General features: G+C 46.4%; 54 protein-coding genes, 1 tRNA gene and 2 pseudogenes (1 of these 57 only partly in view). 26 read left to right on the plus strand and 31 right to left on the minus strand.

Annotated elements, in window-relative coordinates:
* From lpxB to purC, 7 genes are all read right to left on the minus strand, one after another.
* On the minus strand, positions 1-107 hold the 5' end (the start) of the coding sequence (lpxB, locus tag QUA80_RS09350) for a lipid-A-disaccharide synthase (protein ID WP_333423504.1). The gene continues 1,066 nt to the left of window position 1, outside the view; only the first 107 of its 1,173 coding nucleotides appear in the window; the start codon lies at positions 105-107; its stop codon lies beyond the left edge, outside the window.
* A 9-nt stretch (positions 108-116) separates the two neighbouring features.
* Positions 117-722: a Uma2 family endonuclease gene (locus tag QUA80_RS09355; RefSeq protein ID WP_333423506.1), complete on the minus strand. Its 606-nt coding sequence runs from the start codon at positions 720-722 to the stop codon at positions 117-119.
* Positions 723-763: 41 nt separating this feature from the next.
* Positions 764-1,558: an acyl-ACP--UDP-N-acetylglucosamine O-acyltransferase gene (lpxA, locus tag QUA80_RS09360; RefSeq protein WP_333423508.1), complete on the minus strand. Its 795-nt coding sequence runs from the start codon at positions 1,556-1,558 to the stop codon at positions 764-766.
* 189 nt (positions 1,559-1,747) lie between these two features.
* Positions 1,748-2,269 carry a 3-hydroxyacyl-ACP dehydratase FabZ gene (fabZ, locus tag QUA80_RS09365; protein WP_333423509.1) on the minus strand — a complete coding sequence of 174 codons (522 nt, stop codon included), beginning with the start codon at positions 2,267-2,269 and terminating at the stop codon, positions 1,748-1,750.
* A 90-nt stretch (positions 2,270-2,359) separates the two neighbouring features.
* Positions 2,360-3,199, minus strand: a complete 840-nt coding sequence (gene lpxC, locus QUA80_RS09370) for a UDP-3-O-acyl-N-acetylglucosamine deacetylase (RefSeq protein WP_333423511.1) — start codon at positions 3,197-3,199, stop codon at positions 2,360-2,362.
* A 208-nt stretch (positions 3,200-3,407) separates the two neighbouring features.
* A complete protein-coding gene (locus tag QUA80_RS09375; protein ID WP_333423513.1) occupies positions 3,408-5,786 on the minus strand; it encodes a BamA/TamA family outer membrane protein in 2,379 nt (792 codons plus the stop codon).
* 182 nt (positions 5,787-5,968) lie between these two features.
* Positions 5,969-6,697, minus strand: a complete 729-nt coding sequence (gene purC / locus QUA80_RS09380) for a phosphoribosylaminoimidazolesuccinocarboxamide synthase (protein ID WP_333423515.1) — start codon at positions 6,695-6,697, stop codon at positions 5,969-5,971.
* A gap of 260 nt (positions 6,698-6,957) precedes the next feature.
* Here purC and QUA80_RS09385 point away from each other — a divergent pair, with 260 nt between their 5' ends.
* The 6 genes from QUA80_RS09385 (at position 6,958) to QUA80_RS09410 (ending at position 14,958) form a co-directional block, all read left to right on the plus strand.
* On the plus strand, positions 6,958-7,389 hold the full coding sequence (locus tag QUA80_RS09385; RefSeq protein WP_333235355.1) for a response regulator: 432 nt from the start codon (positions 6,958-6,960) through the stop codon (positions 7,387-7,389).
* A gap of 120 nt (positions 7,390-7,509) precedes the next feature.
* Positions 7,510-10,929 carry a response regulator gene (locus tag QUA80_RS09390; RefSeq protein ID WP_333423517.1) on the plus strand — a complete coding sequence of 1,140 codons (3,420 nt, stop codon included), beginning with the start codon at positions 7,510-7,512 and terminating at the stop codon, positions 10,927-10,929.
* A 222-nt stretch (positions 10,930-11,151) separates the two neighbouring features.
* Positions 11,152-13,464 (plus strand): DNA phosphorothioation-associated putative methyltransferase, encoded by a 2,313-nt coding sequence (locus QUA80_RS09395; RefSeq protein ID WP_333423519.1) that lies wholly within the window; start codon positions 11,152-11,154, stop codon positions 13,462-13,464.
* Positions 13,461-14,117, plus strand: a complete 657-nt coding sequence (locus QUA80_RS09400) for a transglutaminase family protein (RefSeq protein ID WP_333423521.1) — start codon at positions 13,461-13,463, stop codon at positions 14,115-14,117. The genes QUA80_RS09395 and QUA80_RS09400 overlap by 4 nt, the downstream gene beginning before the upstream one ends.
* Positions 14,118-14,378: 261 nt before the next feature.
* Positions 14,379-14,675 carry a BrnT family toxin gene (locus QUA80_RS09405; RefSeq protein ID WP_333423523.1) on the plus strand — a complete coding sequence of 99 codons (297 nt, stop codon included), beginning with the start codon at positions 14,379-14,381 and terminating at the stop codon, positions 14,673-14,675.
* Positions 14,665-14,958: a hypothetical protein gene (locus QUA80_RS09410; RefSeq protein ID WP_333423524.1), complete on the plus strand. Its 294-nt coding sequence runs from the start codon at positions 14,665-14,667 to the stop codon at positions 14,956-14,958. Before QUA80_RS09405 ends, QUA80_RS09410 begins: the two co-directional genes overlap by 11 nt.
* 124 nt (positions 14,959-15,082) lie before the next feature.
* Here QUA80_RS09410 and QUA80_RS09415 read toward each other — a convergent pair whose 3' ends face one another.
* On the minus strand, positions 15,083-16,255 hold the full coding sequence (locus QUA80_RS09415; protein WP_333423526.1) for a TRC40/GET3/ArsA family transport-energizing ATPase: 1,173 nt from the start codon (positions 16,253-16,255) through the stop codon (positions 15,083-15,085).
* Between the two features lie 296 nt (positions 16,256-16,551).
* Positions 16,552-16,944: a DUF2358 domain-containing protein gene (locus QUA80_RS09420; RefSeq protein WP_333423528.1), complete on the minus strand. Its 393-nt coding sequence runs from the start codon at positions 16,942-16,944 to the stop codon at positions 16,552-16,554.
* 69 nt (positions 16,945-17,013) lie between these two features.
* On the opposite strand from QUA80_RS09420, the gene QUA80_RS09425 reads away from it, so the two are divergent.
* On the plus strand, positions 17,014-17,622 hold the full coding sequence (locus QUA80_RS09425) for a glutathione S-transferase N-terminal domain-containing protein (protein WP_333208294.1): 609 nt from the start codon (positions 17,014-17,016) through the stop codon (positions 17,620-17,622).
* A 106-nt stretch (positions 17,623-17,728) separates the two neighbouring features.
* Here the strand turns inward: QUA80_RS09425 and QUA80_RS09430 are convergent, their stop codons facing one another.
* From QUA80_RS09430 to ahcY, 3 genes are all read right to left on the minus strand, one after another.
* Positions 17,729-19,153: an NADP-dependent isocitrate dehydrogenase gene (locus QUA80_RS09430; protein WP_333423530.1), complete on the minus strand. Its 1,425-nt coding sequence runs from the start codon at positions 19,151-19,153 to the stop codon at positions 17,729-17,731.
* Between the two features lie 305 nt (positions 19,154-19,458).
* Entirely contained in the window at positions 19,459-20,073 is a 615-nt protein-coding gene (locus tag QUA80_RS09435) for a DedA family protein (RefSeq protein ID WP_333423531.1), read from the minus strand.
* Between the two features lie 167 nt (positions 20,074-20,240).
* Entirely contained in the window at positions 20,241-21,518 is a 1,278-nt protein-coding gene (gene ahcY, locus QUA80_RS09440) for an adenosylhomocysteinase (protein ID WP_333423533.1), read from the minus strand.
* Between the two features lie 135 nt (positions 21,519-21,653).
* On the opposite strand from ahcY, the gene QUA80_RS09445 reads away from it, so the two are divergent.
* The 14 genes and pseudogenes from QUA80_RS09445 (at position 21,654) to QUA80_RS09510 (ending at position 34,781) form a co-directional block, all read left to right on the plus strand.
* Positions 21,654-21,890: a hypothetical protein gene (locus tag QUA80_RS09445; RefSeq protein WP_333423535.1), complete on the plus strand. Its 237-nt coding sequence runs from the start codon at positions 21,654-21,656 to the stop codon at positions 21,888-21,890.
* Positions 21,887-22,030, plus strand: a complete 144-nt coding sequence (locus QUA80_RS09450) for a hypothetical protein (protein ID WP_333423537.1) — start codon at positions 21,887-21,889, stop codon at positions 22,028-22,030. The genes QUA80_RS09445 and QUA80_RS09450 overlap by 4 nt, the downstream gene beginning before the upstream one ends.
* 166 nt (positions 22,031-22,196) lie before the next feature.
* Positions 22,197-22,466 (plus strand): annotated as a pseudogene (locus QUA80_RS09455) (CHAT domain-containing protein); the annotation flags it as partial.
* The gene (locus QUA80_RS09460) at positions 22,450-22,728 is read left to right on the plus strand and encodes a CHAT domain-containing protein (RefSeq protein WP_333423539.1); all 279 of its coding nucleotides are present in this window, start codon (positions 22,450-22,452) and stop codon (positions 22,726-22,728) included. The pseudogene QUA80_RS09455 and the gene QUA80_RS09460, both read left to right, overlap by 17 nt.
* Before the next feature lie 247 nt (positions 22,729-22,975).
* Entirely contained in the window at positions 22,976-24,979 is a 2,004-nt protein-coding gene (locus QUA80_RS09465) for an FHA domain-containing protein (protein WP_333423540.1), read from the plus strand.
* Between the two features lie 413 nt (positions 24,980-25,392).
* A complete protein-coding gene (locus QUA80_RS09470; RefSeq protein ID WP_333423542.1) occupies positions 25,393-25,821 on the plus strand; it encodes a hypothetical protein in 429 nt (142 codons plus the stop codon).
* A 180-nt stretch (positions 25,822-26,001) separates the two neighbouring features.
* Positions 26,002-27,141, plus strand: coding sequence for a DNA cytosine methyltransferase (locus tag QUA80_RS09475; protein WP_333423544.1), 1,140 nt, complete (start codon positions 26,002-26,004; stop codon positions 27,139-27,141).
* A 276-nt stretch (positions 27,142-27,417) separates the two neighbouring features.
* Positions 27,418-28,761 (plus strand): tRNA (N6-isopentenyl adenosine(37)-C2)-methylthiotransferase MiaB, encoded by a 1,344-nt coding sequence (gene miaB, locus QUA80_RS09480; protein ID WP_333423546.1) that lies wholly within the window; start codon positions 27,418-27,420, stop codon positions 28,759-28,761.
* Between the two features lie 133 nt (positions 28,762-28,894).
* Positions 28,895-29,020: a hypothetical protein gene (locus tag QUA80_RS09485; protein ID WP_333423548.1), complete on the plus strand. Its 126-nt coding sequence runs from the start codon at positions 28,895-28,897 to the stop codon at positions 29,018-29,020.
* A gap of 288 nt (positions 29,021-29,308) precedes the next feature.
* Entirely contained in the window at positions 29,309-30,382 is a 1,074-nt protein-coding gene (locus QUA80_RS09490; protein ID WP_333423550.1) for a D-alanine--D-alanine ligase family protein, read from the plus strand.
* A gap of 261 nt (positions 30,383-30,643) precedes the next feature.
* A complete protein-coding gene (locus tag QUA80_RS09495) occupies positions 30,644-31,726 on the plus strand; it encodes an AI-2E family transporter (protein WP_333423551.1) in 1,083 nt (360 codons plus the stop codon).
* 271 nt (positions 31,727-31,997) lie between these two features.
* Positions 31,998-32,198, plus strand: a complete 201-nt coding sequence (locus tag QUA80_RS09500; RefSeq protein WP_333423553.1) for a hypothetical protein — start codon at positions 31,998-32,000, stop codon at positions 32,196-32,198.
* A 51-nt stretch (positions 32,199-32,249) separates the two neighbouring features.
* Positions 32,250-33,536, plus strand: a complete 1,287-nt coding sequence (locus QUA80_RS09505) for an HhoA/HhoB/HtrA family serine endopeptidase (protein ID WP_333423555.1) — start codon at positions 32,250-32,252, stop codon at positions 33,534-33,536.
* Positions 33,537-33,908: 372 nt separating this feature from the next.
* Positions 33,909-34,781, plus strand: coding sequence for an MBL fold metallo-hydrolase (locus tag QUA80_RS09510; protein ID WP_333423556.1), 873 nt, complete (start codon positions 33,909-33,911; stop codon positions 34,779-34,781).
* Between the two features lie 11 nt (positions 34,782-34,792).
* Here QUA80_RS09510 and QUA80_RS09515 read toward each other — a convergent pair whose 3' ends face one another.
* From QUA80_RS09515 to QUA80_RS09545, 7 genes are all read right to left on the minus strand, one after another.
* Positions 34,793-35,428, minus strand: coding sequence for a 4Fe-4S single cluster domain-containing protein (locus QUA80_RS09515; RefSeq protein WP_333423558.1), 636 nt, complete (start codon positions 35,426-35,428; stop codon positions 34,793-34,795).
* Positions 35,425-36,240 carry a radical SAM protein gene (locus QUA80_RS09520; RefSeq protein ID WP_333423560.1) on the minus strand — a complete coding sequence of 272 codons (816 nt, stop codon included), beginning with the start codon at positions 36,238-36,240 and terminating at the stop codon, positions 35,425-35,427. The genes QUA80_RS09515 and QUA80_RS09520 overlap by 4 nt, the downstream gene beginning before the upstream one ends.
* Positions 36,241-36,380: 140 nt before the next feature.
* The gene (locus QUA80_RS09525; protein WP_333423562.1) at positions 36,381-37,226 is read right to left on the minus strand and encodes a fatty acid desaturase; all 846 of its coding nucleotides are present in this window, start codon (positions 37,224-37,226) and stop codon (positions 36,381-36,383) included.
* Positions 37,227-37,356: 130 nt separating this feature from the next.
* A complete protein-coding gene (locus tag QUA80_RS09530) occupies positions 37,357-37,482 on the minus strand; it encodes a hypothetical protein (protein ID WP_333423563.1) in 126 nt (41 codons plus the stop codon).
* A 93-nt stretch (positions 37,483-37,575) separates the two neighbouring features.
* Complete coding sequence (gene petC / locus QUA80_RS09535) at positions 37,576-38,109, minus strand: cytochrome b6-f complex iron-sulfur subunit (RefSeq protein ID WP_333423565.1); 534 nt, start codon at positions 38,107-38,109, stop codon at positions 37,576-37,578.
* 21 nt (positions 38,110-38,130) lie between these two features.
* Positions 38,131-38,346 carry a DUF2892 domain-containing protein gene (locus QUA80_RS09540; protein ID WP_333423566.1) on the minus strand — a complete coding sequence of 72 codons (216 nt, stop codon included), beginning with the start codon at positions 38,344-38,346 and terminating at the stop codon, positions 38,131-38,133.
* A gap of 31 nt (positions 38,347-38,377) precedes the next feature.
* Positions 38,378-38,752, minus strand: a complete 375-nt coding sequence (locus tag QUA80_RS09545) for a DUF4405 domain-containing protein (protein WP_333423568.1) — start codon at positions 38,750-38,752, stop codon at positions 38,378-38,380.
* Between the two features lie 843 nt (positions 38,753-39,595).
* On the opposite strand from QUA80_RS09545, the gene psbA reads away from it, so the two are divergent.
* Positions 39,596-40,678 carry a photosystem II q(b) protein gene (gene psbA / locus QUA80_RS09550; RefSeq protein ID WP_333423570.1) on the plus strand — a complete coding sequence of 361 codons (1,083 nt, stop codon included), beginning with the start codon at positions 39,596-39,598 and terminating at the stop codon, positions 40,676-40,678.
* Positions 40,679-40,828: 150 nt separating this feature from the next.
* Here psbA and hcp read toward each other — a convergent pair whose 3' ends face one another.
* The 4 genes from hcp to acsF form a co-directional block, all read right to left on the minus strand.
* Positions 40,829-42,478, minus strand: a complete 1,650-nt coding sequence (gene hcp / locus QUA80_RS09555) for a hydroxylamine reductase (RefSeq protein ID WP_333423571.1) — start codon at positions 42,476-42,478, stop codon at positions 40,829-40,831.
* A gap of 254 nt (positions 42,479-42,732) precedes the next feature.
* Positions 42,733-44,130, minus strand: a complete 1,398-nt coding sequence (hemN, locus tag QUA80_RS09560; RefSeq protein ID WP_333423573.1) for an oxygen-independent coproporphyrinogen III oxidase — start codon at positions 44,128-44,130, stop codon at positions 42,733-42,735.
* 221 nt (positions 44,131-44,351) lie between these two features.
* On the minus strand, positions 44,352-45,098 hold the full coding sequence (locus QUA80_RS09565; RefSeq protein WP_333423575.1) for a heme oxygenase (biliverdin-producing): 747 nt from the start codon (positions 45,096-45,098) through the stop codon (positions 44,352-44,354).
* 11 nt (positions 45,099-45,109) lie between these two features.
* Complete coding sequence (gene acsF / locus QUA80_RS09570) at positions 45,110-46,186, minus strand: magnesium-protoporphyrin IX monomethyl ester (oxidative) cyclase (protein ID WP_333423577.1); 1,077 nt, start codon at positions 46,184-46,186, stop codon at positions 45,110-45,112.
* 271 nt (positions 46,187-46,457) lie between these two features.
* Here acsF and QUA80_RS09575 point away from each other — a divergent pair, with 271 nt between their 5' ends.
* Positions 46,458-46,859, plus strand: coding sequence for a helix-turn-helix domain-containing protein (locus QUA80_RS09575; protein WP_333423579.1), 402 nt, complete (start codon positions 46,458-46,460; stop codon positions 46,857-46,859).
* A gap of 112 nt (positions 46,860-46,971) precedes the next feature.
* Here the strand turns inward: QUA80_RS09575 and QUA80_RS09580 are convergent, their stop codons facing one another.
* The 5 genes and pseudogenes from QUA80_RS09580 to gcvH form a co-directional block, all read right to left on the minus strand.
* On the minus strand, positions 46,972-47,238 hold the full coding sequence (locus QUA80_RS09580) for a hypothetical protein (RefSeq protein ID WP_333423580.1): 267 nt from the start codon (positions 47,236-47,238) through the stop codon (positions 46,972-46,974).
* Between the two features lie 115 nt (positions 47,239-47,353).
* Positions 47,354-47,983 (minus strand): annotated as a pseudogene (locus QUA80_RS09585) (RloB family protein).
* Between the two features lie 5 nt (positions 47,984-47,988).
* Complete coding sequence (locus tag QUA80_RS09590; protein ID WP_333423582.1) at positions 47,989-49,389, minus strand: ATP/GTP-binding protein; 1,401 nt, start codon at positions 49,387-49,389, stop codon at positions 47,989-47,991.
* Between the two features lie 191 nt (positions 49,390-49,580).
* Positions 49,581-52,526, minus strand: a complete 2,946-nt coding sequence (gcvP, locus tag QUA80_RS09595; protein ID WP_333423584.1) for an aminomethyl-transferring glycine dehydrogenase — start codon at positions 52,524-52,526, stop codon at positions 49,581-49,583.
* A 444-nt stretch (positions 52,527-52,970) separates the two neighbouring features.
* Complete coding sequence (gene gcvH / locus QUA80_RS09600) at positions 52,971-53,360, minus strand: glycine cleavage system protein GcvH (RefSeq protein ID WP_333423586.1); 390 nt, start codon at positions 53,358-53,360, stop codon at positions 52,971-52,973.
* A 125-nt stretch (positions 53,361-53,485) separates the two neighbouring features.
* Between gcvH and QUA80_RS09605 the strand changes: the two genes are divergently transcribed.
* Positions 53,486-54,253 (plus strand): alpha/beta hydrolase, encoded by a 768-nt coding sequence (locus QUA80_RS09605; protein ID WP_333423588.1) that lies wholly within the window; start codon positions 53,486-53,488, stop codon positions 54,251-54,253.
* A 181-nt stretch (positions 54,254-54,434) separates the two neighbouring features.
* Here QUA80_RS09605 and gcvT read toward each other — a convergent pair whose 3' ends face one another.
* The 3 genes from gcvT to QUA80_RS09620 all read right to left on the minus strand — a co-directional run bounded on the left by gcvT (position 54,435) and on the right by QUA80_RS09620 (position 56,200).
* On the minus strand, positions 54,435-55,586 hold the full coding sequence (gene gcvT / locus QUA80_RS09610) for a glycine cleavage system aminomethyltransferase GcvT (RefSeq protein WP_333423590.1): 1,152 nt from the start codon (positions 55,584-55,586) through the stop codon (positions 54,435-54,437).
* Between the two features lie 185 nt (positions 55,587-55,771).
* Positions 55,772-55,844 (minus strand) — tRNA-Ala (locus QUA80_RS09615).
* Positions 55,845-55,996: 152 nt separating this feature from the next.
* Positions 55,997-56,200 carry a hypothetical protein gene (locus tag QUA80_RS09620; RefSeq protein WP_333423592.1) on the minus strand — a complete coding sequence of 68 codons (204 nt, stop codon included), beginning with the start codon at positions 56,198-56,200 and terminating at the stop codon, positions 55,997-55,999.
* A 386-nt stretch (positions 56,201-56,586) separates the two neighbouring features.
* On the opposite strand from QUA80_RS09620, the gene QUA80_RS09625 reads away from it, so the two are divergent.
* Both QUA80_RS09625 and QUA80_RS09630 read left to right on the plus strand, forming a co-directional pair.
* The gene (locus QUA80_RS09625; RefSeq protein ID WP_333423593.1) at positions 56,587-57,174 is read left to right on the plus strand and encodes a Uma2 family endonuclease; all 588 of its coding nucleotides are present in this window, start codon (positions 56,587-56,589) and stop codon (positions 57,172-57,174) included.
* Positions 57,175-57,228: 54 nt separating this feature from the next.
* The gene (locus tag QUA80_RS09630) at positions 57,229-57,486 is read left to right on the plus strand and encodes a hypothetical protein (protein ID WP_333423596.1); all 258 of its coding nucleotides are present in this window, start codon (positions 57,229-57,231) and stop codon (positions 57,484-57,486) included.
* The last annotated feature ends 185 nt before the right edge of the window (positions 57,487-57,671 follow it).

The following is a 57,671-nucleotide window of genomic DNA, read 5'->3' on the forward strand; positions in this document are numbered from 1 at the left end:
ATTTCTAACTCCAAACCGGCGGCAACAGCGTGACGTTTTAAGGCGGCAACTAACAAAGCTCCTTGCAAATCGCCCGAAACCTCACCAGTGCTGATAAAAATTTTCATATTCTGACTTTAAACAGGTGAGATGTTTGCTAATAACTCGGTAACAGCATCATATTGATCGGGCATATTAGCACAGCGTAGGAGTAATTCTAAGTCTAGATCGGGAAGGAATGTACTCCGGGAAATCTGCTCATAATTATTGTCACCTGTTAAGTAATAGAGAGATAACTGACTATTTTGCCAAAACCAGACTTCCAGAACGCCCAATCTTTTGTAGAATTCTAGAGTATTTATCCCACCACTGGTAATTACCACTTCAATCGCAATATCTGGGACTATTTTTTGCGTTCCTATATCATAGGAATCATCCGGCTCTTTTCTACCGCCTAATTCTCTGTTACCTAGAGTCGGGCCGCCCTTGCCGTAAAATCGAATCCCATTTGCTCTCATATATGCCTCTAGCAGCATACAGAGAGTTTTCTTGATTATTTCGTGTTCGGGCGAGACAGTCATAATTTGCAGTAGTCGATCGAGATAGAAAAATTTCACACCTCTGAAATCTTTAAAAGCTGCTTCTATAGCTTCAAATTGCTCCCAACTAACATCTGAGAACCTGATGCAGCCATCTGGTTCTGTTTCAGGAGATGTAGATTTGACTGAAGTATATACATTCATAGGGCAACAGTCGCTTAGTTCATAGGTTTATTCTACCTCATTCACTTTTTGCCAGGAATCAAACCGCGCCGCCCTTTGGTTATCGACTGCTGCAAAAATCTCTGCAGGTGCTGCAAGTGGGGGTTTTCTGGCAATAAATCCAACTGTTCCAAAGCTCGATCGAGAGTGTAGCCAGAACGGTATAGAATACGAAAAGTTTTCTTCAAAACTAGCAAATCTTCTGCTGTAAAACCGGCGCGTTCGAGACCTACTTTGTTGATTGCTCGCACTCTCGAAGGATTCCCCTCGACTAGCATATAAGGAGGTACGTCTCGATCGATCCTGCTCAAGCCGCCCACCATAGACAAGCGGCCGATCTGGACAAACTGGTGAACGCCCAAAACACCGCTCAATCGGGCTTGAGACTCGATTTTAACGTGTCCGGCTAAGGCTACAGCATTGGCGATAATTACTCGATCGGCGATCGCGCAATTGTGTCCCACATGAACATAAGCCATCAATAGATTATGATTGCCAATTGTCGTGCTTTCCCCCGCTCCAGTAGCGCGGTTAATTGTCACGTATTCCCGAATGAGATTGTTGTCGCCAATTTTCACCCTAGTTAGAGAACCCTCATATTTCAAATCTTGAGGTTCCAAACCAATCGCCGCACCGGGGAAAATTTGATTGCGAGCGCCTATTTCGGTTAGTCCGTCGATAATTGCATGGGCGCCAATCTTAGTATCCGGCCCGATTTTCACTCTTTCCCCAATTACAGCATAAGCTCCCACTTCTACAGTCGGGTGAAGTTCAGCGCCGGGATGAATCACAGCAGTTGGGTGAATCAAAGTAAGCATTTGTCAGTTTTTTTGCTGGTAAGTGGGAAGGAAGAAGGAAGAAGGAAGAAGGAAGAGGGAAGAAGGAAGAGAAAAGAAGGCATTTTTTAAATTTTAAGATTGTTTCGTTCCGAGGAACGCTTCGCGGTTTTAATTTAAATTCAAAACTCACAACTCAAAACTACCCGCAAGCCCTCAGCAATTCCCAAGTTAATCTACCATCGAAAACATCAATTCTCCTTCACAAACTTTTTGTCCGTCTACTTCAGCCAGAGCCTGCATTTTTGCGAAGCGACGGCGTTTTACCCACAGCAATTCTACAGTCATCAGCAACCGATCGCCCGGTACAACCTGACGGCGGAACTTGACTTTATCAATTCCGGTAAACATCCACAATCCTTGCTCGATGTCGGGCAACTGAGCCAGAACAATACCGCCAACTTGAGCCATAGCTTCGACAATTAATACCCCAGGCATAATCGGCCTTCCGGGAAAATGACCTTGAAAATGCGGTTCGTTGAAAGTCACATTTTTAATTCCTACAGCCCTCTCGGACGGCACGTAATCAACAATCTTGTCAACCAGTGCAAAAGGATAGCGATGAGGCAATAATTTCTGAATTTCTTCGAGAGTAAAAGTAGATTTAACCGCTGGAGAATCCTCACCGTTTTTGGTGGGGACGGATTCAGAATTAGCAGTATTGAGGGTGTTAACTTCAGTCAGCGTGGACATTGCTTGAAGACTTTTGAGTGTGGTATGGCAGAAGGCAGAAGGCAGAAGCAATCTTAACAGATCGCCTGTTTTTTCCTAACTTTTATCTAGCTAAGCTAGAGCTTCCGATTTCAGGGATTGGGCGAGTTGGACGTGTAAGTTGTGACTGGCTTTGTAAGCCAAGTAGTGAGCTTTTGGCCAAGTTCCTAGCAGACTGAGGTCGCCTGCTAAGTCTAGGATTTTATGGCGCACCGGTTCGTTGGCAAATCTCAAAGGCGGGTTGAGCCAGCCGGATCGATCGCAAACTAGGGCGTTTTCTAGGGTACCACCTTTGATCAAACCTGCTTGTCGCAATTGGTCAACTTGGCGGGCAAGTCCAAAAGTGCGGGCTGGGGCGATCGCGCTAGCAAAACTTTCTGCCTCTGGCGACCAACTGTACCATTGATTGCCGATCGCCGGTTCCTCAAAATCAATTCCGTAACTAAACCGAGTTTCCGCTGACGGTAAAGCCGCTGCAAAAGCATCCCCGTGACGCACCCAAATTGGCTGTTCTAGGACGAAGGAGGAAGTGGGGTCTTGCTTCGATGCTTGAGGAACTAAGCCCGCATGGGCGATCGCCTCTACCCAAACCAGAGCCGAACCGTCCAGCAGAGGCACTTCCGGACCATCAACCTCAATTCGAGCATTATCCGCTCCCATCCCCGCCAAAGCGGCTAATAGATGCTCTACAGTGCGAATTTGACCGTCGATACCTGCGAGTTCAGTTGAAAGTGCAGTCTGGCAAACCGCCTCAATTTTTGCAGGAATGATTGGAGCACCGGGCAAGTCAATTCTGACAAAATAGCGGCCTTCACCAGCCCCAGCAGGCAAAACTCTGACGCGAGTTTGTTCGCCGCTGTGCAAACCGATTCCCGACAGTTCAAATTCAGATTTTAAGGTACGTTGAGTCATTTGGAAGAAGGAAGAAGAAAGACCGAAAAGGGAAGAAGTCTGAGGGAAGAAGCAAGTTAACAGTAGGGTGCGCAATGGGCACCTGAGACAGGATTGGTAGGGTGCGCCATAGGCACCTTACCAATTACCAATTACCAATTACCAATCACCAATTAGTCCTTACTCCCAACTAATAACTAATGACTGCTGACTCATGACTCTTCGTTAATTAGAATCGCTCGCCAATCCCAAAGTGAATTTGATTGTCGCCGGTGTCGTTGATACCGTAATCGATCCGGATCGGCCCTAAAGGAGATTGAATCCGCACGCCGAGGCCGTAACCGTAACCGCTACCGGGCTTTTCGCGGATACCGGCCGGGTCGCCCGGGACATCTTTGCCCGTGCCCAAGTCGGTGCCAGCATCCAAAAATAGCGCTCCGCCGATAAACGAAATAATCGGGAAACGGTACTCAACGCTGGCTTCTAGGAAGCTGCGGCCTGCTCCCATGTCGCCTTCGTCGTATCCGCGCACCGAGTTGGCGCCGCCCAAGGCAAAGGCTTCGTAGGGAGGCAAATCTCCGAATACGGTGCCGCCTCTAAAACTAAATGCCAGGGTTTGAGGGCCGGGGGTAAAGTTAGTGTACTTGACTGGTAGGTACAAGCTGTAGCTGGCCCGCAGGCGGTTTAACAGGATGCTGCCGGAACCTACAGGGATCGATTGTTCCATGCCAAATCTGAGCAGGGAACCGCTAGTGGGGCGGAGGGGGTCGTTGCGCCGATCGCGCACAACACCTGCTTGCAGTGTTGTCAAGTCATCCGAACCCGAATCGCTAAAACTTAACAGGTTGCCGAGTTCGTCCCGGGATTCGCGACGGCCTTTGCGATCGGTAATTGAAATTCGCTGGTACTGCAAGCCGAGTGAAGCAGTCCACTCAGAATCGACAAAAGGATTGCGCGACAGGGGACGGGTGAAATTGATGCCGGCACCGGTGCGGACGACGCGGGGTCGATCGTCGTTGGGCAGTCTGACTTCCTGTTCGCCGCCGTCAAAAATCACGCTGATCGATCGTCTTCTAAAAATATTAGCCGTGAAAGAAGTCCGGTAAGGATCGCCCGCAATCCAGGGGTCGGTAAAACTCAGGTCAAACAGGGTTTGGCGTTCCCCGATTTGTACTTCAGCCCCCAATTTTTGGTTCCTACCGCCCAAGTTTTGCTGCTGGTAACTCACCGTACCGAACAAACCCGTCGCGGAACTCAAACCCGCACCCGCCGCCAGAGAACCGGTATTTTTCTCGATGACGTTGACAATTACTCTTGCCTTGCGGGGGTCTGTCGTTCCCGGTTCCAAGGCAAGCCGCACGTCTTCAAAAATTCCCAAACCAAACACCCGTCTCAAATCCCTTTCCGCCTTGGTGCGGTTAAAGATGTCTCCGGGCTTGAGTTCTACTTCGCGGGTGATGACAAAGCGGCGGGTGTTGCCTCCGATCGGCTGACCCGTTGCATCTGTTGCCTCTCCCTCCTTGTTCAGGAAGCGGACATCAACGGATTCGATCTGGCCTTCTGCCACTTGCAGGGTCACTGTTCCGTCGTCTGCTACTTGCGGGGCATCAGTGATTTGGCCCAAAACATAGCCGTTGTCTTGATACCACGCATTAATTTTTTTCACTCCCTCCTCAAAGCGGCGGAGGTTGAGAATTTTGCCGTATTGATCGCGGAAGCTTTCGTCAATTACGCTTTGGGGCAGCACTTGCTGACCGGTGATTGTCACTCCCCGCAGCACCGGATTTGCCTGGACAATAAAAGTTACCCGGACGCCCAACGGGGTGTCTTCGGGTACTGCCCGCACGTTTCTGAAAAAGCCCGTGGCAAAAATGGCGTTGATGTCTTGTTGCAGTTGGCTGCGGTTGGTCGTGCGTCCCGGTTGGGTGCTGATGACTCGGTAAATCTCGCTTTCCAGGTCTCCCGTCGCCCCGGTGACGGTAACTTCTGCAACTAGCACTTGCGGTTCGGCGGGCCCTGCTGGTGCGGGGGTTTGTCTCGGCTGCGGTGCTGGGACTGAGGGCAAGGTGGGAACGGTGTTAGCCGGCGGTCTGGTCGGGGCCGGTCTGGGGGGAACTTGGTCGTTTTGAGCGATCGCCCCGGATTCCTCTGGTTTCCCTAGCTCTGCTGTCATCCAGGCGGGCGTTACAGCCAATTCATCGGGGGGGAGCGAGCTGTCCTGTTGCGTGTCTGGCAGGGCGTTTTGGCTGCTAGAAGCGGGGGAGGGGTTGGATGCTAGCTCGGGTTTGAGTTCAAGGTCTGCAGGTGAAACCGGGGAAGACGGGTCTGTGACTCGGTTTGGGGGATCGTCGTTCTCTCCTCTGGCAGGGGCCGCAGCTATTTTTAGGGCTTCCCCTTTGCTAGTTTTAGCGGCTTTGCGGTTTTGAGGAGGGTTTTGGGTTAATTCTGCAATGGGGCGATCGGGTAATTCGATCGACGGGGCGGGCTGGGCGGCAGCCAAAGCTTCCTCTGCAGATTCAGAGTAGGATGTTTGGCCACTTGCCGAATTTGATAACCCGAATGTTGCTGAGGCAGTAAAAACTGCCACCAATACAGCAGATAAACGCATTTTTGTTCACTTTTTTGGAATCCACACACCACATTAGTCATTAGTCATTAGTCATTAGTCATTAGTTATTAAGTCGGTTGAATTTCGCGCTGATCGCTAATTGATGACTGTTGACCGCTGATTGCTGACATCGAAAGCAGAAGGGTAACAAACTGTGCAATTCTAGCGCATTACCAAGGCCTCTAGACTTTCTGAGCGAGAACCCGTTGGAGAACTTGCTGGTAAGCGGTTTCTACCGATCCTAAGTCGCGGCGGAATCGGTCTTTGTCCATAACACGGGCGTCGGGGTCGGCTTCTGCGTTGTCCCAGAGGCGGCAGGTGTCGGGACTGATTTCGTCGGCGAGGATCAGATTTTGATGTTGGTCGATACCGAATTCTAGTTTGAAGTCTACCAGGGTGATGCCGCACTGGCTGAAAAATTCCTTGAGTATTTCGTTAATTTCGCGGGCGGCGATGTCTAGTTGGTCTACTTGTTCGGGGGTGGCTAGCTGCATTAACAGCAGTCGGTCGCGGGTCAGCAGCGGGTCTCCCAAATCGTCGTTTTTGTAATAAAACTCGACCAGCGGCGGATCGATCGTTGTGCCGAGGGCGAGTCCGGTTTGTTTGCAAAGACTGCCGGCGACAATGTTTCTGACAACTACTTCCAAGGGCAAGATTTGGACGCGGCAGACTCGCATTTCGTTGGGGGCCGGCGTGTCGATGTAGTGGGTGGGAATGCCTTTGGCTTCCAGCATCCGAAACAGGTGCGCGGATACGGCACAGTTGATTTCGCCTTTGCCGGCGATGCTGCCGCGTTTCTGGGCGTTAAAGGCGGTGGCGTCGTCTTTGAAGTGGGTCAGCAAAATTTCGTTGTCTTCGGTGGAGTAGAGGATTTTGGCTTTGCCTTCGTAGAGTTTGCGATCGGCTGACATGGCAATTAATAATAATGTAGATGAGTTTTAGATTTTACAGTAGCTCGATCGGGCGTTATTGGCGAGTTTTTGGTTCTCGGCTGCGCCGCTGATGCTCTGACGGGCGAATACGCCTGTAGATAGATAACGCGATTGGCTGAGGCATAAATGATTCTTGACAAAGGACAATAGAAATTAGAGCTGCTGGGTTCGCGATCTGTACTGACTGAACCTCGCCAACGAAACTGGCGCTTAAACAACATCTGTAAAATGGCTGATTTATGGAAGACAAAAAAATTCATATCCTCTTGGTCGAAGATGATGAGGTTGATGTGATGAACGTCCGGAGAGCGTTCAAAAAAAATAACATCGTTAACCCCCTCTACATGGCTGCCAACGGATTAGAAGCTCTAGCTATATTGCGCGGAGAAGCAAAAATAGAGCCTGCAATGCCTCAAGCGCGCCGGTTGATTTTGCTTGATTTGAATATGCCGAGAATGAACGGGATCGAGTTTTTGCGAGAATTGCGGTTGGATGAAAGTTTGAGGTCGATTCCGGTGATCGTTCTCACAACTTCTAATGAAGATAGAGATAAGGTAGAAGCTTATAATTTAAATGTAGCGGGGTATATTCTTAAACCTGTCACTTTTTCTAACTTCGTGGAAGTTATGGCTACCCTCAACAGATACTGGATGTTGAGCGAAATCCCCTAAAATAGTAAATATTTAATAATCAAAAAAAACAATGTGGTTTGTGATTTTTCATCTGTGCAGTTGTTTTAATTTCTTTTTGCAGACTGCAACTTTTTCGGAGTAATCCACAATTCGGTTGTTATGGACAAAATTCTCAAAATTCTGATAGTTGATGACGATGCAGTCGATCGGATGGCGGTCAAACGCTCGCTCAAGTCCGCTGGGGTTGCGGCAGAAGTTACAGAAGCAGAAGACTGCGCGGATGCCCTGACCAAACTCTCGGTAAGTAAAAATTCTAACCAGGCGATCGCGAAACTCTCAAAACAAGATAAATCTCAATATTATTTAAACGAGGTTGAGGAGCCAGAAAATTCGCTGCTATTAAATCAGATATTTGAGTGCAAATTTGACTGCGTATTTCTAGACTACGGCTTGCCCGACGGAGACGGACTGACTTTGGTGCAAGATGTACGGGAAGCTGGGATAAAAGTTCCCTTAATTGTGCTCACAGGTCAAGGCGACGAACAAATTGCTGTGGAATTGATGAAAGCGGGAGCTTCTGATTATATCGCTAAAGGCAAGATGTCTCCAGAGAGTTTGGCCCGCAGTTTGTACAATGCCATTCGCGTTTACCGCGCCGAATTTGAGGCGTTTCATACGAGTGAAAAACTTAAGGAAAGCGAGGAACGGTACAGGTTAGTTTTAGAGGGAGTGAACGACGGAATCTGGGATTGGGATTTAAGTAAAAACGAGGTTTATTGGAACGATCGCCTTTTGGAAATTATCGGTTTGTCGCGGGAGGAATTTGGCAGCACTATGGAAGCTCTCTACAACCGCCTGCACCCGGAGGACAAGGAGGGCATTGTCACGGCGATCGCCGCTCACTTAGAACAAGAAATAGACTACAATGTAGAATTCCGGCTGCTGCACTCTTCCGGTTTTTATCGTTACTGCACTTCTCAGGGAAAAGCTCAGCGAAATTCCCAAGGAAAAGTGGTGCGGATGGCCGGCATGATTAGCGACATTACTGAGCGGAAACAGGCGGAAGATGCTCTAGAAAGAGAACGGCAGCAACTGAAACAAATTATTAATTGCGTCCCGGTAGCAATGGCGATGTTCGATACGGAAATGCGCTATTTAGCTAACTCTCACAAATGGCTGACTCAATTTAATTTCGAGTGGCAGTCACTAACTAATCTCAGTCATTACGAATTGTTTCCAGATACGCCAAATCGCTGGAAAGTGATGTATCAACAAGTGCTTAAAGGTGAGGTAGTTTCTGTGAGCGAAGATGCTTGGGAACGAGCAGACGGTTCTGTGATGTACCTGCGCTGGGCCGCTCACCCTTGGTACAATCCCGACGGCCAAGTCGGGGGAATTGTGATGGTGGCTGACAAGATTAATGAGTTGGTGGAAGCGCGAGAAACTGCCCTAGAAGCGAGCCGGGTGAAGTCGCAATTCTTGGCAAACATGAGTCACGAAATTCGCACTCCGATGAATGGGGTTTTGGGCATGGCTCAATTGCTGCTGCGCGCTCCTCTGGAACAGAAACAGCGGGAGTGCGCTCAGACTATTTACCGCAGTGCTGAACATTTGCTGAGCGTGATTAATGATATTCTCGATTTCTCTAAGATTGAAGCGGGAGAAATGCGGCTGGAAAAAGCTGATTTTGATTTGGATAACTGCATAGAATCGGTGATAGCAATCATAGCACCTTTGGCAGAAGAAAAAGATATTGAATTGAATATTTTAGTTGACAGTTCGGTGCCGAAAAAGTTAGTGGGCGACTCTGGCCGGTTAAAGCAAATTTTGTTAAATTTGACGGGTAATGCGATAAAATTTACCGATCGCGGTCAAGTTTTAGTTCACATAACTGTCAAGCGGGGCGATCGATCGACCGGAGGCCCCGAAGGAGCCAAATTGCTATTTTCGGTGCGGGACACTGGCATTGGAATTTCGGCAGAAGGGCAAACAAAGCTGTTCCAATCTTTTTCTCAAGTAGACGATTCTCCTACTAGGCCTTACGGCGGGACGGGTTTGGGTTTGGCTATTTGCAAGCAGTTAGTGGAGACAATGGGAGGCGACATTGGGGTTCGCAGTTTGCTAGGCAGCGGTTCGACTTTTTGGTTTGCTATACCTTTAGAAAAACAGTTGCAAGTTGAGCCTCGTGAGCCAGAACTTGCGGGTAAGAAGCTGTTAGTAGTCTCTGGAAGCGCTTTGAGGAGGGCGGCGGTACGATCGCTCGCTCAAAGTTGGGGTGCTCGCTGCGACGAGGCAGAAAGTGCTACTGATGCTTTGACTTGGTTGAAAAATGCTCAGGGCGGGATTTCTCAGCATTCGGGGGCAGGGAAAAAAAGCTGCGATGGAGTGCTTGTGGACTTGCAAATGCCGGATTTGAATGCGGAGGAATTTGGTTTGAAAGTGCGATCTATACAGGCAGTTGGCTCGTTAATCGCCATGACTGCTTTGCGGGAACAGTCGAAAGCTGAAGCGCTTTGCAGCCTGGGTTTTAGCGGCTATGTACTCGAACCGGTGCGGCCTTCCCGCCTGCTTGAAGCTTTGCTGGCCCCTGTTAAGGAAACGGGAAATGTTGGGAACTTGGAAGCTGCTAATACTGACAAGTTGCCAGCAGTTAATTCTCAAGATGTTACTCCCTATTCGCCGTCATCGCTGAGAATTTTACTGGTGGAAGACCACCCGATCAATCAACAAGTTATTGTCGCACAGTTAGCGGTTTTAGGCTATCACGCTGACTGTGCCGCCAACGGTCAAGAAGCGCTGAATTTGCTGGCAGACAACACCTATGATTTAGTGCTGATGGACTGTCAAATGCCGATACTTGACGGTTACGAAACTGCACAAAAGTTAAGGGAAATCGAAGGAGGCGATCGGCATACTTTTGTGATTGCTTTAACTGCTCACGCTATGCCGGGGGAACGAGAAAAATGTCTGGCGGCGGGGATGGATGATTATCTCAGCAAACCTGTAGATTTAGATGCTTTGGCGGCGGCACTGAAAAAGTATGAAACCCAAAATGTTCAGTTTGAAAATAAGTATGGAGTTAAAAGTATTAAGTGGGAAAACAATTCTCACTTAGCAACAAATTATAAAGAAGTTTGGGAAAAAGCGCAGGTTGTGGGTGTGCCGCCACCAAGGGCGATCGCACTTCCAAGTTGGGAACACGCAGACTGCGACGGACTGTTCGACAAGAGCAGATTGGAGCAACTCGGACGAGTTAATATTAAATTGCCAGAGCGACTTTTGCAAGCATTTGTGGGAAACGCGCAAGCTGATGTGGCTGCTGCCAAAATAGCTGTAGAAGCTAAAGATTGGCAAACTGTCGAATATCAAGCACATCGTCTCAAGGGAACTTCAGCTAATGTGGGAGTTGCTTTGATGTCGAATTTAGCTGCACAATTGGAACATCAAGCGCGAGTCTTTCAATTTGAACCGCTAGCTCTGGAACTGTCAACAATTGAGGGGGTTGAGAACATATTAATGAGTTTATCAAGTCATTTAGCCCGAGTTAAAGAATTTGTAGAAAATCGAATGTTTGGTTGATCTGCTAGTAGATGGTAGTCGATTATTATTATAGTCAGGAATAGAAATCGCAACTATACCAACCAAATCAGCCTTCGCGTGACTGAGAAATAAAGAGATAAAGTACGGACTGCCCACCCTAAATATATAAGTTCTCCCTAAGTTCTATTTCTTGATTCCTTTCTTTCTTCACTCTGTGTCCTCTGCGTTCTCTGCGGTTAATTAAAAAAAATTAATTTAGCTATGACTTACGATACCAGTAAAAACACTATCTTAGAGAGCAAACAATTAGAAAATAATGGAGCAAGGCTGACGCCTTTGATGGCTTTTGCTCGGGAAGTTTTGTTGTACGAACAGGAGGCAGATCCTCCGGCTATGCGTTCCCCAGATCTGGCGGGTAACGAGGGAGAATATCAGGCAGTTGTGGTGGATAATCTGGTTGCAAAAGTAGCTCGCTGCTGTCGGGAAAGCAAGATTGGAAAAAAATTACCGACGGCTTTTTACATTCACGTTTCGGCTCTGCCGACACTCAATCCTGTACTCGTAATTTACGAAAATTGTGCCAGACATACTCTCGAAAATATTGAAGAAGCAACTTTAGTTAAATTTTCACTTGCTCGACCTAAAATATCTTATCTTTTTTACCCTGATTTCGATACAGATGCTCACCCTGCTTTGCAAACCAGCATCCAAATTAATCTCGAAACAGGGCAAGTTAAATATTTCGATTACAGCAACAGCGAAAATCCCCCGGTTTTGCACCGGAAGGAAACTTTTATAAGTGCGGATTATCCGAATTACGAAAAGTTTGCTCGACTCACTCGCAGCGAGGAAGGATGGGGACTGCTTGACAATACTAGCGTTATCGGCACTCGCGAGGGTTGGCTCAAATATTTAGGATATTGCGGTGTCGAAATTCAAGATCATGCTGTAGTCGAGCGTTTGAGACAGGAGAATAGCGATCTTTCAATTCCTAAAATCGAGCGACACAAAGCTGCGATGGTACGTAACTCGCTTTCTAAACCTTTGCGTTTGGTTTTAGAAGCTGATTTAGCAATCGATGGGGCGACTTTTTTTGATTACGGTTGCGGTTACGGCGGGGATATTAAATATATTGCACAAGAGGGTTATGCTATTTCTGGTTGGGACCCATACTATCAGCCGGATACTCCGCGAGTTTGTGCGGATATTGTGAATATTGGTTATGTGATTAATGTAATTGAATCTTTGGCGGAACGCCGAGAAGCGTTGCTGAATGCTTGGGAATTAACTAAGAATTTATTAGTTGTGGCGGCTCAGGTTTTGATTGATGATAGCGATCGAGGTCAAATTGCTTATGGGGATGGGGTGATTACTTCTCGAAATACTTTTCAGAAGTATTACGAACAAGAAGAGTTGAAGGTTTATATAGACCAAGTTTTGAGTGTTGATGCAATTCCTGTGGCTTTGGGGATTTATTTTGTGTTTCGGGATGCTGCGGAGGGTGAAAGTTTTCGTGCTTCTCGGTTTCGATCGCACTTATCGACGCCCAGAGTGCGATCGCAAGTTAAGCGGTTTGAGGATTATGCGGATATGTTGGCTCCTTTGATGGCTTTTGTGAGCGATCGGGGCCGGCTTCCGGTTAAAGGCGAATTAGCGGAAGAATCGCCAATTAAGGAGGAATTTCACAGTTTTAATCGCGCTTGGAGGGTGATTTTGCAAGCAACGGATGCGGATGATTGGGAGAAAATCGCCGACAAGCGCCGTCAAGATTTGCTGGTATATCTCGCTCTCAACGGTTTGGGCGATCGGCCTTCAATCCGCCGACTCCCGGCTCAAATCCGCAACGACATCAAAGGTTTGTTTGACAATTATCAAAAAGCTTGCACTTTGGCTGATTTAATGCTGTACAGTTTGGGCAAAGCTGATATTGTTGCCGATTGCTGCGAAGATAGTGCGATCGGCTACAAACAGCCCGGTACTCTTTCAGTTCACGTCTCTGCATTAGAAGAACTCGACCCTTTACTGCGGCTGTATGAAGGCTGTGCAAACCGCACAATTGGCAGACTTGACGGCGCGACAATCATCAAATTTTACGCTCGCAAACCTCAAATTTCCTATTTATTTTATCCCGATTTTGACACTAACCCGCATCCAGCCCTGCACACGGCTATGCACATACATTTGCGCAACCTTTCTGTCAGCTATCAAGACTACTCGGATGTTTACAATCCGCCAATTTTAGTGAGAAAAGAAGCTTTTGTTACTGCTAGTTATCCGCATTACGAAAAATTTGCGAAACTCAGCCGCCAAGAAGAAAAGTTAGGGATTCTGGATCGTGGCGCAGTTAAAAAACATCGGGAATGGGTGAAGTGTTTAGAGGAAAATTGCGTTAAAATTAAGGGTCATCGCTTGTTTTGGCGATCAGATGCTGACCCAGAAAAGTTGAAAATGCTGCAAAAAGCTGCGTCGGAACGCTCTCAGAAAAAGATAGAGTTTAATGCGGGAAAGATTGAACGAACCGCAGAGGGCGCAGAGGGGGCAGAGGATGAAAAAGTTAGTGGCGAACACAGTTGAAATTTGTTGGTAAGGTGTTTAAAATTGAGGCTGTAGCGTTCCTAGCGGTTGACATGGAAAAATACTTGCAAGTGAGTGAAGTTATTGATTGGCAGCATCCTGAAATTAAGGAATGTGCTAAACAAATCGCATCGGGATATGACACACCAACGGCGATAGCTAAGGCTTGCTTTGAGTGGGTGCGAGATGAAATTCGTCACAGTTATGACTATCAAATGAGTCCTGTGACCTGTCGAGCTTCAGATGTACTTCAGCACAAAACAGGGTATTGCTATGCGAAAAGTCACTTGTTAGCAGCGTTACTAAGAGCAAATGAAATACCAGCAGGTCTTTGCTACCAGCGGTTGAGTATTGATGACAAGGGTGCGCCGTATAGTTTGCACGGTTTCAATGCAATTCATTTACCTGAAGTTGGTTGGTATCGAGTAGATGCAAGAGGTAACAAAGAAGCAGTCAACGCTCAGTTCACTCCACCTCAAGAACAGTTAGCGTTTAAGATTCAGTTTCCTGAAGAGGCAGATTTTCCAGCCATATTCTCAGAGCCGCTTCAAGTCGTTATAGAAGCACTGCAAGCACAGAAGAGATGGGATGATATGCTTCGTAATCTCCCAGACATTTCGTTGGAGTCCGCGAAGAGTTATGGTCTGCTATGATACACATCGAATCCTGCTTTGGGCAGGCGCAGCCTTTTAAATTGTTCACGGGCAAAAGAGCCGCAACATTCGTCTTTATGAGCTGCTCGGATACAAGCTATTCAAAAGTGAAAAAATAAACAAAACCCTGTCGTTCGCGTTCATGCACAAACAGTGAAAAGCCCCAACAAGCAGCACAGGCTGTGGCAGTAGTTTGAAAACGATCGTTTCTTGTGAATAACGTATTGACATTGTAAATACATTTTCCCTATACTAGGGAGCATGAATGTATACTTCGTGCTCAATGGCATTACCTTTGTATGGGATGACTCAAAAGCGCGGATAAATCCCACAAATCATGATGGGGTTACTTTTCAACAAGCTGCTGAATGCTTCTTTGACCCATTTCTAGTTGTCGTTGATGCCAGCCGCAATGAGGAAGCGCGTGATGCTGTGATTGGGCTAGATAGTCGGTGGAATCTACTGTATGTGGTTCACGTTGAGCGTGAAGAGAATGTCATTCGGATTATTTCAGCACGTAAAGCAACTCGTCAGGAGAGGGCAGAGTATGAAGATTGAAGCATTAAAGCAGCGATTAAACCGCAACCGTCCAATGACTAGCGTGACTATCCGTATGCCCGAAGATGTTGTGGAAGATTTAAAGAAAGTTGCACCATTGTTGGGTTTTTCGGGTTATCAGCCATTAATTCGTGCTTATATCGGTCAAGGTTTGCGCGTTGATTTAGAACGATTTGAGAGCGAGACAGTGACAGCTTTAGTAGCAAGTTTGAAGCGTCGAGGTGTCAGCGATGCAGTGATTGATGAGGCATTAAAGGAAGTCCTTCGTGCTGAGTCCTGTTAAATTGTATCTAGCCAGCAGTACAAAAAGGCGATCGATACCTGCACGCGAGGTCAAAAACCCGGTTTATGCCTCAATATCTCAAGGGAGAAACCGGGTTTTTTAGGTTGATAGTGCGTAAGTCCTGTTAAGCAAACTTAATCTTCAAATAATCATCCTCCATCTTCGCCCCCGAAGGTTGCAGCGCCGCTAAAGCTTGCGGCAACACCAAATTACGGCGGTGATTCCCAATCCGAACATTCAACTCATCTCCCGTTTTGCTCAACTGGATCTGATCCTTAGCAATTCCGGGCAAATACAGTTCAAGACTATATTGATTGTTTTCCTGCACGATCTTAATCGTATTTTCTTGGTAATAAACTTGACTTGGGTCTTCGTCTTTGTAAAGCGTTTCTTTCAACCGTTCCAAAGCTGCCAAACCGCACATTTCTTCGGAATAAAGTGGCACCTCCTTAACTGGCAGCGGCATGAAATCTGAGTGAATTTCCTGACGGTACTGTTCCTGGCTTTCTTTCCACCGTTTAAAAAATGGGTCAGTTACTTCGGCGGGAATAATCCGGTTAGCTACTACTAAATCTGTGGCTACATTGTACAAACTCAAATAGGCATGAGCGCGCAGAGATTCTTTAATTACCATTTTTTCTGGGTTGGTAACTAACCTTACCGAAGTTACAGTATTGTCCGTTAAAATCTTTTCCAAAGCCTCAATTTGTTCGTAAAATTCGTAAGGTGCATCCATCACCTCTTTGTCTGGCAAAGAAAAACCCGCAATCGGTCTAAAAATAGGTTCAACTAAAGGTCTAAGGGCAGCAGATATGCCTTGCAGCGGCTTGTAAAATTTTCTCATGTACCAGCCGCCAACTTCCGGCAAACTTAGCAGTCTTAATGCTGTGCCAGTCGGAGCAGAATCGATAATTAAAACATCAAATTCGCCTTCGTCGTAATGCCGCTTCATTCGCACTAAACCGAAGATTTCATCCATTCCTGGCAAGATGGCTAATTCTTCAGCTTGCACCCCTTCGAGCCCCTGCGCTCGCAAGACTTGAGTAATGTAGCGCTTAACTGCTCCCCAATTGCCTTCTAATTCCCTGAGAGCGTCTAATTCTGCTCCCCACAAATTCGGTTTCACCAGCCGCGAATCGTGCCCGAGTTCCATGTCAAAGCTGTCGGCTAAGGAGTGAGCGGGATCTGTACTCAGCACTAGGGTTTTGTATCCCAATTCGGCACACCGCAGCCCAGTCGCAGCGGCTACGGAGGTTTTGCCGACACCGCCTTTTCCAGTCATTAATATTAAGCGCATTGATTGTTTAGCTCGCCTGAAAGTAATTTACTCCTATATTGTAACGTTATGTAACATAAATTAATTTAGTGGGGAATTAATTTGGGCGATCGCGCCGCCAGACATACCACATTTGCCGTGATCCACGAAACTGCTGCAATGTCAAGAGCAGTTAAAATTATTTATCTCAGATATCAATTGCAACAAATAAAAATCCATCAGCGTTCATCTGCGTTTATCTGCTAACATCTGCGGTTAAAAAGGGATCTCGCTCTTGAAACACTATTTTTTATTGCTAAAAAACCTAAGAAAAATTATCAAACATTAGTTGTCAGAGGAAATACAAGCTGTTTGAGCACATCCAACCGCGAACAGTCCCAGTAATCGATGTGAGAAACAATTAAACCGTCGCTGTTGACTTTCAGTTCACTCCTACCGGCGATCGCCATTTTCGGTTTCCAAGGTAGCGGTGCGATCCAGCTCAGAGTCCAGCGAGTGTCTATAGTATCTCCCGACTGCGAAATCCCGTGCAAATCGAGATTTATATCCTGAAAAAAAGTCCCCATAAACCCGATCATTTTGCGGTAGCGATCGATTCCGGTAAATCGATTCACCGGGTCTTCAAAATAAACATCTTGGGCGTAAATGTTGTAAGTCTGATTTTTGGGGAATCTTTGATAATCATCTTTGAGAATTTCAATAATATCCATTATGATTAGCTATTTGCCTGAAATTATTATAATATAGTTTATACCTGCTTGAGAAAAGGCGGACAACTTATGATCGATCTATACACTTTTACCACACCGAACGGTCGCAAAGTCTCGATCATGCTCGAAGAAATAGGTTTACCCTACAACGTGCACGTCATCGACATCACAAAAAACGACCAATTTAGCCCAGAGTTCATCGCAATCAACCCCAACAGCAAAATTCCGGCGATAGTCGATCGAGATAACGGCATCACCGTCTTCGAGTCCGGCGCTATTCTGATCTATCTTGCCGAAAAAAGCGGCAGATTTCTGCCCACAGACAAACAAAAATACTTTCAAGTTATGGAATGGCTGATGTTTCAAATGGCCAGCGTCGGCCCGATGTTTGGTCAGCTAAACCACTTCAAACGCTTTGCACCCGAACAAATTCCCTATGCGATCGGGCGCTACGAAAAAGAAACCTTGCGGCTTTACGGAGTATTAGACACTCAACTAGCAAAATACGAATACATCTGCGGCGACTATTCAATTGCCGACATTGCTACCTATCCCTGGGTTGCTATTTACGAATTTCAAGGATTAACCCTCGACAACCACCCCCACCTCAAACGTTGGGTAGAAACCTTGCAGAAGCGTCCCGCCGTTGAGCGCGGCATGGCTGTTCCATCATTATAAACCCCCATCTAAATTGTATTTTCTGGAGGGCGTCCCGCCCGCCCCACAAAGCAAGTTTACTGGTTGTGGAACGGGCTTCTAGCCCGTTCAAAAAAAGCCGTCAAACTCAATCGGCAAAATGCTTAATAATTGCCTCCGCAAACTCCGAACACTTCAACTCTGGCACCGGCGGCTCCATCAACCTTGCCAAATCATAAGTAACTTCACCGTTAGAAATTGCCGCTCCCAAACCCTTCTTAATCAACTCGGCTGCTTCCTGCCATCCCATGTATTCTAACATCATCACCCCAGACAAAATCAGGGAACCGGGATTGACTTTATCCAAACCGGCGTGTTTCGGTGCAGTGCCGTGAGTGGCCTCAAAAACAGCACATTCATCACCAATATTCGCACCGGGGCCCATGCCCAATCCGCCGACAATGGCGGCGGCCGCATCAGACAAATAATCCCCGTTCAGATTCATGGTCGCCAAAATCGAATACTCGGCCGGTCGGGTTTGAATTTGTTGGAAAATACTGTCAGCAATTCGGTCGTTGACCATAATCTTGTCTTTCCACTGCCCGCTGCCGTGACTGTCCCAAATTGCAAACAGAACGTCGGCGACTTCTTGACGAATTTTGGCTTGTTTTTCTGGCGTCAAAGCATCGTATCCCGGATCTATTTGGCGAGCATTATCTTCTAAGCTAATGTCGGGATTTTTTTCTTTGTTGCCCAGAATCCAAGACTCTCTTTCAGTTACGCACTGTTCGCGAAATTCGGTGGTTGCCACCTCATAACCCCAATCTCGGAAAGCTCCTTCTGTGTATTTCATGATATTGCCTTTGTGCACCAAAGTCACTTGCTGCTTATCTTTTGGCAACCGCAAAGCGTGGGTAATGGCGCGCCGTACTAAACGCTGAGAACCTGTTTTGCTAATGGGTTTAATTCCGATTCCCGAATCGAGGCGAATTTGTTTTTTGCCGTGTTCTGGTGTTGCGGGAATTAACTCATTATTGAGGAATTCAATCAATTTTTTGCCGATTTCGCTGCCTTTTGCCCATTCAATTCCGAGGTAAATATCTTCTGTATTTTCCCGGTAAATAATTACATCTAGGAGTTCAGGAGTTTTGTGTAGCGATGGTGTTCCAGCATAATATTTGCAGGGCCGCACGCAGGCGTAAAGGTCGAAGATTTGCCGCAAAGCTACGTTTAGCGATCGAATGCCGCCCCCGATTGGGGTTGTCAGCGGCCCTTTGATGGCGACTCCGTATTCTTTGATTGCGTCTAAGGAATCCTGGGGCAGATATTGGTAAGTACCGTAGACATCGCAGGCTTCGTCGCCTACATAGATTTTAAACCAGTTGATTTTTCGATCGCCACCGTAAGCCTTTGCTACCGCAGCATCCATGACTTTCTGGGATGCTGGCCACAAGTCAACGCCCGTACCGTCGCCGCGAATGAAGGGAATAATCGGGTCATTGGGGACGATCGGCAAACCGTCTTTGAAAGTAATTTTAGAACCAGTTGTCGGGGCTACAATCTTTTCGTACATATCTTAACAGCGCGGATAGCAAGTCTTCCTATTTTGCCACGATTATCTGCCTAAACCTCCATAAATCCTAAATATTTGTCTAAATTTAAGTTTGATGTTTGGGCGATCGGCTGCTAGTCACTTTAACGAGCTGGCGAGCGTAAATTTAAAAGTAAATTTAAGAAAGTAGCAAATATAGCAGAAAATTCTATCAGATAGGCCACATATATGTCAGTGCTACTGTTGGGAAAATGCTAGAAGCGAGTCCAAAGGGTGGTTGCTTTTTAACAGCAAATTAACGCAGATTGTTGTGAGGATATGTGCGTTTACTTGCGATATTTTTCCTTCTGCATATTTTTCTTGACCACCCACAAAATAAACCAGATGACAATAATCACGGCAACTATTTTTGAAACAGGACCGAGATATTCATCTACAAGTGCATAATTTTCGGCGAGCTTATATCCGGCAAAAGTGAGAAAACTTACCCACAAAATAGTGCCTGCTGTTGAGTAGAGTAAAAAAGGAATTAAAGGCATATTGTTGATGCCAGCGGGCAGGGAAATCAGGGTACGAACTCCCGGTACCAGCCGACACAAAAACACGGCTTTCTTGCCGTGTCTGTTAAACCATCTATTTGCTTTGTCTATATCGGCACCCGATACTGTTATCCACTTGCCGTATTTGTCGGCTAAATTCCTCAAGCGTTCTTCGCTCAATAATTTACCCGCATAGTACCAAGGAATCGCCCCTAAAACTGTACCGATTACCCCTGCTGCGATCGCCGGTGCCAACTGCATATCGCCCTTCGATGCCGTGAATCCTGCCAGCGGCATAATCAATTCTGAGGGAATGGGGGGGAAAAGATTTTCTAAAAACATCAACAGGCCAATTCCCAGATAGCCCATCGACTGCATTGTGTTAGTTATCCATTCAACCATTTTGATTTAATAATTGGTAATAGTTACTTTGTATTTTGCTCGTTTTTGCTAGTTCCCCGGCGGTGCCTGGGAACACATATCTAGAGGCTCTGCCTCGACTCCCCATGAGGGAGGCAGAGCCTCCTTGTATTCATTCCCCGGCACCGCCGGGGAACGATAAACGATGATTAAGTGCCCGAAGTCCAAGAGTTTGTGTACTCAATTTGCTCGGCAGTCAAGGTATCAATGTGAATACCCATTGCTTCCAATTTGAGACGGGCAATTTCTTTGTCAACTTCCACGGGGATTGAGTGAATACCGGGTTCTAGTTTGCCTTTGTTCGCAACCAGATATTCGCAGGCTAAAGCTTGGTTAGCAAAGCTCATATCCATCACGGCGCTGGGGTGTCCTTCGGCTGCTGCCAAGTTGATCAAACGGCCTTCGCCCAACACAATAATCGACTTGCCATTATTGAGGTGATATTCTTGAGTGAAAGACCGGACTGTTTTCACGTCGGTGCTTTTTGCGCCGAGGGATTTGAGGTCAATTTCAATGTCGAAGTGACCGGAATTGCAAACAATTGCGCCGTCTTTCATTGTCTCGAAATGTTCGGCACGAATGACGTGTTTGTTGCCGGTAACGGTAATGAATACATCTCCGACTGTTGCTGCTTCGTCCATCGGCATGACGCGGAAACCGTCCATCACTGCTTCGATCGCCCGAATCGGATCGATTTCAGTAACAATTACGTTAGCACCCATGCCGCGAGCCCGCAGTGCCGTGCCTTTGCCGCACCAACCGTAACCTGCAACTACAATATTTTTACCTGCTAACAAAATATTGGTAGCGCGGATAATGCCGTCTAGGGTAGATTGACCGGTACCGTAGCGGTTGTCAAAGAAGTGCTTGGTGTCGGCGTCGTTGACGTTCATTGCCGGGAAAGTCAGCACGCCGTCTTTCAACATTGCCCGCAGGCGCACGATGCCCGTGGTAGTTTCTTCGGTAGTTCCGATCAAGTCGGCAATTTGGTTCGGGCGGTGCTGGATCAGTGCCGCTACTACGTCGCTGCCGTCGTCGATAATGATATTGGGGCGGTGGTCTAGGGCTGTGTAGACGTGACGTTCGTAGGTAGCCGCGTCTTCTCCTTTGAGGGCGAAGACGGAAATGCCGTAGTCTTCTACTAAGCAAGCAGCTACGTCATCTTGAGTGCTCAAGGGGTTGCTGGCGATCAGTACGGCGTCGCCACCGCCGAGTTTGATGGCAATTGCCAAATGAGCGGTTTCTGTGGTTACGTGACAGCAAGCAGCCAAGCGAATGCCAGCGAAAGGCTTTTCTTTAGCGAAGCGTTCTTGAATTTGCCGCAAAACGGGCATTTCCCGGCCGGCCCACTCGATGCGTTGTTTTCCCAAGGGGGCAAGGGACAAGTCTTTGACTTCGTGCTTAATCTTGACGGATGTAGCAACCATGTATGTTATTTCCCAGAAATCATCAAACTTTGTTAGTTTTAGCAGATTAACCCCTCGGCGGGCAAGTGCTGTGATTTTACTCGATCGCCGCGGGCGAGGCGAATCTTAAATTTTGATGGTGTTCGATCGACCAAATTGCGACCGGCGCAGGGGAGTCACCCACACATCTGCGTCAAAATTTCCTGTCGGGCGATCGCAATTTGGGATTCGCTGCGAGTGGGAATGATTAATGCCGATCGAGTTACTAATTTTGGCAAGCAACCTGATACCTGTGATTTCCTGGAAACAGCTTTAATTGCTCGGCATAAAACCGATACAGTCCTAGAAATTGCCGCAGCGGAAAGGGCGATAGCTTTGGAAGCATCTCCATGAAAACAGCCCAGCTAGAAATTGGACTTTTGAGGATCTCTTGCTGCGAGGAAAGAGTCAGAAGCAAGGAGCCAGAAGAATTGTTTTTACAAATACGAGATGCTCCCGAGGCAAAATACTTCACAGCCAAACATACTAATTGATAACACCAGCGATTCAAATATTGCAACTAACCCGAAAAGCGAGACAGCGTACAGGATAAATTTATCAATTGCACTGACCGGGGAAAAAATTTACTGATAGTAAGAAATCCGGCAATATCTCAGATTGGCAACTCGCGGCGGCAGTTAGTGGCAGCCAGGATCGGACAAAGAAGCGATCGCAATTGGCCAAATTCTCAACACTCAACTCCCAATTGGCAAACAAGCAACAGAATCCGCGATTGAGCAACTGATGTTGAATGCTAAAATTATTTACCTAGCAACTCACGGCTTGCTCAACCAATTAAAAGAGAGCGAAGTACCGGAAGCGATTGCCCAGGCTGCATCTCAAACGGATGACGGCTTGCTGACTTCCAATGAAATCCTCGATGGGCGACTGCAAGCTGAATTAGTAGTGCTGAGTGCTGAGTGCCTGTAATACTGGTAGAGGTATCATTACTGGCGACGGCGTGATTGGATTGTCTGCTTCTGTGATGACCGCAGGTGTTACAAGTGTTGTTCTCTCACTTTGGTCTGTTCCAGATGTCCCAACCTGTTTGTTAATGATGGAGTTCGATCGCCAAATGCAGGCAAATCCTGACAAGGCGCAGGCACTGGGCCAAGCAATGCTGACAGTGGCGAAGGAATATCTTAACCGTATTAACAGGGCTGCATTTACTTTAAGGGGAAAATGCGAGTAAGCAATAGGCGAGTTTTTTGCAATTGAACGAGCAAAATACATTCACCAGTCCTGGACGCATCGGAACCGAGAAACCGGGTTTTTTAGGTTGGGTGCGGTCTACAACGAGTCTGTTCGTAAAAAACCCGGTTTCTCAAGAATCGTGCGTCCAGGACTATTCACCTTAAAAACGTTTTTTACAAAATCGGTCTCCTACCTAAAATCCTTAAAGCTAATAACTGATAGCTTAAAGCTTTGCGCTCAACGACATGAATCCTCAACCATTGCGCCTGCGACTGACTTGGAACGATACACTTACCGGGGATTGTCGGTCTCCGATACTCGACTTGCCCATCGCTTTGGGAAGAATTTTTGATGCTATGCCCGCCACAATCAACGGGGAACGAGTTTCTAGAATTGCCCTCAGCAGCAGTCAAGTTTCTCGCTTCCACGCAGTGATTGCCAGGAAAGGCGACACGATCGCAGTGATTGACACGGGCAGCCGAAACGGTACTTTTGTCAACGGAGTTCGCCAAACCCGGTGCGTGCTGGCAAACGGGGATATGCTGCAAGTTGGGCCCTACGCGATCGGCATTTCATTTGCTGTTAATTCCCCAGAAACACCGTCGGTAAATTCTCACATTTTCTTTAACCCGCAGACAAATGGACCAGACCCCGGGTTGGGCCAGCTTCCGGTGTCGCCGCTTCCTCAAACAGGCAGTAGGGGAGAATTTCCGCCGATCGAATTTTTGCACGCTTCTCAAGTGACAATGCGATCGCTCCAATCTATGGGACTCCCTGTGGCAGAAGTTGATTGGGCTGCCGTTGGCGGGGGTTTGGGCAGCTTGATGTGGGTGGATTTGCTCAGAATTTGCGGCGTGAAAACAGATCGAATTGCGGTTTTGGGCATGGAAAACCAGCCTTACGCCCGCTATAGCCGTCTGTGCCAGAATTCTCAAATTCCGCTGCGGGAACGCCTGCGATCGAATTCTGACTCCTGTCCAGACAACATTTGGGGGTGGCCTCCCTATGCTTTGCGGGAAGCTTGGCAGGAATTGCACAAAGGGCGTTTGGGGATGTCGTTAAAGTTGATGTGGCAGGTGTTTGCCGAACCGACTTTTGCCGAAACTTATACGCCTCGCGCGGGGAATGTGTTTGATTCTATTGACAGGGAAGTCGATCGAATTGGGTGGAATCAGATGTTTCGCTACGGTAGAGTGCGGGGAATTCGCAAAACAGATGACGGCAGGTACGCGATCGCTTATTCTCGATCGAATGCGGATCGCCGCGACCACGCTTTTTTAATCGCCAAATACGTACACTTAGCCACCGGCTATCCCGCGATTCAATTTCTGCCCGACTTGCAAGCTTACCGCGAAAAAACCCAGGATTTTGAGTCGGTTGTCAACGCTTACGAAAACCACGACAGCGTTTACGAAAAATTGGAGGCCAGGGGCGGCAGCGTGTTAATTAGAGGCCGGGGAATTGTGGCTTCGCGGGTGGTGCAGCGGATTTACGAAGCGCGACAGCGGAACGGCAATATTCAAGTATTGCATTTGATGCGATCGCCCAAACCCCAAGGCAACAAATTTAAACTCGCTCAGCGAAGAGTCGAAAATCACTACGAATTTCAACCTTTCAACTGGCCGAAAGCTTGCTGGGGCGGGGAACTCCGCGTACTTTTGGAAAAAGCCGCCCCTGAATTTCGGCCGCAGTTGCTCACCGACTGGGGCGGCACTACCACAGCCCAGCGCAGCGACTGGCGGCGGATTGTCAAAGAAGGTTTAAGTCAAGGATGGTATCAAATTACCTTCGGGGAAGTCGAGCGAGTCGAGCGCGACAGTCAAAACCGCACGGTGACGTACATTCAGGAGAAGGAACTCAAGGGGCAAATTAAGTTAGAAGCTGATTTTATTATTGATGCTACGGGTTTGGACGCTAAGGTAAAAACCAGTCCCCTGTTAAACGATTTGGTAGCTCAATACAATCTTCCCCTCAACGGTTTCGGGCGGCTGAATGTTAACAACGATTTTGAAGTGCCGGAATTGCGGAATTCTTCTGCTAGCAACGGAGAAGGCCGGGTATACGCAGCCGGCGCGATTACTTTGGGAGGGCCTTACGCGCCCGTAGACAGTTTTTTGGGCTTGCAATACGCCGCCTTGCGTTCCGTTGAAAGTCTGGCGGCAAACCGAGCTGCGGGCGTGCGGAAATTGAGCGTTTGGCGATCGTTTGTGCAGTGGTTGAAGTGGATTTTCAATAAATCTCCCGACTAACTTGAGGGACGAAGTTCGACAACAAGCAATGTACGGGATTTAATGGATTTAACGGAGATATTGCACCATTTTCAATAGGTTTTTTACGGGCGAGCAGGTTTTTTACGGGCGGGCAGGATGCCCACCCCACAAGAAAAGTCACTCTTCGCGGAACGGGCATCTTGCGCGGGCAGGATGCCCACCTCACAAGAAAACTCACTCTCTGTGGAACAGGCATCTTGCCTGTTCTTAAAAATAGTAAAAGATGTCAGATTTAACTGATTAAAACGGACTTCGCCTTCAATCTAAAATCTAAACTCCCAAATCTAAAATCGCACAACCTTCCCATTCAATCTAAAATCTAAACTCCCAAATCTAAAATCGCACAACCTTCCCATTCAATCTAAAATCTAAAATCTAAAATCTAAAATCGCATGACTCCCACTTTATTCGGCCGCTGGCAAACTCGGTTACTGTTATTTGCAACCGCAGGCGTTTTAGTAACGCTACCCTTTTTTATGGGTTTAATTACCTCCCAATCAGGCTCAATCTTTTTCTGGATTTTAGGGTATGTAGCGATTTTTGGCATCGGCTGGGATGCTTTATATATATACATCCAGCAGTTCCGCTGGGATCGAGATTGGCCCGGCGCGTTTCAATTGCTCGCTGGAATTTGGGAAGCACTTTTTGTGTTATTTTTAATCAAAGTTATCGGTTTGCCCGGGATACCTGCACAAGATTTTGACTTGGGAGCTTTTGCTTTGCATTACAGTTTAGTGTGGCTGGCTATTTATCTGGCTTCCCAAACACTGATGCGGATTTTCTTTCCATACTGGCGTTTCCGAGGCGGGCAATGGTTTTAATAATACCTGTAAGGGCGGGTTTTACCAACAATAATCGCCTCAAACCAATAATCTCATAAACCCGCTCCGGCTATTCTATCAATTCCCAATTCCCAACAGAATTTACAGTCAGGTGTACCGCTCCCTGGGCGCCCAACATAATTTATAGTAAGCTCAACTCAAAATTGTCGGCATCCTTCAATGCACCGTCCTCCTTGTATTTTCTCATTTTTTTCTGGTTCTGGCTTGCTCGATCTCGGTTTTGAGTCGATCGGCTTTAATATAGCGTATGTCAATGAAATTTTCCCACCTTTCATGCAAGCATACCGCTATTCTCGGCAGTGCCTGAATTCGCCGCTACCAGAATACGGATATTGCGAAGGAGAAGAAGCAGATGTAACTCAACTTGTAGGGGGAGAACCAGCTATTCGCCTGCGGGAATTGATGCAGGATGCCCGGAAGCATCATGATATTGTGGGATTTATCGCCGGGCCGCCTTGTCCTGACTTTTCTATTGGCGGCAAAAACCGAGGTGGGGAAGGAGATAAAGGTCAACTTTCTGCTTCCTATATTGAATTGATTTGTCAGCAGCAGCCAGATTTCTTTTTATTTGAAAATGTTAAAGGTTTGTGGAAAACAAAAAAACATAAATCTTTTTACGACGCACTCAAAAATCAGTTGTCTGAGTCGGGATACGTTTTTGCCGAACGTTTAATTAATGCGATAGAATACGGTGTCCCGCAAGATAGGGATAGAATTATTTTGATTGGGGTTAGAAAAAATATTGTCAAAAATCTGGGTATTTCCCTAGAGGAAAAAAACCAAATGTTAACCGAAAGTTTATTTCCTTGGCAAAGTCAAATTTTATATTCAAAATCAGAAATTTTTTCTCATCCTTGGCCTGAGAGAACGGCATTTGCACGTGATTGTTTCTTGCCGTGTCCTGATGGCATCCCCCAAGAGTTAACGGTTGAATTTTGGTTCCAAAGAAATGACGTTCTCAACCATCCCAATGCCAAACACTATTTTCAACCCAAAGCAGGCATTAAGCGGTTTGCTTCGGTTGATGAAGGAGATGATTCAAAAAAATCTTTCAAGCGATTGCACAGGTGGCGTTATTCGCCAACAGCTTGTTACGGCAATAACGAAGTTCACTTGCACCCTTACAAACTTCGCCGGCTTTCTGTTGCAGAAACGCTGGCTGTTCAGTCACTGCCCAAAGAGTTTGCCCTGCCCGCTAAGATGACCTTGACTAATATGTTTAAAACTGTTGGCAATGGGGTTCCTTATTTGGCTGCACAAGGTATTGCCAAAACAATTTTACATTTTTTAGGTCACTAAAAAAACAGAATAGCCAGATACCAGAGTTCGCCAAATTTGTCGCTGATTTCAAACTATTTGTAACGGTAAGTAGCACAGGGCGCACCCTAGAATTACTAAAATATCCAGTAGCGGTAAGAGCGCATTGCAACCCTAGAATTACTAAAATAAGGTACGCAATGCGCCCCCTACAATTACTAAAAGTCTCAATTACCAGACGTATCTCGTTTAACAGAGAAGTGTTATAATAAATTGTTAAGGTTGACAACCTATATTTTTTATTGCCTGCAATTCGCCATGACCGTTAAACCCCGCCGCTATCACATCACTACTTTCGGATGCCAGATGAATAAAGCCGACTCGGAACGGATGGCCGGCATTCTGGAAAATATGGGCTTTGAGTTCTCGGAAGACCCGAACGAAGCTAGCTTGATTCTCTACAATACTTGCACGATTCGCGATAATGCCGAACAAAGAGTTTATTCTAACCTAGGAAGGCAAGCTCATCGCAAGCGCCAAGAACCGGGTTTAACTTTAGTTGTAGCTGGATGCGTCGCGCAGCAGGAAGGTGAAGCGCTGCTGCGGAGAGTGCCGGAATTAGACTTAGTAATGGGGCCGCAACACGCTAACCGACTTGAAGATTTGCTGGAACAAGTTTTTGAGGGCAATCAAGTTGTGGCGACTGAAGCTGTTGAGATTATGGAGGATATTACTAAGCCGCGCCGCGACAGCAAGGTGACTGCTTGGGTGAATGTAATTTACGGCTGCAATGAACGCTGCACTTATTGTGTTGTTCCGAATGTTCGCGGGGTTGAACAGTCGCGAATGCCGGAGGCAATTCGCGCGGAAATGGAGGATTTGGGTCGCCAAGGTTATAAGGAAGTAACTTTGTTGGGGCAGAATATTGATGCTTACGGACGCGATTTGCCGGGGACAAAACCGGACGGCAGCCACCAGCATACTTTGACGGATTTGCTTTATTTTTTGCAGGATGTGCCTGGTGTCGATCGCCTCAGATTTGCTACTAGCCACCCGCGCTATTTTACGGAGAGATTGATTAAGGCTTGTGCTGAATTACCGCAGGTTTGCGAACATTTTCACATTCCTTTTCAGTCTGGAGATAATGATATTTTGAAGGCGATGTCGCGCGGTTATACTCAGGAAAAATACCGCCGGATTATTGATACAATTCGCCGTTATATGCCGGATGCTTCGATTACTGCAGATGCGATTGTCGGTTTTCCCGGGGAGACGGAAGCGCAGTTTGAGAAGACTTTGAAGTTAATCGAAGATATTGGTTTCGATTTGGTGAATACTGCTGCTTATTCGCCACGTCCGGGAACGCCGGCGGCTTTGTGGGAAAATCAGTTGAGTGAGGAGGTGAAAGCCGATCGCCTGCAACGGATCAATCATGTGGTGACAACAACGGCGATGGAACGATCGCAGCGCTATTTCGGACGCACTGAAGAGGTTTTGGTGGAAGCCCAAAATCTTAAAGATTCAACTCAGGTGATGGGACGCACTCGCGGCAATCGCCTCACATTTTTTAAGGGCGATATTGCTGAATTGGCAGGTAAAATGGTGCGGGTTAAAATTACAGATATTCGCGCTTTTAGTTTGACCGGAAAAATAGTGGAATAGTTTTGAGTTTTGGGTTTTGGGTTGAATTACCAACAATAATGTTGGCAAACTCAATACTCAAAACAGAAATTGTAAGCTGGTCAAATCGCCACTAGATTTGGGGGAAGAAGTAATTTAATATCGGCAGCAAATTATGCAGGAACTAATTCGCATTTTGCTGCAAACAACTATTCCTAAAACTAATGAAGACTGGAGTATTGAGCGTTTATGTTTACTCCGGGAATATCGGGCTGCGCTGAAAGACGATCGAGGTAATTAACTGTTTCAAGTGAGGGGAAAAAACCGGAATCGAATGCTGAGGGACATGATGCAATTTTTGAGTAAATGTGGCTGTTTGCTGTGGATTGTGGCGGCGTTTTAACTGAAAATGACCGGGGAGGAATTCAGGCTTGTGAAAGGCGGGAGGGGGGATTTTAACCGCAGAGCTCGCAGAGGAGACTGAGAAAGAGTGAAACAGAAGAGATAAATAGTCTTAAAGCAGTTCGTCTCTGCGTTAGTTGCGCTAACTGCGTGTATATTTGTCGAAAAGTCCTAGGAGTAGTGAAAAATGACAAAGATGCGGATCGGGCTATTGTTCGGGGGGCGATCGGGCGAACACGAAGTCTCAATTAGTTCGGCGCGGGCGATCGCCCGCGCCCTCGCTGCTGACGAAAATGCCTCTAAATACGAAGTTCTGCCCTTTTATATCCAAAAAAACGGCCGCTGGCTGTCGGGAACATTACCTCAACAAGTCTTAGCCAGCGGAAAACCTGTGGAAATAGAGGAACAACCAGCACAAGATGACTCTTCCACATCTCGACAGTTTCCTAATTTTAATGCCGTAGATGTTTGGTTCCCTGTTTTGCACGGGCCAAACGGCGAAGACGGTACGGTGCAAGGGTTGCTGAAATTAATGCAAGTTCCTTTTGTTGGTTCCGGGGTTTTAGGTTCGGCGCTGGGAATGGATAAAATTGCCATGAAAATGGCTTTTGCTCAGGCTGGTTTACCGCAGGTAAAATACATCGCTGTCAACCGTTCTGAAATCTGGTCTAATCCTTGCGTTTTCCCAAAACTATGTGATAAAATTGAAGCAACTTTGGGCTATCCTTGCTTTGTCAAACCGGCGAATTTGGGTTCGTCTGTGGGAATTTCTAAAGCTCGATCGCGCGCTGAGTTAGAAGCAGCACTCGACAGCGCCGCCAGCTACGACAGGCGGATAATTGTCGAAGCGGGTGTGGTTGCTAGAGAATTAGAATGTGCAGTTTTGGGTAACGATAATCCCCAAGCTTCAACGGTGGGAGAAATTACTTTTCAAAGCGATTTCTACGACTACGAAACTAAATATACCCAGGGACAAGCCGACTGCTCAATCCCGGCAAAAGTCAGCAGTGCGATCGCGTCGCAAATCCAAGAAATGGCAGTGCAAGCATTTTTGGCTGTAGACGCGGCAGGTTTAGCGCGAGTAGACTTTTTCTACATTGAATCAACCGGAGAAGTTTTGATTAACGAAATCAACACTTTTCCAGGCTTTACAGCTACCAGTATGTATCCGCAAATGTGGGCAGCGGACGGCATTTCTTTTCCGGAATTAGTAGACCGTTTAATTCAATTAGCTCTCGAACGGCACGGGGAAAAAGGTTGAATCGCGCGCTGCAAAATGCTGCCTTGCCAACAGCAAAAAATATTTTTTTCGCAGGTGATATATCCATACCAGCGGAAACGATATAACATGGTTGTGGCAGGCAGTGCCTGCCAGCAACCCAATTTCCGCTGCTGGTCGAGCAACGGGGAATTTTCAGCGGTCGGGTATAAATAAATGCAACATAAAATGGTTAACGGAGAACGGCGAATAGCAGTGTCAATCTCACATCTTGCATCTCAAATTTTAGCTCGATTAACTTAGATGAGACGTTTCACTCAACTGCCGCAGTGGTGGACTTACGGACTGGTATTTCCCCTAGCGGTACTCAACTGCTGGTTAGCCCTCCTAGTCTTTGAATATTTTCGCGCCCTGATTACAGTTTTGGTAGTGGCTACAGTGCTGTCTTTTTTGCTAGATTATCCAGTGCGCTTTCTGCACAGATACGGCTTGAAGCGCGATCGAGCAGTTTTGTCGGTATTGTTTTTGACTTTACTGATATTGGTGGTTTTAGGTGTAACTCTGGCTCCCATTCTGCTAAACCAAATCACTGAACTCGCCACCCGACTGCCGACTTGGATAGTTTCTGGCACAGAACAGATTGAAGCATTCCACAATTGGGCGGAAAATCGCAATCTCCGCATTGATGTCAGCGGTTTGACTACCCAATTGAGCGATCGACTTTCATTGCAATTGCAGTCTCTCACAGGCGAAATTCTCAAATTTGGTTTGGGTGCTGCAGACAGTCTGTTGAATTTCCTCCTCACAATAGTCGTGACATTCTACTTGCTCTTGCACGGCGATCGCGTGTGGGAAGGATTGTTTAAATGGTTTCCCTCCAAGCTGAGCCTTCAATTGCGACAGTTGCTGGCGCGCAGCTTCCACAACTACTTCGTCGGGCAAGCAACTTTGGCGGGTTTGATGGGACTGTCGATGACTGTTGCTTTCTTAATTTTGCGAGTTCCCTTCGGACTGCTGTTCGGTTTGGGTGTGGGTGTAATGACCATAATTCCCTTCGGGGCACCTTTAAGTATTTGTATTGTCAGTTTGCTGATCGCATTAAACAACTTTTGGCTGGGCGTCACAGTTTTAGCTGTCGCTACAGTAATTGAGCAAATAATTGAAAGCGGGGTTGCTCCTCGGTTATTAGGCGGTTTTATCGGTCTCAATCCCGTGTGGATTTTAGTGGCGCTGCTGGTGGGGGTTAAGGTGGCGGGAGTAGCCGGTTTGTTAGTTGCTGTGCCGATGGCTGGTTTTATTAAGAATACTGTTGATATTTTGGAAATTTCGAGGCACAAGTCGAGGGAAATCGATTCGGTTAGTTCCATTGAACCTATGGAGCAATAAAATTGCCAACTCTGTTAAAATTTTAGATTTTAAAAGAGTTTTTCCGGTTATTTTGACTGAGGTTTAGTTAATACTTTAGCTTGAGGATTTACAGGTTTTTTACTTCCTGCTTGAGGCTGAGGCTTTCCGCGTGCTTTAGCTCCTGTGGTGGATGCAGCCGGAGTGAAAAACCGCGTTTATACGTTAACGCCGATCGCTCACAACGAAGATTTGGCGTAGAAACCAGGTTTTTGTGAGTCCCGGATTGTTGTTGACTTCGGATATCAATTTTGTGAAATTTTCGCGAGAAATGCGGAATATCCGAGCTGGCTACCGTAGTTTGTATTATCGCGCTCAGGTCACAATTAGCCACTGCTTGCCCAGTTCGATCGCTCTCAAAAGCTGGAATCAACAAATTGCCTGCGATTGTCCGGTTTCTACCCCAGCTTGTAGGGTAAACCCCACCAGTCAAGCAGAGATCATCAATGCTTGAATTAAAATTAAAGAACCTTTAGTTGTAATTTAATTACAGTAGGTGCTAAAAATGCAAAACCATAATTATAACTCTCGCTCTAGCTCCCACCAAATCAATACTGTGTCAACCAAAAATATGCCTGCATCTCAGAGTTCTAGCAGTTTTGCTTTCCCGAAAAAACTTGCTTTTTTATCTCTCCTTTTACTCGGCTCCACTGCAACTGTTGGGTGCAATGCCCTAACTTCTCAAGTTCCTGGAAGTTCTAACGCGATTCAAGCTCAACCTTCACCTGCAGCGCCAATCTCAGCATTGCCTGCAAATATATTACCCTCTCAAGACTCTAATTTTGTCACTAAAGTTGTTCAGGAAGTCGGCCCGGCAGTGGTGCGGATCAATTCTTCTCGCACGGTGCAGAACCAAGTTCCAGATGAAATCCCCGAACAATTCCGCCGCTTCTTCGGCCCGGAATCTCCCATTCAACCGGGAAATCGGGTAGAAAGGGGTTCGGGTTCGGGTTTTGTTTTTGGTTCCGACGGCCGCATTTTGACTAACGCTCACGTTGTTGACGGTGCGGATACGGTGACGGTAAAACTGAAGGACGGCCGCGAATTTGTCGGCAAAGTTTTAGGCGTAGATACAGTTACTGATGTGGCTGTTGTTAAAATAGAAGCTAACAATTTGCCTGTGGTGAATTTGGGCAAATCTGAAGAATTACAGCCGGGAGAATGGGCGATCGCGATCGGCAATCCCCTCGGTTTGGACAATACTGTGACTGTGGGCATTATTAGCGCTACAGGCCGTTCTAGCGCCGATGTCGGTGTTCCCGACAAGCGCGTCAGCTTTATTCAAACCGACGCTGCGATCAATCCCGGCAATTCCGGCGGTCCGCTGCTGAACCAGCGCGGTCAAGTTATCGGCATGAATACGGCGATTATTCAAGGCGCTCAAGGATTGGGTTTTGCGATTCCGATCGATCGAGCACAACAAATTGCCGACCAATTAGTAACAGCAGGAAAAGCCGAACATCCTTATCTCGGCGTTCGGATGTTGAGCATTACTCCTGAAATCAAGAGAGAATTTAATCAAAATCCCAACACCAAATTGAGGCTGACTGAAGATAAAGGCGTGTTAGTTTTGGGAGTTGCGAAAAATTCTCCGGCGGCACAAGCTGGAGTTCGCCTTGCCGACGTGATCAAGAAAATCAACGGTACAGAAGTAACTGATGCTGGCAGCGTACAGCAAATTGTCGAGAAAAGTACAGTGGGCAGCGATCTGCAACTTGAATTGAGCCGCGGCGGACAACCTGTTACTGTGGCAGTGAAAGCGGGTGCTTTTCCAGTGGATCGGCAGCGGTAGAATTGTTGATTGAAACTTATATCTTGCACGCAGAAGCAAGAGTCCGGCAGGGGTTTAAACCCCTGCCTCAAAGTGAAAGTCCTCTTGCATAGGACTGAGACTAAGCTACTATAAATAGGAAGTAATAATCAGTCGGTTTTAACTGAGATATTGCACCATTCTCAACTAGCGTTTTCTGAACAGGCAAGATGCCTGTTCCACAAATAGTAGATTTTCTCGCTTCACAGGCATCTTGCCTGTGAAGCGAGAATGGTGCAAGATGTTAGTTTTAACCGAATTGTACTGTGAGACGGGTTTAAACTCGGCGGGATGTCGGGGGTTTTAGTTAAACTAAGTTACCATAATTTATATGGGTTATTAAGAGGTAGAAAAATGGCTAATATTAATCGGAGGCGTACTGAAAATATTAACGGTAACTTTTATGTAGACAGTACCTGCATTGACTGCGATACTTGTCGGTGGATGGCACCTGAAGTATTTACTCAAGCAGGAGAACAGTCTGCGGTTTACCACCAGCCAACTAATGAAACTGAAGAAATGCGATCGCTCGCGGCTCTTTTGTCTTGTCCCACAAGTTCGATCGGGACTGTAGAAAAACCCAAAAGCATCAAACAAGCCCAGCAACTGTTGCCCGCACTCGTAGCAGAAAATGTCTATCACTGCGGCTACCACTCAGAGAAATCCTACGCCGCAGCCAGCTATTTAATCGTCCGCCCCGAAGGAAACATTTTAGTTGATTCTCCCCGTTTTGTGCCGCCGCTAGTCAAAAACATAGAAGCAATGGGCGGCATTCGCTATATGTACTTGACTCACCGCGATGATGTGGCAGACCATCAAGAATACCGCGAACATTTTGGGTGCGATCGCATTCTTCATGCTGACGAAATTAACGCGGATACTCGCAGTGTAGAAATTCAATTGTCGGGCAGCGAACCGCATCAAATAGCCGATGATTTGTTGATTATACCTGTTCCCGGCCACACGAAAGGTCACACAGTTTTGCTTTACAATAACAAGTTTTTGTTCAGCGGCGACCATCTTGCTTGGTCGGAAAGTTTGCAGCAGCTAGTTGGCTTTCGCGAAGTCTGCTGGTATTCTTGGCCGGAACAAATCAAATCAATGCAGAATTTGGCTAATTACTCGTTTGAATGGGTGTTGCCGGGACACGGCCGCAGGTATAATGCCGATCGACAAACAATCAGCAATCAAATGCAAAAGTGTATTGCTTGGATGGTAGATGCTTAATGCGATCGGGTTCAAAACTCCGACTCAGCCAGATTCATTTGACCCCGGTAGCCTGTGAAAATCCGACTGCCATCTTTGAGAATATGAATCTCCATCTGATCGCTGGCCCAAGTGAGTCGATCCCCAAAAGCAGGATTGAAAAGATGGACGCGCTGGTTGCTGGAAGAAACGAGAGAATCGGGTGAGTTGACTGCCAAAGACTGCACGTAGGCACCATCGATTAAAATATCGAGTTGTTCGAGCAACTCCTCAGCACCGGCGGGCCCCTGTTGGGATCGCAATTGTTCTAACGTGAAGCCAGTAAACGACATGACATTTAATCCTGCTGCTTTGACTTGGCGTGCCAAATCTGCCAAGGCTGCAGCTTGCCAAAAAGGTTCTCCGCCCGAAAAGGTGACACCCTGGTTGCGAGGGTGACTGAGAATCTGCTGGACAAGGGCATCAACGCTGATTAGTCGATCGATCTCAAAGGACCAGGAAGCCGGATTAAAGCAGCCCGGACACTCCCGCAGACATCCTTGCACCCAGATCGTGGCTCGACAACCCGGCCCATTCACTTCCGACTCGTCTACATATCCCATGATGTTGAGATAGCCAGGAGGAATTTCTAAAAGCTGAAAATATGGGTTTGTTTTCTGAGGTTTCATCTGTTCTTTGCCTCTTGTTTTAATAACGGGTAACGCACTGGAATTCCTGTGACACGTTCAATGCGATCGCCAAAAACCTGTAGCACTTCAGGATGGACTTGCTTGAGTTGCCTTGTCGGATACAAACAGGCATTGGGCGGATCGTTCCCTCGTGCTTCTAGCTGATGCGTCAGGGGGCAAAGTCGCGTCGGCGTGTTGAGTTGGATTTCGTCCGGTAATAATGCTTGCATCCGGCGGATGTACTCTGCCCGATCCTGTTCGTTCCACTCGGTGAGTAGCATCGTCTGAATTGCCAGGTGTCCTGAATAGAGTTGGCGAAATTGGAGGAGACCGGCCCAAATGTCCAGGAGGTTGATGGTTGGCATGGGGCGATTGATGCGGCAGAATGATTCAGCAGCAATGGCATCAACTTTGACAGCTACCCAATCGGCGATCGCCAGTTCGTCACACACCGCGCGATCGCCCAGCAAACTGCCGTTGGTCAATACCCCAACGGGCTTCCCAGTCATCTCCTTCGCCACAACCAGTATTTCGCCTAAATTCAGCGCCAGAGTTGGCTCACCGCTACCGCTGAGGGTGATGGTGTTCGCATCGCCGACAGGGAAGGATTGCAGATCCTGTTTAATTTTCTGAGTCGGGACAAAAATCTGGCGGTGGCAAGTCTGGTGCTCAATCTCACCTAACTGGCAATACACACAGTTAAATGAGCAAGTAGAATCAGGCCCGATCGGATCGATCCCTAGCGATCGCCCAAAGCGCCAGGATTGCACTGGGCCGTAAACAGAAGTGAAGGGTTTAGTGACAGCAGACATGGCTTTAGCTCGATCTCCTATATTTTTATTAGGACTTACGCAAAAAACCCGGTTTCTCTGAAAAATAGTCGATATTCCTGAGAGATATTGACGCCGAAACCGGGTTTTTTGTCTCTCATTCGTAAATCCTGTTGGTGATTCTAAGGTGTGCCATTTTGAGCCGGTGGCATCACCACTTTTCGGGCGACACCCAATTTCTTTAACAGCCAAATTGCCCACCAGGTAGGATCGTACTCCCACCAGCGCCAGCCTGCTTTGGCAACGTTAGGATGGGCGTGGTGGTTATTGTGCCAACCTTCGCCATAGGTGAGAATAGCCGCCCACCAAAGATTGCGGGAGTTGTCGTTTGTGTCAAAGGTACGGTATCCCCACAGGTGAGTGACCGAGTTAATAAACCAGGTGCTATGCCAGAGTAAAACAGCTCGCACAAACATACCCCAGATCGCAAATGACCATCCCCCGAGTGCGTACAGCAGCAGCCCCAAGGGGATTTGCAGCAGCAAAAAGTTTCGATTCAGCCAGCAATAAAATCGATCGCGTGTCAGATCGGGGGCAAACCGCTGGTACTGTTCATAATCGAAGAATTCTGAATGCGGGTAGAAAATCCACAGCATATGGCTCCACCAGAACCCCCGACGGGCAGAGTAGGGATCTTTATCGACATCCTCGGTATAGGCGTGGTGCAGCCGATGACCCGCCACCCAGAAAATAGGTCCTCCTTGTAAAGCCGTGGCACCGATCAGGGCGATCGCATATTCCAGCCATTTAGGCACCTGAAAACTGCGATGGCTCAATAGGCGGTGATAGCCCAAACAAATGCCAATACTGCCAAATAACCAGTGCAAAAAGAGGGTCATCCCCAATGCTGACCAGGAGAAGCACCAGGGGGCTAAGAGGGCGAGGGCATGAACAGTCGTGAAAAAGAAGACCGCAGTCCAATCCAGCGGAACTCGAGTCGGAGTTGTTGGCAACAGTTTAGCGGTCATTAAATACCTCACAAAACAACAAATTACGCAGATGGGTAAATCCATCGCCAGCCTATTGGCAATAAACATTTAGAAAAACTCAACATCGATCGATTCCAGCAAGACTCAGCCTGTTATTCCGTTTCTGGCTTCACTTGCTACTTCGATCCCAAGCTGCGATCGCTGAAAGCGCGGCAGGTGGCGATCGCAACGCCACCTGCCGCGCCATCTGCGTCTGTTCGTCGGTTTCAATCAGAATTGTTTGGATATCATTCATGGGTAATCTAAATATGTATCATGGGTTCAGTTTGCCCATTAAGGAGCTTTTGAGATTTAGCCACCATCTTCGATTCATGCCCTACTTTTCCTTCTAAACCCACCATGGTTTTTGTCCCGTGCGTGGATCGGTTTCTTTCCACAGAGAAATCCAAATCGCATCTTCTTTGACAGCAACGCGGACGAGTTTGAGGGGAAGAGGTGCTGGACCGCGTACTACTGTGCCCTCTGGGTCATAGCGAGAACCGTGACAGGGACATTGAAATTGATTGTCATTGGGATTCCAAGGGAAAGTACAGCCCAAGTGGGTGCAGTTATCGACAATCCCCCAAGGATGGAGCGTACCATCTTCTCTGACGGTGAGGTAGGTAGGTTCCCCAGCCAATCCGGCAACTAAGGCGCGAGTTCCAGGGGGTGCTGCTAAAATCTGGCTGGCCGGAATCAGATTTCCGTGAATATCTTTAGCCAGAAGCGAACCATCTTCACTCCCCTCTGCTGGCGGAACCAAGAATTTGGCGGCAGGATAAAGAGCCACAGTAGCTGTGGCGGCGACAGCGGCTCCTGTGAGAAAGTTGAGTAGCTGCCTTCTGAACATTAAAGGATTTTCGAGTGGGATACTTTCTTCCATTTCTCATCTCCGAGTGCAGACTTAATGTTTTTGGGGATGCTGGTTTTTAGTATTAATGCCTAGCAAGCTATAGAGCGGACAAGTTCCAATTAAAGCTGTCAGGGCAGGAATAATTGAAATAATTCCTAATCCGATTCCTAATGCCGAACCTCCATAAACACCAAAGCCGAGGTAAAGTAGTACGCCTGCGAAACTAAAGCGGATGAGGCGATCGAGCATACCAACATTATTAAACATGGCGATCCTCCTTGAGAGACTCTAATTTTTTTTACTTTTGAGTTGGTTCATCTGGTCGGTTGTGAATACTAAAAAGCTCTTTTCTGATGTGCGATCGTTGTTCAAAAAAGTCAGGATGTTGATGAGAGTTGAGCAAGTAACGGAGATATCCACGCAAGACTCCCCAGTCTAGCAATACATGAACAACAGTTACGCATAAAGCAATAACACAAACAAGAAAATGTACATCTCCCCATTGGGATCTAGTTAAACTGAGGAACAAAGGTAGCCGCCCCGTTCCATATCCTTTGGGGGAAAACTCCAAAATAAAGCCAGTAATTGCTGCTAGACTCCAGACAACAAGCAACGTCAAAGCAATTGTTGCTCGAACATAAGTCAATAGATGAATTTTGCGCCTGCGTGCCATAGAGAAACTCCCAATCGCCTGGATATTTTTGCCAGCAATCGCTAATCAGAAAAAAAAAAAAATCCAAAATCTCAAATGGTTTTCTGGGTTCTGCCTCAGTTTTTTACTGTCAATCGATTTTAGATTTTAGATTTTAGATTTTAGAGGCGACCCCACGAATAAATACTCTTTCTTGAGGATTTTTGATTTTCGATCGATTCCACGGATAAATCACGTGGCAGGTACCACCTTTGAAATTCTTGGTCATAAGGAATACTAATTCGATCTAACAAAGGCTCGATTTTTACAGCCTTAGCATTCAAATCGCAATCCTTAAACGGCTCATAACCGCCTTCAGGCGTGGGATGAGCTTAACTCAGGTTCGGTTCCACCACCACATAATCAACAATCTTACAGATTTCTATTCTGCCGACAAGATAGTTACGTTCAAGCCCCTATAGTTACCGCGAGTAAAAGATTGGGTACTGCTAATATATTGCAGACATTCTGAAAAAAATGTTAAATTTTCGCTGGCACGATCGCAATGATTTATTAACCCATTCAACACAGATTTGGATGCACTACCGAGTTGCTGATGCGGTCTAATCTTCTAGCGTTCTTTTGCTCGGCAAAAAACAACATCGTAATAATTTTTTTAGCATTGTCTCAACTTCAGCATTAGAGCCAATGCTTTACCCCAAGCAACTATGAGACAGCACCGGTAACTGACTTGTAGACGAGAGAGGATTAAAGTAAAAATGTTTTTGCAGGAGCCCGAATTAAATAGCTTCCAAAAATCGATGTTATTTAATTCTTGTTTCTGAGCCAGATTACAATATCACTTTTCCTCATTTTTTTGAAATCATGACAGCTATCTTCAAACAGCACGATCGCGCTAATGTTTGGGAGCGATTCTGCAACTGGATCGCCAGTACAGAGAATCGAATTTATATTGGCTGGTTTGGAGTCCTCTTAATTCCGACAGCCCTAACCGCAGCCATTGTCTTTGTCCTCGCCATGATTGCGGCTCCCCCCGTGGATATCGACGGGTTGCGGGAACCTGTATCCGGTTCGCTGCTATACGGTAACAACATCATCACCGCGACTGTGGTTCCTAGCTCCAATGCCATTGGCTTGCACATTTACCCAATTTGGGAAGCCGCTTCCCTGGATGAATGGCTCTATAATGGCGGTCCCTGGCAACTAATCGTGTTCCATTTTCTGATTGCGATCTATGCCTACATGGGTCGGCAATGGGAACTGAGCTATCGCTTAGGAATGCGTCCCTGGATTGCAGTTGCCTACTCTGCTCCTGTGGCAGCAGCAACATCCGTGTTATTGATCTACCCGATCGGACAGGGCAGTTTCTCAGACGGTCTAATGCTGGGGATTTCTGGAACCTTTAACTTCATGATCGTGTTCTCTGCCGAGCACAATATTCTCATGCATCCCTTCCATATGTTGGGTGTAATAGGCGTGTTTGGCGGTGCGTTGTTTAGTGCCATGCACGGGTCTTTAGTAACCTCCAGTCTAGTGCGCGAAACGACCGAAGAAGAGTCTCCAAACTATGGATATAAATTTGGTCAAGAGGAGGAAACCTACAACATTCAAGCAGCCCACGGCTATTTTGGACGGCTGATCTTCCAGTATGCCAGTTTCAATAATTCCCGCGCTTTGCACTTTTTCCTGGCTGCATGGCCCGTAGTCGGAATTTGGTTTGCGGCACTGGGAATTAGCACCATGTCTTTCAACCTGAATGGACTAAATTTCAATAATTCCATCCTAGACAGCCAGGGACGACCGATTGCCACCTGGGCAGATATCCTCAACCGTGCCAATCTAGGGATTGAGGTGATGCACGAGCGCAATGCCCATAACTTCCCCCTGGATTTAGCTTCTGCTGAAGCTCAACCGATCGCCCTAGTGACTCCTGCCATTAATAGCTAAGCGTTTGAACGACAAGCTTTCTATAAGTAGTGCAATAGCACCCTTTATGGGGTGCTATTGCACTTGTAGAAGAGATATAAATGGCAAAGATCGCCGCTACAAAAACAAAGCCCCAAAGGTGGGCAAAGGTGGGAATACTAAGACTCAAGATCAGCTCAAGCAAGCTGCCAGATCGGCATCAGGGGTGGTAATGGGCTGCAAGTTGTATTGCTCCGACAGAAGCTTGAATACATTGGGAGAAATAAACGCCGGTAATGTCGGCCCTAAACGAATGTTTTTAATCCCCAAATGCAAGAGAGTGAGCAAGACGGCTACTGCCTTTTGTTCGTACCAGGACAGAATCATGGAAAGGGGTATATCGTTGACACCTACCTCAAAGGCATTGGCTAGGGCTACAGCAATCTGAATCGCGGAGTAGGCATCGTTGCACTGACCAACATCCATCAGGCGGGGTAGTCCGTCAATGTCGCCCATTTGTCGATCGAAGAACCGAAACTTGCCGCAAGCCAAGGTGAGCACGAGACAATCATCAGGCACTTTTTCGACGAACTCGGTGTAGTAGTTGCGATCGGGTTTGGCTCCATCACAGCCCCCCACCAGGAAGAAATGGCGGATTTTACGCTGTTTCACAGCCTCAATGATTTTATCTGCCACCCCTAGGACTGTATTGTGGGCAAAACCAACTGTGACTTCCCTGGCGGGTGCATCTTCAGTAAAGCCGGGAAGTGCCAGTGCTTTCTCAATAACGGGAGTAAAATCGGGTGTGCCATTGTCGATCGCACTCAAGTTAATAATGCCGGGATAGCCGACTGGGCCAACGCTAAAGAGTTTATCTTCATAATAGGAATGAGTTGGCATTAAGCAGTTGGTCGTAATCACGATCGCACCGGGGAACTTGGCAAAATCCTTAGTTTGGTTCTGCCAAGCAGTGCCGTAGTGACCGTAGAGATGGGGGTACTGCTGTTTTAGTTTGGGATAGCCGTGGGCGGGGAGAAGTTCGCCGTGGGTGTAAACCGTAATTCCAGTGGCTGCGGTTTGCTTCAGTATGGCTTCGAGTTGTTTGATGTCATGTCCTGAAACCAGAATCGCCTTCCCTTGCCGTGGATTGAGGGGAACAGGCGTGGGAATTGGGTGCCCGTAGGTAGTGGTATGTCCGGCATCCAACAGTTCCATCGATCGCAGATTAATGGCTCCCACCTCAAGAGCAAGATTCACCCACTCCTGCAAGCCCAAGGTCTGGTTATCGAGAGCGGTCAGCGCTTCATAAATGAAACGATACACCCGCTCGTCTTCCTGTCCAACTTCGTAGGCGTGGAAGGTGTAGGAGGCAAGACCCTTAACGCCGTATAGTACGGTGAGTTTGAGCGAGAAAATATCCACATCCGAGGCAGACTGACTGAGGAACTGGAGGGAAATCTGCTCACCCTGCTCAACGAGGTTCTCGTCAAAGTTGGGTTCCCAGTTGGAAATTTCAGCCCAAGTGGGTGGATTGTCTGTTGCTTGCTGTACTTGAGCCTTGAGGTTGGCGCGATGGGCGATCGCTTCCTGGAGATACTCAACAAACCGCTTTTCGGAAAAGTTGACATTCGTCATCGTGGCAAATATCGCTTCGCAGGTGAAGACATCCACTGCATGAGTATCAATGCCTAACTCCTTTGCTTTCAGGGCAATCGGAGCCAACCCGCGCAGATAATAAATCAGCAGATCTTGGATAGCATTCACCTGGGGACTTTTCCCACAAGCACCAAACTGATGGCATCCTTGTCCGCTTGCTGTTTGTTCGCATTGTTCACAGAACATGGATTTTTTCCTTGTTGAATTGGTTATAATTTACGCAACAACTCGGTGATAAAAGTATTTATCCGTCCCTAACTATGTTAACAAATCTGAGTTAACAACTCTGACAAGCGAATTTCAAAGGTGATACAAGCCCCCGGATTTATCCGTGGAATCAATCCCAAATCGAAAATCGAAAATCCTCAAGCCCCCGCATTTATCTCGCGCAAGTCAATCTAAAATCTAAAATCTAAAATCTAAAATCGATTGACGATAATTCATAGGGACTTGGAAAACCGTTTGCTTGAGTGGGGGATGAGATAGCTATCAAACACGGAGGCAATATTGCGAATTAGCAATCGCCCGATCGCCGTTACTTCAATGCCATCGCCCCAACGTTTGATTAACCCATCGGCTTCTAAGGCATCAAGTTGTGGCAAAACCTCAGCGAAATAGTCATTAAAATCTAGATCGAAGCCGAGATGGTATTTTTCTTCCAAATCTTGCACCGACAGTTGGAATTGACACATTAATTCCATGATTACTGTGCGCCGAATCAGATCGTCCTGATTAAGTATAACACCTTTTTCGATCGGCAATTCCTTCCCATCTATCGCCCGATAAAAGTCTTTCAATCGCTTGTGGTTTTGGGTATACACATCCTGCAACATACTGATGGAAGTCATGCCAAAGCCCAACAGATCCGATTCGGGCTTAGTGGTATAACCCTGAAAATTACGATGGAGTTGCCCAGCTTGTTGCGCGATAGCTAGTTCATCATTAGGCTTGGCAAAGTGATCCATACCAATAAACACATAGCCATTTTGCGTCAGTTGGGCGATCGTACTTTGCAGAATTTTCAGCTTTTCGCCAGCAGTCGGCAAGGCGGATTCCGGCATCCGTTTCTGAACCGGTTTGATCCAGGGAACATAGGCAAAATTAAAGACGGCAATGCGATCGGGATTTAATTGCAAGGTCTTCTGTACCGTTTCCTGGAATGTGGCTTGTGTCTGGAAAGGTAAGCCGTAAATCAAATCTACATTGACACTTTCAAACCCTGCTTCCCGAATCCAATCCATCACATCAAACAACATCGCTTCGGGCTGCACCCGATTGATTGCTTCCTGCACGGTGGGATTAAAGTCTTGAATGCCAAAGCTAATCCGATTGAAGCCTAATTGTCGCAGAAATAGAATATATTCGCGATCGATATAGCTAGGATTGACTTCGATCGATATTTCTGCCGCGTCATCGAACCGAAAATATCGATTTAACTGGTTCCAGAGACACTCTACCTGACTGCGATCGAGATAGTTGGGCGTGCCACCGCCCCAGTGCAACTGATGCACCAGCCGATCGGCATCCACCAAAGTGGCAACTTGGCGAATTTGGCGATCGAGATAGCCTAAATAGGGTTCTACCACCTCTTTGCGCTGGGTGATGATGGTATTGCAGCCGCAGAAATAACAGGGGGTTTCACAAAAGGGGATGTGGCAGTAAAGCGATAAGGGGGTTTGTTTGTGATTGCCGACGGCGATCGCGGTTATAAATGCGTTGCGATCGAAGTCAGTGCTTAATTCTGTGGCGGGTGGATAGCTGGTATAGCGAGGTAAAGGCTGGTTGTATTTATTCAACAATGCAGCATCAAATTCAACTGTTTGTGATAAGTGTTTCATTAACTGATGTGTCCTTTTGGTAGTGTATAATATCAATTCCGGTTGCACCGTCCGTGATTGTTGACTGTTGACTGTTTACTGTTGACTCGGGGTCGAAAAACTCAATAGTTGAGTGTTAACTGTTGACTCGATTTTATGATTCCGATGCAACCGGAAACGATATAACTTCAGAGCCCCGGCATATTTTAGAGATACGATCGATCTTGTTTTCCTTGGGCGATCTATTTCGCCACAGATTCTCGCTGGGCAGCATGAGAGTGGCGTTCTGTACTGCCGGGGCGATCTTGCCGAGTCAGCAAATCAAAGGTATGTTCCCCAATTGCCGCTTTCACATCGGCTTCGAGTTCGTGCATCACATCCCGGTTGAGGGCAAATGCCGTATTTGCTTCTGCGACAATTCGCTCGATCGTGTCAGCATCCACCGGAAACTCATCAAAGGTTTGGCGATAGCGTTCCTTAAATACTCGCCTTGCTTCTGGTGTCGATATTTGGGAAAATTCATAGAAATTTGTTCCCCGATCCGGCGGCAGAGACAACGCCGATCGAATCACGTTTTTCAAGCTTTGTCCGCCGGATAAATCACCCATATAGCGGGTGTAGGCATGGGCAATCAGCAGGACTGGATCGGTTTTTGAGAGGGTTTGAATGCGATCGCGATACACACAACCCGCTGGAGAAGCCGTAATTTCCTCCAGCCAATTTTCACCGTAATAAAAAGCTAGATCGCAAGCCAGATTCTCAGTGCGATTTAACTCAGGGAAATAGAGAGTCCCGATAATCGGGTGGCTGACATGGTTCTGCAAAGCCGTTTCTAGGGCGCTGTAAACAAAGTACAAATCGGCAAATAGTTTACGCAAAGGTTCCGGTTCCACAATGCCTTTGATAAAGCATTTCATAAATGCCGTATTTTCGGCTGTGGTGTGGGATTGCATCGTGCCTTCTCGGAGGCGTGTCGATAGATTAGTCATGGCAATATCTCCTAATTAATAGCGGTTCTGGACGATTCAGCATTAATCGATGGCAGTAAATAAAGGCGCAATAACTGCCACACGATCGCAGCAATCCAGGGTAATTTTTGGCAAAATTGGATTGCGGCAGGGCGCTGGTTACTTGAGATTTCTGCTAGCTTCTGATTGGCGATCGCGCATCGCTCCAAACGGGGAAAGAATTCTGGATGGTGAGTATCTAAAATACTGGGAAACGCCCGTTTTGCCGTTTCATTGGTGCGATCGATCACCTGCTTGTTATATTCCTGGGGGTCGATGCCGATCGAGTCATAAAATGTGGAGCGTTCCAACACCGTCATTGTGTGGGTGGCAAACACCGTCAGCAGGAAAAAGCGCGCCCAGAGTCTTGCCTTCCAGTTATTCCAAAGCTGAGGCTGCGATCGCAACAATGCCTTGAAGAAATCCCCATGCCGATTTTCGTCTTGGCACCAATTCTCGAAGTAGCGAAACAGGGGATAGATTTGATGTTCGGGATGTTGTTCTAGATGGCGATACACCAAAATATAGCGCCAGTAGCCAATTTTTTCCGACAGATAAACAGTATAAATTACCCATTCTGGAGGGAAGAATGTGTAGGTACGATTTTTTGTTAAATAGCCCAGATCGAGAGACAACCCAAAATCGGCCATCGCCTTATTCAAGAAACCGGCATGGCGCGCTTCATCCCGTGCTAGTAGGTTAAAGGCTTCCGATAACAACGGTTGGCGATTCTTGAGTTTGCGGGAGAGTTCTTTGAACAAGAGAAAACCCGAAAATTCTGAGGTACAGGATCGCTCCAGAAAGTCAATAAATGCCTTTCGCGTTTCGCCATCAATGTTGTCCCAGGATTGCTCAAACTCCTGATTGCGGACAAAATGGTGGCGGTTATAGTCCGCGCGCAATTCTGCTACAACTGCTTCTAATTCCGGTTGTTGCCCGGACAGATCCATTTCGGCAACGGCATCAAAATTGGTGGTGTAAAAGCGGGGTGTTAACAGGGTTTCTTGAACGGGTGCTTTAATGCCGGATGGCAGACCAGCAGACTCCGATTTACTAATTGAACTGACCATAGGAGTGGAGAGTGGATTTTTCGGAATTGATGACTGTGAACCACATTGCCTTAATCCGCGATCGCCCACAAGTCAGTTACCAGTGCTATCCTATAGTTACTTGAGGTAAAGCATTGAAGCAAATAGGACGCTTGAGCCATTTCTAAAGAAATATTAATTTTAGGCTTTGGCAAATCAAAAAAACGTTACAAACATTTTAGAAGTCCAACCCAGCTTGAGATTGCTATCGCGCAGTTATCTACCCCTGGAATATCCATTTTGAAGGGAGTTTATGGTGGAAGCAAGTCAGTGCATAGAGGTTAAATGTCCGATTCAGTTTGTGCTGGATTTGTTGGACAATAAATGGTCAATTTTGGTTCTACGCGAACTGTTTGGAGGCGCGAGGCGTACCCACGAATTACTCGCTGCACTTCCTGGCATCAGCACAAAAACCCTCACCCAACGCCTCCGAGAGTTGGAATCTCAAGGGTTAGTCGATCGCCGCGTTTATGCCGAGATTCCGCCCCGTGTAGAATATTCCCTCACGCCCAAGGGTCGCCAAATTCAACCGGTGATGACAGCCCTGCATCAAGTAGGATCGCAGTGGCTGGGACAGGAGAGTTGTATTTGTCCCCTAACACACTCGGATGCTGAGGACGATCGCATGGACGCTTCAGGTCTAATTTCAGATTAAAAATGTCAGAATTATTCATCTCTCTCTTCTCTTCCTCAGTGTCCTCTGCGTCCTCTGCGGTTTAATCATTCCGGTTCTGGCGCGTGAATTCCGTGGGTTAAGTTTAGCCCCGCTAAGAATTAGCCTTTGGAATAGCCACCAAAGTCATAGAATTAGCGGGGTAAGTTGCCCTAAAACCATATTTATATACTCTCAAGCCGAAGTTCCAAGTGCTAATTTTATTTACACCGTAGATGTCAGGGCTGATTGAATGGCGATCGGCTTTAACGTCTACAGATAAGGTGGGATTGGCTGTTTGGGCGATGCCATTTTGATGTAAGCTGCTGTTGCTACTACCCCCAAAGTCGCCAAAACACCTAAAAATAATAGGATAATCCAACGCGGTTTATTTTAGGGCGATCGCCACACAAATCCTGCATTCATTTGGATAAAGTCTGAAAACTGCTTGTGCGATCGAAAAATGTTAATTAAATTATCCTAATCTTTTATTCACATTATAGAAGATGTTGAATTAAGCAGTCACTCCCCAAGCTTTTCAGCAGAATCTCAACAAGTCTATAGACATGGGTTCCTAGTGTGGGTGGCCACTTTTGCAGAGAACTTGGATGTAGATTTTTCGCTCGATTTACTGCATCTTTAGTATTTGGCTTGTAAGCAGAGATATCCAGATTGCTACCATTGTAACTTCCTAAAATTTTTCGTAGTCTTGCCTTAAAATTATCGCAAGTTCTATCCTGAGTATTAATATCTTCAAAGTGTAAAGTTAACCATACTTCAAAACAAGGATTGCTAATAGCTAAATTATAACTTCTTTGCCTAGCTTGACTACAGACATCACTCTATTTTTTGTCACGCCAACGATCCACATCAAAAACCAGCCCAAGCATATCATCCTCATTTAGATCGTATTGTTTTTTGAATATATCTAAACGCTTTAAAACATATTCAGGTGAAGATTTACCATCTTCTGTAGTTGCTAATATCTCCACTTTGATTCTGGTGCTCTTAAACATCCCAAAATATTGCTTTTCAGTTTCCTTACCTTCCGTAGCAACTATAAATAGTTTTACATCTCTCCGGTCGTGTTCGCGATCTAATAATTTTGTTCGCTTAATTTTTCCCATTGCTATTAGTTATTTATCACGCATAGATCGGCTTCACAATTAAGCCAGCCTAAACTTTGTGGATTTCCAAAGAAGGGAATAGCTCCAAAACGTCCATTCAAATAACCTTTTTCAATTTTCAGATCGGGTCTCATTTTGAATTCCGCTAAAGAGTAAAGATTAGACACACCTTGTTCGCTCTTTTCAACAAACAAAATTTCATCCCGTCGTAGTAAATCTAAGTCTAGCAAGTTGGTATCATGGGTTGTAAAAATGAGTTGATTTTTTTTGTCTCTACAATTGATTGCTACTTGTACAAAATTACGAGAAAGCAGAGGATGCAAACGTCTATCAAGTTCATCCAAAAAAATGACTTTTTCTTCTTCTTGTTTTAAAATAAAAAGAGCCGGAATCAAATTAATGAGACGTTGAGTTCCTTCTGATTCCTCTTCTAGTGAAAAATCAACAAATTCTCCCTCTTCACTGCGATGACGAGTTCTGAGTTGAATCAAGATTAATTGACTTTCATCATCCTTAAACAGTAGAAATCTTGTTGTACCTCCTAAGTTCTCAATCATGGCCATTGAATTTTTTTCTGTTTGATTCAGGGTCTGAATAAGATTATCTCTTAAAACTTTAGGCATAGTTGGAAAGTGCCGCTCAAAATCTAACTCTACTTCCTCTGTAACTATGGAATCAATTCCTGTTCCTGCAAATTTAAGAAACTCACTCAGAAAGTCCGTGAATGATTCATCACTGAGTATACCAATTTCTAAGCCCCTACAATCTGCTTCTGCTGGAATAATAGTTAAGACTTTTCTGAACCAGTCAAAAATAGGTTTTAGAATAACAACATTTCGCTCAAGAGATTCGGTTAATAAAAGTTGATTAGGGCGAGTTCCCTCTGCAATAAAATCGAGAAACTGTTGACGCTTGTTACTTCGACCTTTAAGTTTTAAACCATATTCTACTGTAGTTTCTTTTTTTGATGACGTGACCCGCTCAAAGTACATCACTTCCCGCTTCTTGCCCTGAGGGATTCCATAAAGCCATTCTTCAAATATTTGCTCTCTATTTAATTTAAACCCGTAGGAGTATTGATCGCCTTGGTGCGTAAAAATAAACTCAAACTTGCTAGGCTGCTTATTATAATCACCCAGTTTGAATGGAGAAACAGGGATAGTTTGACTGCTGCGAGTTCCCTGTACAACTAAGTTTTTGGCAAAACTGATAGCCTCGATCAGATTTGACTTGCCTGCTGCATTTGCTCCGTAGATTGCTCCAATTGGCAATATCGATCGCCCTTTTCCTGCTGCATCTTCAGCAAGGTGATCTATATGTTGTTGGTCGCTATTAACTCCCACCATACTAAAAGTGACTTCATCCCTGAAGGATAAGAAATTTTGTATAGTAAGTTGAATTAACATTGTTTTTACCCATTAGGAGCCATTGGATTACACTACTTTCACCCATTATGGTAGCCTAAAACAGGTATTTAGGAGAAAAAATCTCCTAAATACCTAGTTTTATGCAAATTTCATCTCTCTAGACGGAGATGTGGGGGATGCCAAGGGGCTCTAAACTCAGAGCCAAACGAGATTTAGCATAAATTTCAGTCTTAAGTGTAAGCCTCCATTGGCAAACAAGAACAGACAAAATTGCGATCGCCAAACGCATTATCTATTCGGCCCACCGCCGGCCAAAACTTATGTTCGCGAGTCCAAGGTGCCGGATAAGCCGCTTGCGCGCGAGTATAAGGACGATTCCACTCATCAACCATCAGAGATTCTGCTGTGTGCGGCGCATTTTTCAAAACGTTATTTTGCGCGTCAACATTGCCTTTTTCAATCTCCGCAATTTCAGATCGAATTGCAATCATCGCATCGCAAAAACGGTCTAATTCCTGCTTTGATTCGCTTTCCGTCGGTTCTACCATTACCGTACCTGCGACCGGCCAAGAAACCGTCGGCGCGTGATAGCCGTAATCCATCAACCGTTTAGCGATATCTTCGACTTCAATAGCCGCAGATTTTTTGAGCGATCGCAAATCCAGAATACACTCGTGCGCCACCAAACCAGCTTTCCCTTTGTACAAAACCGGATAATAAGATTGTAACCGCTGCGCCATGTAATTAGCATTAAGAATTGCTACTTTTGTTGCCTCAGTTAAACCCACTCCTCCCATCATCCGAATGTACATCCAAGAAATTGGCAAAATGCTAGCACTTCCCCAAGGCGCGGCGGAAACAGCACCAACTGATATTTGTTGACTGTTGACTGTTGACTGTTGACTGTTAAGAATAGAATGACTGGGCAAAAATTCTACTAAATGAGACATTACCCCAATCGGCCCCATACCCGGCCCGCCGCCGCCGTGGGGAATGCAGAAAGTTTTGTGCAAATTCAAGTGACAAACATCAGCACCAAAATCACCGGGGCGGCATAAACCAACTTGAGCATTCATATTTGCGCCGTCCATATAAACTTGTCCGCCGCAGTTGTGGACAATATCGCAAATCTCTTTAATTTCTTCCTCAAAAACGCCGTGCGTTGATGGATATGTTACCATCAAAGCCGCCAGTTCATTTTTGTGTTTCTCGGCTTTTTTCTGTAAATCCGCAACATCAATATTGCCCTGAGAATCGCACTCTACCGCAACTACTTTCATCCCCGCCATCACCGCGCTAGCCGGATTTGTACCGTGGGCTGACTGGGGAATCAAACAGATATTTCGGTGGGATTCGCCTCGGTGTTCGTGGTATTGGCGGATAACTAATAAACCCGCGTATTCGCCCTGAGAACCGGCGTTTGGCTGCAAAGAAATTCCCGCAAAACCTGTAATTTCTGCCAGCCACTGTTCTAGTTGCACGAACATCATTTGATATCCGCGAGTTTGATCGCGGGGTGCAAAGGGATGTATCTTGCCAAATTCCGCCCAAGTCACCGGCATCATCTCTGCTGTTGCATTCAATTTCATCGTGCAAGAACCCAAGGGAATCATCGATGTATTTAGCGATAAATCCTTGGCTTCTAAACGGTGCAAATAGCGCAAAAGTTCAGTTTCTGAATGGTAGCTGTTGAAAACTGGATGGGCGAGATAGCTGCTGGTGCGATCGCAAAAATCTGGTAAAGTCAAATATGAATTCAATGCGTCTGCATCCAGCGGAATGTTGAGAGCATTCTGCCCGTCAGCCCTGATATAATCCTTATCCCGTGCAAAAATTTTCCACAACTCTTGCACGTCTTCAGCGGTGACTGTTTCATCTAAAGTGATTCCCACTGTCGAATCATCAAACACTCGGAGATTAATTTGGCGAACTTTAGCAGCTTCTAGAAGTTCTGACAGCGGTTTGTCTCCCAATTCTACCCGCAAAGTATCGAAGAAAGGTTGAGAACCAATTTTGTATCCGAAACTTCTTAAACCGGATGCCAAAAGTGCTGTTAAACTCCTTACTTTCTCAGCAATGTCTTTCAGTCCAGACGGGCCGTGATAAACAGCATACATACTCGCCATCACTGCCAGCAAAACTTGAGCAGTACAAATATTGCTAGTTGCTTTTTCGCGGCGGATGTGCTGTTCGCGAGTTTGCAATGCCAAACGCAAAGCAGATTTGCCGTTGGCGTCTTTAGAAACGCCGACAATTCTACCGGGAACTTGCCGTTTAAACTCTTCTCGCGTGGCGAAATAGGCTGCGTGGGGCCCTCCGAATCCCATCGGCACTCCGAAGCGCTGAGTGCTTCCTACGGCTATATCCGCGCCGAATTCGCCGGGGGGTGTGAGCAAGCAAAGGCTCAAAATGTCGGCAGCAACTGTTACTAATGCGCCGACTTCGTGAGCCGATCGAATAAAATCCCTATAGTCGTAAATTGCCCCGTCTGTGGCGGGGTATTGCAGGAGAGCGCCGAAGATTGTACGATCGAACTCAAAGCTTTGATGGTCGCCGACAATTACCTCAATTCCCAGCGGCTTAGCGCGAGTTTGCACCACTTCCACAGTTTGAGGGTGGCAATCTTGGGAAACAAAAAACGCTTTTGCCCCCTTTTTGCTGGCGCCGTAACTCACCGCCATCGCTTCCGCCGCCGCTGTCCCTTCATCCAGCAAAGAAGCGTTGGCAATTTCCAAACCCGTGAGGTCAATTATCATGGTTTGGAAGTTCAGTAAAGCTTCCAATCGCCCTTGAGCAATTTCGGCTTGGTAGGGAGTGTAAGCTGTATACCAGCCGGGATTTTCTAGGATATTCCGCTGGATGACCGGGGGTGTAATGCAGTCGTGATATCCTGTGCCGATGTACGATCGAAATACCTGATTTTTTGCAGCAATTTCTTTCAATTCTGCCAAAGCGCTGTACTCGCTTTGCGCTTCGGGAAGTTGTAGAGGTCCACAAATGCGAATCGCCACAGGAACCGTTTTTTCAATCAACTCATCAAGGCTGGAAATCCCCAAAACATCTAGCATTTGCTGGATTTCGCTGGGTGTCGGGCCAATGTGCCGGCCCGCAAAACCATCGAGGGAAACAAGGTTTTGCTGCTGGTTGGGTTCAAGTTGAGGGCTGTAGAGTACCAAGGCGGATTCTCCTGAATAGACTTTTGCTTCTTTGTTTGTAACATTTTGCTAAGAAAACCAGGAAGATTTTCTGCGTCTATCAAAGTCCGACAGTCCGACAGGGGTTGAAACCGCTGTCTCATAGCTAAAGTCGTCTGAAGACGACTCAGGAAGATTTTCTGCCTCCATCAAAGTCCGACAGGGGTTGAAACCGCTGTCTCATAGCTAAAGTCGTCTGAAGACGACTGTAGATTAAAGTCGGTGGTTGAAACCGCTGTCGAGAGTCAAACGAAGTCTGCCGTAGCGGGCAAGCGAGATAAAGGCGGTATTTAAGCCGGATTTGGTATCAGTCGTCTTTAGTCGTCTTTAGACGACTTCTGCTATGAGCCCCGTGGGTTTCAACCCCTGGCGGATTGTGGAGGAATCAACGATCCCTATGCCCAAATTCCCACTCAAAACTCAAAACTACTCCGCTTCGGCGATCGTTTGGCGATATTTCTCGGCAGACATAGCGTCATCGACTTCGCTGGGATTGTCAACGCGCACTTTCACCAGCCACCCGTCGCCGTAGGGGTCATCCCCCACCATCTCAGGGTCCTCTACAATGGCATCGTTGCGTTCTACGACAGTGCCGGTAACGGGCGCTATCAAGGGTGAAACTGCTTTCACTGACTCAATTGAACCGAATTCCTCGTCCTTTTCCAGCTTTGTACCGACCTCTGGCAATTCCACAAATACGATATCACCTAATTGATTTGCGGCAAACTCAGTGATGCCGATCGTGGCTGTGTCGCCTTGGAGTAGGATGTATTCGTGGCTGTCTAGATATTTCAACTCATCTGGGTATTGTGCCATGTCTTTTCTCCCAATAAACAAAGTATCAAGTAAATCTTATTAAATTATTGGCCTTTCGTGATGGCTAACTGGAAAAAAAAAATATTAAACGCTTGCTTTTTGGAGAATTTTCTGTCAAACGACTGATGCGATCTATAATTTTTATTTACGCATTTCTGTGTTTTTACGGTTTCTTTTTTTCAGAACGGCTAATTTTTCAACCTCCCCCATCTAGTCAGAGTGATAGCAGGGAAGTTATCAAAGTTAGCTCAGCTAATGGCGTGAAAATTTCTGCTGTTCATTTTCCTAACCCGCAAGCTAAATATACCATACTTTACAGTCACGGAAATGCGGAAGACTTGGGCGCGATCTTGTGGCTGATCGGAGAGATTCGAGATAGCGGGTTTGCTGTGTTTGCCTATGATTATCAAGGTTACGGGACGAGTCAGGGAAAGCCTTCTGAGTATAATACTTATCGCGATATTGAGGCTGCTTACAATTATTTAACCCAACAGTTGGGAGTACCTGCACAGCAAATTATTCTTTACGGGCGTTCGGTAGGCGGTGGGCCGGCAATTGATTTGGCTTCCCGGCAAAAAGTCGGCGCTTTGGTGGTTGAAAGTTCCTTTGTTTCGGCTTTTCGGGTGTTGACGCGGATTCCGCTTTTACCCTTTGATAAGTTTGTGAATATTGATAAGATTGGCAAAGTTCGATCGCCTGTTTTGGTGATTCACGGTAAGGCTGATGAGGTGGTGCATTTTTGGCATGGAGAACAGTTGTTTGCAGCGGCGAAGCAGCCGAAATTAAATTTTTGGGTTGATGGGGCCGGTCATAATAATTTGATAGATGTGGCGGGCGATCGCTATGCTGCAACTTTGCGACAATTTGCTAAGCTAGTAGATGAGTCTTCTTGACCGCAATTATGAGCAACGGGCTAGAAGCCCGTTCCACAAGAACTCAATCAGTCCTGGATGCACTCCTACCAAAGAAACCGCAACGGGCTAGAAGCCCGTTCCACAACAACACCTACACTTATACCTTATTGTCAACCGTTGCTATGAGCAACGCCCTTAAATTAAGGCTTACCTACTTAATTTAACTGGGTCGATTGGGCGATCGATAAAATGGTTTTTTTACCACACTAGCCTGATAGTTTTTGCCGCGAATTTCGACTTCTAACTGCTGACCGATTTTAGCTAATTTTGAGGGAACAACCGCGAGGGCTACTGCCCGATTCAATGTAGGCGATAATGTACCGCTAGTAACTTCTCCTACTGTTTCGCCTTCAAATATTACCGGATAGCCGTGGCGCGCAATGTGCCGCCCCTGCATTTCTAACCCTACCAAGCGCTTCGATACTCCATTTGATTTCTGCTGTTCCAAAACCTCCCGCCCAATAAAATCGCCTTTGGTGTCCAGGTGAACAACCCAACCCAATCCCGCTTCTAAAGGCGTAGTATGGTAATCGATATCTTGACCGTAAAGTGCCATTGCTGCTTCTAGACGCAAAGTATCTCTCGCACCCAAACCGCAGGGTACAACGCCAGCAGTTAACAGTTTTTGCCAGAGTTCTTTTCCAACTTCGGCATCGACCATAATTTCAAATCCATCCTCTCCGGTGTAACCAGTTCTGGCGATAAAACTCGGCTGTCCCAACAGGTTTGTTTCTAGGTGGCCGAATGCCTTAATTGGTGCGAGGTTGTCTTCCACAAAAGGCTGGAGAAAACTAACAGCTTCTGGCCCTTGAATCGCGATTAAAACTTTGTTTTTGGAGATGTCTGCAAAACTAACTCCGCTCAATTCTAAATGGGCGGCAATCCAAGCTTTATCTCTGATGCGAGTGGCGGCGTTGACAATGATTACTGCCCGTTCTTCGCTAGTAGTGGCATCGGGTTCTTGGCAGTAGAAAATAATGTCGTCTAAGATGCAGCCTTTGGCATTTAGCAAGACTGTATATTGAGCTTGACCCGGTTGCAAGCGGCTCAAGTCTGAGGGTACTAAGGGTTGAAATTTTTCTCTTACTTGTTTCCCTCTCAAACCAAATTTTCCCATGTGGGAAATGTCGAACATTCCTGCTTGCTGGCGTACTGCTTGGTGTTCGCTGCTGATGCCTGCGTACTGCACCGCCATCTCCCATCCGGAAAAGGGAACCATCCGAGCTTTAAGTTCTAATGATAGGTCGTATAGAGGCGTGCGGGCAAGTTGGCTCGGCCTCTCTGGATTGCTGGGTTCAGTTGACTTGGCCACAGGTAGCGCTTTGGTTGCGGGTAGAATGTTTTGATTTTACCAAAAATTGAGTTCGCATTTTTGGACGATCGGCTTGGGGATAAATCGTCGATAAGTAAGCCCACCTGAAAAAACAGAATACCGATATTCCCGAGTTCTGTAAGAAGTCGAGGATCTAGCAGGTATCGCTGTTTAAGTTTTTTTAATGGAGAATAGCGGGCTCGAACCGCTGACCCCTACAATGCCATTGTAGTGCTCTACCAACTGAGCTAATTCCCCTTTCTTTTCGCGCTCTCAATCATCTCTTAACTGACCAATATTTGTCAAGCGTTTTTACAAAATTATTTTTGAGCCTTGGACTGGCAAGGCTTTGGGCTTTTTGTCAAAAAACATCTCCTCCCTTCTGGATCATCGTCAATCCCTACTATGATTTAGTAAGTGTGTTGGGATATTTCGGTTAAATGGCTCAAACAAGACCCCATGAGGAAGTAGACGACTACCAGAGCTGCTGCTGAGACAGCAACTAGAGTACCGGCTAGCATTAGTGAAAATTCCCGTTGCGCGATCGCCTCCTGAATCAAGTGCAAAGACCAAGCAACGAGGGCAACGTCAATTATTAAAATAGAAACCAGCATAAGTTACGATTTGTAACAGCTCACCTATTGTAACAAAACTTTTCGCTCCGTGCAGATAAGCTCAGGCGTATTTAACTTTTGCTCTAAAACCCGGAGGGAGCAGCGGAAAGCTAGTGAAAAAAAATGATAGCTTTTCTTAATAATTACAATATGCAAAGTAAATGAGAGCTAGCTCAACTTTAGAGGTGGCGTTTTTGGCTCTTGAGCAAGGGATTCCCTGCGGGATAGCTGCGCTTCACACGCTTTTTTGAGGGGTCAGGGTGCGATCGGCCTTCGAGTATAACTGATTTGATAGCAGTGCGATCGCACCCTGACCAGATGCAAATTTGGTAAAATAGGTGTACTTTTAATTAAAATAAAATGAACGGCTGTTGAGGATATAAACTATGTTAACCCAAACTCAAAAACTCTACTCGCCAGAGGAATATTTGGCACTAGAGGAAGTGGCCCAGTCCAAAAGTGAATATATTGATGGCGAGATAGTTCCTATGACTGGTGGTACTCCAAATCATAATGATATTGCGGGCAATTTTTATGCTCATTTAAAATTTGCTCTCAGGGGGCAAAACTATAAGGTTTTTATCGGTGACTTACGGTTGTCGATACCGCGCTATCATCTCTATACTTATCCCGATGTGATGGTGGTTAAAGGCGAACCCGTACTTTTAGACGATCGCACAGATACAATAATTAATCCTTTGATGATAGTTGAAGTTTTGTCAAAAAGTACGAAAAATTACGATCAAGGGGATAAGTTTGATTATTATCGATCGATTCCTGAGTTTCGAGAATACATTTTAATCGATCAGTATAAATTTTATGTCGAGCAGTTTGTCAAGACTTCGGAAAATAAGTGGCTTTTAAGTGAATACGAATCGGCAGATGAAGTGTTGGCTTTGTCTTCCCTGCCGTTTCAAGTTCAATTGGGCGAAATTTATGAAGGGATTAGATTTGAAACGAGTGCAGGTAGTTAGGATTTAACCACCGCTTTTTTGCTGTAAAATTAACTCTATCGCCTTTTCAACTTTATGACAAATCGCTCTACTCGCGCCCTGTTTCACAGCAAAACACTCAACACCGCTTTGCGTGCTTTTAGCTTCCCGCAAGATATGGAAGTGCGCCGCCAAAAATTGGGAAGGTGGATTGATGCACTTAAAACGGGAAAGCTTCCGATCGCGCCACCAACTGACTCAATTCGTGCCGAAGTAGAACCAATTGTCAGCCGTTTAATTGAAATTGCCAAAACTAATCAAGAAACTCACCGAGATGTCTTGCACTGGCTGTAAATAACTTATTTAATTGATAAAGTCGGACAAAAACTAGAAGATATTTCTGCCCTTTCTTTTGCTGAATTAGTAGCAGAAATCAGAAAGCGAATACCGCAAACTAAATCCTCCAATCCTCTCGGCGTTGCGGGCCTAAAAGCAGTCCGCGAAACTTATAATGAATATGCACCGGCCATTCAATCTCG

This window comes from Microcoleus sp. F4-D5 (assembly GCF_036704885.1).
GTDB lineage: Bacteria > Cyanobacteriota > Cyanobacteriia > Cyanobacteriales > Microcoleaceae > Microcoleus.

What these genes read in the sequence shown, in the direction of transcription:
- QUA80_RS09420 (WP_333423528.1), bottom strand. Translation starts at nt 16,944, where the DNA reads ATGGATATTATTGAAATTCTCAAAGATGATTATCAAAGATTCCCCAAA.
- hcp (WP_333423571.1), bottom strand. Translation starts at nt 42,478, where the DNA reads ATGTTCTGTGAACAATGCGAACAAACAGCAAGCGGACAAGGATGCCAT.
- QUA80_RS09495 (WP_333423551.1), top strand. Translation starts at nt 30,644, where the DNA reads ATGAGACGTTTCACTCAACTGCCGCAGTGGTGGACTTACGGACTGGTA.
- QUA80_RS09510 (WP_333423556.1), top strand. Translation starts at nt 33,909, where the DNA reads ATGGCTAATATTAATCGGAGGCGTACTGAAAATATTAACGGTAACTTT.
- QUA80_RS09505 (WP_333423555.1), top strand. Translation starts at nt 32,250, where the DNA reads ATGCAAAACCATAATTATAACTCTCGCTCTAGCTCCCACCAAATCAAT.
- QUA80_RS09540 (WP_333423566.1), bottom strand. Translation starts at nt 38,346, where the DNA reads ATGTTTAATAATGTTGGTATGCTCGATCGCCTCATCCGCTTTAGTTTC.
- QUA80_RS09515 (WP_333423558.1), bottom strand. Translation starts at nt 35,428, where the DNA reads ATGAAACCTCAGAAAACAAACCCATATTTTCAGCTTTTAGAAATTCCT.
- QUA80_RS09620 (WP_333423592.1), bottom strand. Translation starts at nt 56,200, where the DNA reads ATGCTGGTTTCTATTTTAATAATTGACGTTGCCCTCGTTGCTTGGTCT.
- QUA80_RS09625 (WP_333423593.1), top strand. Translation starts at nt 56,587, where the DNA reads ATGTTAACCCAAACTCAAAAACTCTACTCGCCAGAGGAATATTTGGCA.
- lpxC (WP_333423511.1), bottom strand. Translation starts at nt 3,199, where the DNA reads ATGACTCAACGTACCTTAAAATCTGAATTTGAACTGTCGGGAATCGGT.
- acsF (WP_333423577.1), bottom strand. Translation starts at nt 46,186, where the DNA reads ATGGTCAGTTCAATTAGTAAATCGGAGTCTGCTGGTCTGCCATCCGGC.
- purC (WP_333423515.1), bottom strand. Translation starts at nt 6,697, where the DNA reads ATGTCAGCCGATCGCAAACTCTACGAAGGCAAAGCCAAAATCCTCTAC.
- QUA80_RS09605 (WP_333423588.1), top strand. Translation starts at nt 53,486, where the DNA reads ATGCGATCTATAATTTTTATTTACGCATTTCTGTGTTTTTACGGTTTC.
- petC (WP_333423565.1), bottom strand. Translation starts at nt 38,109, where the DNA reads ATGGAAGAAAGTATCCCACTCGAAAATCCTTTAATGTTCAGAAGGCAG.
- QUA80_RS09410 (WP_333423524.1), top strand. Translation starts at nt 14,665, where the DNA reads ATGAAGATTGAAGCATTAAAGCAGCGATTAAACCGCAACCGTCCAATG.
- QUA80_RS09485 (WP_333423548.1), top strand. Translation starts at nt 28,895, where the DNA reads ATGCAGGAACTAATTCGCATTTTGCTGCAAACAACTATTCCTAAAACT.
- QUA80_RS09415 (WP_333423526.1), bottom strand. Translation starts at nt 16,255, where the DNA reads ATGCGCTTAATATTAATGACTGGAAAAGGCGGTGTCGGCAAAACCTCC.
- QUA80_RS09525 (WP_333423562.1), bottom strand. Translation starts at nt 37,226, where the DNA reads ATGACCGCTAAACTGTTGCCAACAACTCCGACTCGAGTTCCGCTGGAT.
- QUA80_RS09545 (WP_333423568.1), bottom strand. Translation starts at nt 38,752, where the DNA reads ATGGCACGCAGGCGCAAAATTCATCTATTGACTTATGTTCGAGCAACA.
- QUA80_RS09405 (WP_333423523.1), top strand. Translation starts at nt 14,379, where the DNA reads ATGAATGTATACTTCGTGCTCAATGGCATTACCTTTGTATGGGATGAC.
- QUA80_RS09430 (WP_333423530.1), bottom strand. Translation starts at nt 19,153, where the DNA reads ATGTACGAAAAGATTGTAGCCCCGACAACTGGTTCTAAAATTACTTTC.
- QUA80_RS09435 (WP_333423531.1), bottom strand. Translation starts at nt 20,073, where the DNA reads ATGGTTGAATGGATAACTAACACAATGCAGTCGATGGGCTATCTGGGA.
- QUA80_RS09520 (WP_333423560.1), bottom strand. Translation starts at nt 36,240, where the DNA reads ATGTCTGCTGTCACTAAACCCTTCACTTCTGTTTACGGCCCAGTGCAA.
- QUA80_RS09530 (WP_333423563.1), bottom strand. Translation starts at nt 37,482, where the DNA reads ATGAATGATATCCAAACAATTCTGATTGAAACCGACGAACAGACGCAG.
- QUA80_RS09375 (WP_333423513.1), bottom strand. Translation starts at nt 5,786, where the DNA reads ATGCGTTTATCTGCTGTATTGGTGGCAGTTTTTACTGCCTCAGCAACA.
- lpxA (WP_333423508.1), bottom strand. Translation starts at nt 1,558, where the DNA reads ATGCTTACTTTGATTCACCCAACTGCTGTGATTCATCCCGGCGCTGAA.
- QUA80_RS09470 (WP_333423542.1), top strand. Translation starts at nt 25,393, where the DNA reads ATGACTCCCACTTTATTCGGCCGCTGGCAAACTCGGTTACTGTTATTT.
- QUA80_RS09490 (WP_333423550.1), top strand. Translation starts at nt 29,309, where the DNA reads ATGACAAAGATGCGGATCGGGCTATTGTTCGGGGGGCGATCGGGCGAA.
- QUA80_RS09475 (WP_333423544.1), top strand. Translation starts at nt 26,002, where the DNA reads ATGCACCGTCCTCCTTGTATTTTCTCATTTTTTTCTGGTTCTGGCTTG.
- QUA80_RS09630 (WP_333423596.1), top strand. Translation starts at nt 57,229, where the DNA reads ATGACAAATCGCTCTACTCGCGCCCTGTTTCACAGCAAAACACTCAAC.
- QUA80_RS09425 (WP_333208294.1), top strand. Translation starts at nt 17,014, where the DNA reads ATGATCGATCTATACACTTTTACCACACCGAACGGTCGCAAAGTCTCG.
- fabZ (WP_333423509.1), bottom strand. Translation starts at nt 2,269, where the DNA reads ATGTCCACGCTGACTGAAGTTAACACCCTCAATACTGCTAATTCTGAA.
- QUA80_RS09575 (WP_333423579.1), top strand. Translation starts at nt 46,458, where the DNA reads ATGGTGGAAGCAAGTCAGTGCATAGAGGTTAAATGTCCGATTCAGTTT.
- QUA80_RS09395 (WP_333423519.1), top strand. Translation starts at nt 11,152, where the DNA reads ATGACTTACGATACCAGTAAAAACACTATCTTAGAGAGCAAACAATTA.
- QUA80_RS09355 (WP_333423506.1), bottom strand. Translation starts at nt 722, where the DNA reads ATGAATGTATATACTTCAGTCAAATCTACATCTCCTGAAACAGAACCA.
- QUA80_RS09390 (WP_333423517.1), top strand. Translation starts at nt 7,510, where the DNA reads ATGGACAAAATTCTCAAAATTCTGATAGTTGATGACGATGCAGTCGAT.
- hemN (WP_333423573.1), bottom strand. Translation starts at nt 44,130, where the DNA reads ATGAAACACTTATCACAAACAGTTGAATTTGATGCTGCATTGTTGAAT.
- ahcY (WP_333423533.1), bottom strand. Translation starts at nt 21,518, where the DNA reads ATGGTTGCTACATCCGTCAAGATTAAGCACGAAGTCAAAGACTTGTCC.
- QUA80_RS09450 (WP_333423537.1), top strand. Translation starts at nt 21,887, where the DNA reads ATGAAAACAGCCCAGCTAGAAATTGGACTTTTGAGGATCTCTTGCTGC.
- QUA80_RS09590 (WP_333423582.1), bottom strand. Translation starts at nt 49,389, where the DNA reads ATGTTAATTCAACTTACTATACAAAATTTCTTATCCTTCAGGGATGAA.
- QUA80_RS09385 (WP_333235355.1), top strand. Translation starts at nt 6,958, where the DNA reads ATGGAAGACAAAAAAATTCATATCCTCTTGGTCGAAGATGATGAGGTT.
- miaB (WP_333423546.1), top strand. Translation starts at nt 27,418, where the DNA reads ATGACCGTTAAACCCCGCCGCTATCACATCACTACTTTCGGATGCCAG.
- QUA80_RS09465 (WP_333423540.1), top strand. Translation starts at nt 22,976, where the DNA reads ATGAATCCTCAACCATTGCGCCTGCGACTGACTTGGAACGATACACTT.
- QUA80_RS09565 (WP_333423575.1), bottom strand. Translation starts at nt 45,098, where the DNA reads ATGACTAATCTATCGACACGCCTCCGAGAAGGCACGATGCAATCCCAC.
- psbA (WP_333423570.1), top strand. Translation starts at nt 39,596, where the DNA reads ATGACAGCTATCTTCAAACAGCACGATCGCGCTAATGTTTGGGAGCGA.
- gcvH (WP_333423586.1), bottom strand. Translation starts at nt 53,360, where the DNA reads ATGGCACAATACCCAGATGAGTTGAAATATCTAGACAGCCACGAATAC.